The organism is Anaerolineales bacterium (assembly GCA_037382465.1).
Classification (GTDB): Bacteria; Chloroflexota; Anaerolineae; order Anaerolineales; family E44-bin32; genus WVZH01.
Window position 1 is genome coordinate 1 of record JARRPX010000017.1, and the last position, 57,671, is coordinate 57,671.

The 57,671-nt window shown below is 58.2% G+C and carries 47 protein-coding genes and 2 pseudogenes; 32 read left to right on the forward strand and 17 right to left on the reverse strand.

What is annotated here, in order from left to right:
* Positions 1-335: hypothetical protein (locus tag P8Z34_06295; protein MEJ2550274.1), on the reverse strand; the 335-nt coding region annotated here is incomplete at its 3' end.
* 465 nt (positions 336-800) lie between these two features.
* Here P8Z34_06295 and P8Z34_06300 point away from each other — a divergent pair.
* The 4 genes from P8Z34_06300 to P8Z34_06315 all read left to right on the forward strand — a co-directional run bounded on the left by P8Z34_06300 (position 801) and on the right by P8Z34_06315 (position 6,015).
* On the forward strand, positions 801-1,799 hold the full coding sequence (locus P8Z34_06300) for a hypothetical protein (protein ID MEJ2550275.1): 999 nt from the start codon (positions 801-803) through the stop codon (positions 1,797-1,799).
* A gap of 235 nt (positions 1,800-2,034) precedes the next feature.
* Complete coding sequence (locus tag P8Z34_06305; GenBank protein ID MEJ2550276.1) at positions 2,035-5,271, forward strand: FAD-dependent oxidoreductase; 3,237 nt, start codon at positions 2,035-2,037, stop codon at positions 5,269-5,271.
* A 70-nt stretch (positions 5,272-5,341) separates the two neighbouring features.
* Positions 5,342-5,569 carry a 4Fe-4S dicluster domain-containing protein gene (locus P8Z34_06310; protein ID MEJ2550277.1) on the forward strand — a complete coding sequence of 76 codons (228 nt, stop codon included), beginning with the start codon at positions 5,342-5,344 and terminating at the stop codon, positions 5,567-5,569.
* Positions 5,566-6,015 (forward strand): hydrogenase iron-sulfur subunit, encoded by a 450-nt coding sequence (locus P8Z34_06315; GenBank protein ID MEJ2550278.1) that lies wholly within the window; start codon positions 5,566-5,568, stop codon positions 6,013-6,015. The genes P8Z34_06310 and P8Z34_06315 overlap by 4 nt, the downstream gene beginning before the upstream one ends.
* A gap of 111 nt (positions 6,016-6,126) precedes the next feature.
* Here P8Z34_06315 and P8Z34_06320 read toward each other — a convergent pair whose 3' ends face one another.
* The gene (locus P8Z34_06320; protein ID MEJ2550279.1) at positions 6,127-7,149 is read right to left on the reverse strand and encodes a UDP-glucose--hexose-1-phosphate uridylyltransferase; all 1,023 of its coding nucleotides are present in this window, start codon (positions 7,147-7,149) and stop codon (positions 6,127-6,129) included.
* Between the two features lie 251 nt (positions 7,150-7,400).
* Between P8Z34_06320 and P8Z34_06325 the strand changes: the two genes are divergently transcribed.
* The 5 genes from P8Z34_06325 to galK all read left to right on the forward strand — a co-directional run bounded on the left by P8Z34_06325 (position 7,401) and on the right by galK (position 13,133).
* Positions 7,401-8,435: a LacI family DNA-binding transcriptional regulator gene (locus P8Z34_06325; protein MEJ2550280.1), complete on the forward strand. Its 1,035-nt coding sequence runs from the start codon at positions 7,401-7,403 to the stop codon at positions 8,433-8,435.
* 256 nt (positions 8,436-8,691) lie between these two features.
* Complete coding sequence (locus tag P8Z34_06330; GenBank protein MEJ2550281.1) at positions 8,692-9,780, forward strand: substrate-binding domain-containing protein; 1,089 nt, start codon at positions 8,692-8,694, stop codon at positions 9,778-9,780.
* Positions 9,781-10,086: 306 nt separating this feature from the next.
* The gene (locus tag P8Z34_06335; GenBank protein MEJ2550282.1) at positions 10,087-10,842 is read left to right on the forward strand and encodes an ATP-binding cassette domain-containing protein; all 756 of its coding nucleotides are present in this window, start codon (positions 10,087-10,089) and stop codon (positions 10,840-10,842) included.
* A 26-nt stretch (positions 10,843-10,868) separates the two neighbouring features.
* Positions 10,869-11,888 (forward strand): ABC transporter permease, encoded by a 1,020-nt coding sequence (locus tag P8Z34_06340; GenBank protein MEJ2550283.1) that lies wholly within the window; start codon positions 10,869-10,871, stop codon positions 11,886-11,888.
* Between the two features lie 72 nt (positions 11,889-11,960).
* Positions 11,961-13,133 (forward strand): galactokinase, encoded by a 1,173-nt coding sequence (galK, locus tag P8Z34_06345; protein ID MEJ2550284.1) that lies wholly within the window; start codon positions 11,961-11,963, stop codon positions 13,131-13,133.
* A 43-nt stretch (positions 13,134-13,176) separates the two neighbouring features.
* Here galK and P8Z34_06350 read toward each other — a convergent pair whose 3' ends face one another.
* Entirely contained in the window at positions 13,177-14,148 is a 972-nt protein-coding gene (locus tag P8Z34_06350; GenBank protein ID MEJ2550285.1) for a transglutaminase domain-containing protein, read from the reverse strand.
* Positions 14,149-14,198: 50 nt separating this feature from the next.
* On the reverse strand, positions 14,199-14,732 hold the full coding sequence (locus tag P8Z34_06355) for a hypothetical protein (protein MEJ2550286.1): 534 nt from the start codon (positions 14,730-14,732) through the stop codon (positions 14,199-14,201).
* A 388-nt stretch (positions 14,733-15,120) separates the two neighbouring features.
* Here P8Z34_06355 and P8Z34_06360 point away from each other — a divergent pair.
* From P8Z34_06360 to P8Z34_06420, 13 genes and pseudogenes are all read left to right on the forward strand, one after another.
* Positions 15,121-15,564 (forward strand): annotated as a pseudogene (locus P8Z34_06360) (FAD-dependent oxidoreductase).
* 6 nt (positions 15,565-15,570) lie between these two features.
* Positions 15,571-19,677 carry an FAD-dependent oxidoreductase gene (locus P8Z34_06365; GenBank protein MEJ2550287.1) on the forward strand — a complete coding sequence of 1,369 codons (4,107 nt, stop codon included), beginning with the start codon at positions 15,571-15,573 and terminating at the stop codon, positions 19,675-19,677.
* A gap of 109 nt (positions 19,678-19,786) precedes the next feature.
* Positions 19,787-20,263 (forward strand): hydrogenase iron-sulfur subunit, encoded by a 477-nt coding sequence (locus tag P8Z34_06370; GenBank protein ID MEJ2550288.1) that lies wholly within the window; start codon positions 19,787-19,789, stop codon positions 20,261-20,263.
* A complete protein-coding gene (locus tag P8Z34_06375) occupies positions 20,250-21,434 on the forward strand; it encodes an ATP-binding protein (GenBank protein MEJ2550289.1) in 1,185 nt (394 codons plus the stop codon). The genes P8Z34_06370 and P8Z34_06375 overlap by 14 nt, the downstream gene beginning before the upstream one ends.
* 2 nt (positions 21,435-21,436) lie before the next feature.
* Positions 21,437-22,201 (forward strand): response regulator, encoded by a 765-nt coding sequence (locus tag P8Z34_06380; protein ID MEJ2550290.1) that lies wholly within the window; start codon positions 21,437-21,439, stop codon positions 22,199-22,201.
* A pseudogene (locus P8Z34_06385) lies at positions 22,198-22,656 on the forward strand (FAD-dependent oxidoreductase). Before P8Z34_06380 ends, P8Z34_06385 begins: the two are co-directional and overlap by 4 nt.
* Positions 22,633-26,766 (forward strand): FAD-dependent oxidoreductase, encoded by a 4,134-nt coding sequence (locus P8Z34_06390; GenBank protein MEJ2550291.1) that lies wholly within the window; start codon positions 22,633-22,635, stop codon positions 26,764-26,766. Before P8Z34_06385 ends, P8Z34_06390 begins: the two are co-directional and overlap by 24 nt.
* A gap of 29 nt (positions 26,767-26,795) precedes the next feature.
* Positions 26,796-27,191 (forward strand): hydrogenase iron-sulfur subunit, encoded by a 396-nt coding sequence (locus tag P8Z34_06395; protein ID MEJ2550292.1) that lies wholly within the window; start codon positions 26,796-26,798, stop codon positions 27,189-27,191.
* 54 nt (positions 27,192-27,245) lie between these two features.
* Positions 27,246-27,932: a methylenetetrahydrofolate reductase C-terminal domain-containing protein gene (locus P8Z34_06400; GenBank protein MEJ2550293.1), complete on the forward strand. Its 687-nt coding sequence runs from the start codon at positions 27,246-27,248 to the stop codon at positions 27,930-27,932.
* Positions 27,933-27,950: 18 nt separating this feature from the next.
* The gene (locus tag P8Z34_06405; protein MEJ2550294.1) at positions 27,951-28,940 is read left to right on the forward strand and encodes a methylenetetrahydrofolate reductase; all 990 of its coding nucleotides are present in this window, start codon (positions 27,951-27,953) and stop codon (positions 28,938-28,940) included.
* Between the two features lie 10 nt (positions 28,941-28,950).
* On the forward strand, positions 28,951-30,345 hold the full coding sequence (locus P8Z34_06410; protein MEJ2550295.1) for a heterodisulfide reductase-related iron-sulfur binding cluster: 1,395 nt from the start codon (positions 28,951-28,953) through the stop codon (positions 30,343-30,345).
* Between the two features lie 47 nt (positions 30,346-30,392).
* Positions 30,393-31,007: a hypothetical protein gene (locus P8Z34_06415; protein MEJ2550296.1), complete on the forward strand. Its 615-nt coding sequence runs from the start codon at positions 30,393-30,395 to the stop codon at positions 31,005-31,007.
* A 19-nt stretch (positions 31,008-31,026) separates the two neighbouring features.
* On the forward strand, positions 31,027-31,806 hold the full coding sequence (locus tag P8Z34_06420; GenBank protein ID MEJ2550297.1) for a carbon monoxide dehydrogenase accessory protein CooC: 780 nt from the start codon (positions 31,027-31,029) through the stop codon (positions 31,804-31,806).
* A gap of 90 nt (positions 31,807-31,896) precedes the next feature.
* Here the strand turns inward: P8Z34_06420 and P8Z34_06425 are convergent, their stop codons facing one another.
* Positions 31,897-34,047 carry an aldehyde ferredoxin oxidoreductase C-terminal domain-containing protein gene (locus P8Z34_06425; GenBank protein ID MEJ2550298.1) on the reverse strand — a complete coding sequence of 717 codons (2,151 nt, stop codon included), beginning with the start codon at positions 34,045-34,047 and terminating at the stop codon, positions 31,897-31,899.
* Positions 34,048-34,606: 559 nt separating this feature from the next.
* Here P8Z34_06425 and P8Z34_06430 point away from each other — a divergent pair.
* The 4 genes from P8Z34_06430 to P8Z34_06445 all read left to right on the forward strand — a co-directional run bounded on the left by P8Z34_06430 (position 34,607) and on the right by P8Z34_06445 (position 38,223).
* On the forward strand, positions 34,607-35,470 hold the full coding sequence (locus P8Z34_06430) for a substrate-binding domain-containing protein (GenBank protein ID MEJ2550299.1): 864 nt from the start codon (positions 34,607-34,609) through the stop codon (positions 35,468-35,470).
* A gap of 121 nt (positions 35,471-35,591) precedes the next feature.
* On the forward strand, positions 35,592-36,575 hold the full coding sequence (gene pstC / locus P8Z34_06435) for a phosphate ABC transporter permease subunit PstC (GenBank protein ID MEJ2550300.1): 984 nt from the start codon (positions 35,592-35,594) through the stop codon (positions 36,573-36,575).
* Between the two features lie 11 nt (positions 36,576-36,586).
* Positions 36,587-37,435 (forward strand): phosphate ABC transporter permease PstA, encoded by an 849-nt coding sequence (pstA, locus tag P8Z34_06440; GenBank protein MEJ2550301.1) that lies wholly within the window; start codon positions 36,587-36,589, stop codon positions 37,433-37,435.
* A 17-nt stretch (positions 37,436-37,452) separates the two neighbouring features.
* Positions 37,453-38,223, forward strand: a complete 771-nt coding sequence (locus P8Z34_06445) for a phosphate ABC transporter ATP-binding protein (protein ID MEJ2550302.1) — start codon at positions 37,453-37,455, stop codon at positions 38,221-38,223.
* Between the two features lie 26 nt (positions 38,224-38,249).
* Here P8Z34_06445 and P8Z34_06450 read toward each other — a convergent pair whose 3' ends face one another.
* Positions 38,250-38,918, reverse strand: a complete 669-nt coding sequence (locus P8Z34_06450; GenBank protein ID MEJ2550303.1) for a YggS family pyridoxal phosphate-dependent enzyme — start codon at positions 38,916-38,918, stop codon at positions 38,250-38,252.
* Positions 38,919-39,210: 292 nt separating this feature from the next.
* Here P8Z34_06450 and P8Z34_06455 point away from each other — a divergent pair, with 292 nt between their 5' ends.
* Positions 39,211-41,001 carry a hypothetical protein gene (locus tag P8Z34_06455; GenBank protein ID MEJ2550304.1) on the forward strand — a complete coding sequence of 597 codons (1,791 nt, stop codon included), beginning with the start codon at positions 39,211-39,213 and terminating at the stop codon, positions 40,999-41,001.
* A gap of 34 nt (positions 41,002-41,035) precedes the next feature.
* Here the strand turns inward: P8Z34_06455 and hypE are convergent, their stop codons facing one another.
* From hypE to P8Z34_06490, 7 genes are all read right to left on the reverse strand, one after another.
* Positions 41,036-42,109, reverse strand: coding sequence for a hydrogenase expression/formation protein HypE (gene hypE / locus P8Z34_06460; protein ID MEJ2550305.1), 1,074 nt, complete (start codon positions 42,107-42,109; stop codon positions 41,036-41,038).
* Positions 42,106-43,212 carry a hydrogenase formation protein HypD gene (gene hypD, locus P8Z34_06465; protein ID MEJ2550306.1) on the reverse strand — a complete coding sequence of 369 codons (1,107 nt, stop codon included), beginning with the start codon at positions 43,210-43,212 and terminating at the stop codon, positions 42,106-42,108. The genes hypE and hypD overlap by 4 nt, the downstream gene beginning before the upstream one ends.
* Positions 43,209-43,469 carry a HypC/HybG/HupF family hydrogenase formation chaperone gene (locus tag P8Z34_06470; GenBank protein ID MEJ2550307.1) on the reverse strand — a complete coding sequence of 87 codons (261 nt, stop codon included), beginning with the start codon at positions 43,467-43,469 and terminating at the stop codon, positions 43,209-43,211. Before P8Z34_06470 ends, hypD begins: the two co-directional genes overlap by 4 nt.
* A gap of 31 nt (positions 43,470-43,500) precedes the next feature.
* Complete coding sequence (gene hypF, locus P8Z34_06475; GenBank protein MEJ2550308.1) at positions 43,501-45,834, reverse strand: carbamoyltransferase HypF; 2,334 nt, start codon at positions 45,832-45,834, stop codon at positions 43,501-43,503.
* A 191-nt stretch (positions 45,835-46,025) separates the two neighbouring features.
* The gene (gene hypB, locus P8Z34_06480) at positions 46,026-46,487 is read right to left on the reverse strand and encodes a hydrogenase nickel incorporation protein HypB (GenBank protein ID MEJ2550309.1); all 462 of its coding nucleotides are present in this window, start codon (positions 46,485-46,487) and stop codon (positions 46,026-46,028) included.
* The gene (gene hypA / locus P8Z34_06485) at positions 46,484-46,870 is read right to left on the reverse strand and encodes a hydrogenase maturation nickel metallochaperone HypA (protein ID MEJ2550310.1); all 387 of its coding nucleotides are present in this window, start codon (positions 46,868-46,870) and stop codon (positions 46,484-46,486) included. Before hypA ends, hypB begins: the two co-directional genes overlap by 4 nt.
* Positions 46,871-47,070: 200 nt before the next feature.
* Entirely contained in the window at positions 47,071-48,810 is a 1,740-nt protein-coding gene (locus P8Z34_06490; protein ID MEJ2550311.1) for a multiheme c-type cytochrome, read from the reverse strand.
* Positions 48,811-49,146: 336 nt separating this feature from the next.
* Here P8Z34_06490 and msrB point away from each other — a divergent pair, with 336 nt between their 5' ends.
* Entirely contained in the window at positions 49,147-49,557 is a 411-nt protein-coding gene (gene msrB, locus P8Z34_06495) for a peptide-methionine (R)-S-oxide reductase MsrB (GenBank protein MEJ2550312.1), read from the forward strand.
* Between the two features lie 25 nt (positions 49,558-49,582).
* On the opposite strand, the gene P8Z34_06500 is transcribed toward msrB, so the two are convergent.
* From P8Z34_06500 to P8Z34_06515, 4 genes are all read right to left on the reverse strand, one after another.
* Positions 49,583-50,875: an NAD(P)/FAD-dependent oxidoreductase gene (locus P8Z34_06500; GenBank protein ID MEJ2550313.1), complete on the reverse strand. Its 1,293-nt coding sequence runs from the start codon at positions 50,873-50,875 to the stop codon at positions 49,583-49,585.
* Entirely contained in the window at positions 50,872-51,885 is a 1,014-nt protein-coding gene (locus P8Z34_06505; GenBank protein MEJ2550314.1) for a lysylphosphatidylglycerol synthase transmembrane domain-containing protein, read from the reverse strand. The genes P8Z34_06500 and P8Z34_06505 overlap by 4 nt, the downstream gene beginning before the upstream one ends.
* 210 nt (positions 51,886-52,095) lie before the next feature.
* On the reverse strand, positions 52,096-52,341 hold the full coding sequence (locus P8Z34_06510) for a hypothetical protein (GenBank protein MEJ2550315.1): 246 nt from the start codon (positions 52,339-52,341) through the stop codon (positions 52,096-52,098).
* 221 nt (positions 52,342-52,562) lie between these two features.
* Complete coding sequence (locus tag P8Z34_06515) at positions 52,563-53,330, reverse strand: HAD family hydrolase (protein ID MEJ2550316.1); 768 nt, start codon at positions 53,328-53,330, stop codon at positions 52,563-52,565.
* 146 nt (positions 53,331-53,476) lie between these two features.
* Here P8Z34_06515 and P8Z34_06520 point away from each other — a divergent pair, with 146 nt between their 5' ends.
* From P8Z34_06520 to metK, 4 genes are all read left to right on the forward strand, one after another.
* Positions 53,477-55,459 (forward strand): DUF2723 domain-containing protein, encoded by a 1,983-nt coding sequence (locus P8Z34_06520; protein ID MEJ2550317.1) that lies wholly within the window; start codon positions 53,477-53,479, stop codon positions 55,457-55,459.
* Positions 55,438-55,872 carry a hypothetical protein gene (locus tag P8Z34_06525; protein ID MEJ2550318.1) on the forward strand — a complete coding sequence of 145 codons (435 nt, stop codon included), beginning with the start codon at positions 55,438-55,440 and terminating at the stop codon, positions 55,870-55,872. The genes P8Z34_06520 and P8Z34_06525 overlap by 22 nt, the downstream gene beginning before the upstream one ends.
* A gap of 59 nt (positions 55,873-55,931) precedes the next feature.
* Positions 55,932-56,273: a hypothetical protein gene (locus P8Z34_06530; GenBank protein ID MEJ2550319.1), complete on the forward strand. Its 342-nt coding sequence runs from the start codon at positions 55,932-55,934 to the stop codon at positions 56,271-56,273.
* 138 nt (positions 56,274-56,411) lie between these two features.
* Entirely contained in the window at positions 56,412-57,629 is a 1,218-nt protein-coding gene (gene metK, locus P8Z34_06535; GenBank protein ID MEJ2550320.1) for a methionine adenosyltransferase, read from the forward strand.
* Positions 57,630-57,671: the final 42 nt, after the last annotated feature.

A 57,671-nucleotide genomic window follows, 5' to 3' on the forward strand; every position in this document is an offset into this window, starting at 1 on the left:
CTGTTTGGACAGTTTGAAAGCCGGCGCGGGATGAGATAATACTGCATTAAACCAACGTGTCCCAAAATTTCATCGAGATCCGCAGGAGGAATCAGCAGCACCGCGTTCTCCGGGGTGTTCTCCCGGATCCACGCAAAATACTCCGCATAGCGATCACCAAAGGCAATCACCGCACTGCGGTCTTGGGCCGTCAGGTTATGCGTGTCGCGTATCAATCCGATCGAAGGCAGAACGAAAGATCGCGCGACCAGGTAGATCTGAATCAATATCGCCAGGCATAGAATAACGACTTCGAACCTGATCTGTGGGAGTTTTGTGTCACGATTGATCTTCATCTCAAGTTCCTGTCACGAGTGTCTTCAAAGCGTCCAGGACATCTCGCGCATCGATACGCATACGCCTACCGCTGCAAGGGTCTTCAACCGAACCCACTTGTCCCAGAGACGTGCTTTGGTTTCTTTCCACCGGGACGTATTTCGAGCATGTCGAAATAATGGCAACATTCACCTTGGCTTTGGATCAAGACATAATCATATCTCAGATTTACTGCGAAAAGGAGAAATCGTGCCATTCTTCCACCTCCGCCGAATTCCGATACCGGCGCGCTCGAATGAATTAAGGACCAACTTTTTCCCAATCTGTGAGTAACGATCCTCATGCTACAATGTTGGCGATTTTCAACGGCTTGTACGAATTCGAATTGAAAGTCAGAATAGTGTCGCCCACTGCCCTCGAATGATTCATCCTTGATGGCGAGAAAATGCGCCCGGTGTTCGAGCTTCGTATGAGGAGTAGATAGCATGCCCGCAGTGAAGGAATTGAATTTCAAATTCCGCTTCGTACGCAATAAAAACCCGATCGGGGTGTTCGCCAAGAACGCCATCGCTACTGACAAAGTCCTCATCCTCGACCAGGAGCCTATCGACTACGCCGATATTCGTGACAGCAACTGCCGGGATCAACGCCTGGCTTTCACACTTTCTCCGGGTGCATCCGTGGGAGAAAAAACCCGTGATTCACTCCACGAAGAAAATCTCCTCGTATTGGAAGTGTCGCGGGTCAAGGGTACGGAGTTGGAGAAGCACATCGCTCGAGTCTCGTCTGCGATCCAGACCGAACAGCACCGGCAAGAACTGATCGAGGCGGGTCAAGCGGATCGATTCCACAGCGTTGTTTGCTCGAACTGCCAGGCGACGATCGACCTCTCGGACTTCAATCGCACGAGCTACGTGTACTGTCGCTACTGTGAATCGCTCATCAAGTACAGCGGGGGAATCGTCACCCCGGGCGATTCGTACCGCATCTGCGATGAGTGCGGCATGTTCGATCGGGTGCGTGGATACACCCTCCTTCATTTTTACTTTCTGATCGTCGTCTACGGCTACTCCGCCCGCCGCATTCACGTCTGTGATAACTGTGCCGTACGTATGGCGAAAGGCGCATTGCTGCGGAATTTACTCTTTCTCTTCGGCGTCCCCTCGGCGATCTACATGTGGGTGAAGGCCGTCACCGGCCGGGACAAGTCGCTGCAGGCCTTGGCCAGGGCCAATGCACTCGCTCGCAAGGGCAAATTCAAAGAAGCGGATGAAATATACGTCCAATTTTCAGGAGCCTATCCCGAACACCCTGCCATCTTGCGCAACCGCAGCCTGGGGCATCTATATGGCAACAACATCAACGCAGCGATGACTCTCCTCAGCCGCTCGCTCAAATCCTGTAACAATTACCTGCCCTCGCTGCTGCTGGCTCGCCGATTAAAACAAGTGGCTTCGAGAGTCGGCGGACAGAAACACGCATAAGCTCTATCTTGCACACGAAATCCGGCCTTTGTCTTCCGTTCCTGATTTTTCTATTGGAAGGGAAGGCAGCCATGCACGTTCTGATGATTTGAAGAACCTCCCCATATACTTGTGACTTATTTCACTATCCACGTCCGACTCCAGGGTCTACCATATTGGACAGGATTAGGCCAAATTTCCCACATGCCTGGCGCCTGGCGCGCCATCCGGGCTGTTGCTAGTGAAGGTATAAAAGGTGCCAGGAGATCCTCGTCACTTCCCCAGGAACGGTAGAGAGAAGGCTGAAAACGTCCTCGTGATCGGAGGCGGTGTCGGTGGGATGCGTGCCGCCATCGATCTGGCCGAAGCCGGTATCCACACCTACTTGCTCGAAAACTCGCCCTCGCTGGGCGGACGCGTCGCCCAACTCGGTTTCATGTTCCCGACACACGACTGTGTATTATGCCGGGGCACCTCCGACCATGGATTCGGCTGTACCCGGCCTTCGATCACCCCGGCCTTATTGGATCAAAACAAACACCCCAACATCACCGTGCTCACTTCCACAGATCTGATCAGCTGCGAGGGACAGGCTGGCGACTTTACCGTAAGGCTTTGTGAGCGGGCCAAAATCGTCGATCCAAACCTCTGCATCAATTGCGGTCGATGCGCCGATGTATGCACGCAGGTCCGTCCCAGTGGATTCCAACTTGGATTGAGCACCCGCAAAACCATCGACAAATCAGCGCCGCGCTCCCTGCCGAATGCGTATTACATATTGGAGAAAAGCGAGCACTGCGACGACTGCCAAAAATGCCTGGCCGTCTGTCCGACACAGGCTATCGATCTCGACGCTCAACCGAGAAACCACGAAATTCGCGTCGGCGCGCTGATTCTGGCGATGGGATTCCAACCCTTCGATCCGTCCTCGATGCCGGAATTGGGCTACGGCCGGATCCCGAACGTGATCACATCGATGCAGTACGAGCGCCTGGCCTCCCGTTCGGGCCCGACGGAGGGCATCGTCAAGCGCATTTCGGACGGGAAAATCCCAAAACGCATCGCCTGGCTGCAATGCATCGGTTCACGCGATCAAGTCAATCCTTACTGCTCATCCATCTGCTGCATGTACGCCACGAAAGAAGCCATGCTGGCCAAACAACGCGACTCCAGCATCAACTGTCATATTTTCACGATGGACGAGCGGGCCTTCAACAAGGAATACAATCACTACTACCACCAGGCTCGAGATGATTTCGGCATCCGCTACACGCGCTGCCGCATCTCTTCTATCGATGAAGATCCGTTGACAGGGGAAGTTATCCTGCGTTATCCCTCCGGACGCATGCACGGGGAATCTGCACCCGGCCAGGGCAAAGTGCAAGAATCGCGTTTCGATCTGGTCGTACTCGCCGTTGGTATCCGCCCGCCAAAGGGATCCATCGACATTGTCAACAAGCTGGGAATCGCCACCAACGAGTACGGGTTCTGCGAAACGGATAAATTCTTCCCCCTGGCCACTTCCCGCCCGGGCGTATTCGTCTGCGGCGCTTTTGCCTCTCCAAAGGAGATTGCAGAAACCATTCTGGATGCCTCCGGCGCGGCGGCCGAAGCGATGCGCATCATGCACGACCAGCTCGGGGAAAGCACCTTCAGCAGAGCACAACCCTTTCTGACCTCTCATGATCCCGTCCAGGCGGTGGAAGCAGATCAGGATGACCTGAAAGTTGGAGTCCTGCTCTGCGGATGCGCAGGTGAAATATCGCAAGTCGTCGACTTGCAAGAGGTTGCCGATTTCGCCGGCGCGTTGCCGGCGGTGAGTCAAGTCGAGATCCATCCCCTCGCTTGCCATGCAGACGGGCAAACGCATCTACAACGTTTGGTGACCGAGGGTGGCGCCAACCGCATCGTAATTGCCGCCTGCAGCCACCGGATGCACGAGCCGCTTTTCCAGCGACTGGCATCAGAAGTCGGCCTCAATCCCTACTGGATCGAAATGATCAACCTGCGCGAACACTGCTCCTGGGTGCATGCCAGCGATCCGGTAGGCGCCACGCGCAAGGCATGCGAAATGCTTCGCATCGGCGTCGAGCGCGTCCTCCAAGCGGACACCGTTTATAAATTCCAGCGTCAACCCGAACGGGCCGCGCTGGTGATTGGCGGTGGTGTGGCCGGGATGACGTCCGCGCTGGGTATTGCGGATGCAGGCTTCGAAGTACACCTGGTGGAGAAAAGCGGCGAATTGGGAGGCAATCTGCACCACATTTACTTCGTCGCCGAGAACGCCAATCCCCAACGCCTTCTGCGAGACCAGGTTAACCGTATCCTCAGTCACAAGCGCATCACCCTCCACCTGCACAGTCAAATTGTCCATCACACGGGAAGTGTGGGCGATTTTCGCGCACGCATTCGCACAGACAACGGAGATGGCACTTTTCAAGAGACAGAAATTCGGCATGCGGCCGTAATCGTGGCAACCGGGGGGCAGGAAGCCAGGGCGGACCGCTACCTGCTTGGAAAAGATCCGAGCATCCTGCGCATGTCTGAATTGGAGGAAATCCTCGCTCACCAACCCGAGCGCGTAACGCAACTTAAATCCGTGATTCTCATCCAGTGTGTGCAGCCCGAGGGCGAGGAAGAATACTGCTCACGTATATGCTGCACCAATACGATCAAAAACGCCTCGCGTTTGAAAATGCTCAACCCGGACTGCCAGGTAATCATCCTCTACAAGAACATCATCACCTACGGATTCCGAGAAAAATTTTATCTGGACGTGCGTAGAAGAGGCGTGCTCTTCGTGCGCTACACCGATGCCGCTCCGCCTCGAGTTCGTCTCGAAGAGACCAACGCAGGCGCGAAAGTCGTCGTCGAGGTGGACGAACATATCTTTGGGGAAACACTGGTGTTCGAGCCCGACATGATTGCACTGAGCATGTCGATCCAACCATCGTCAGGAACGGGTGAGTTAGCGAAAGTACTGGGCGTTCCCAGATCAAACGAAGGTTTCTTCCTCGAGAGTCACTTGAAGATGCGGCCGATGGAGTTTTACGACGATGGCATCTTCCTGGCCGGCATGGCACATTATCCCAAATTCATCGAGGAGACAATCACGCACGCCATGGCCTGTGTCGGAAGGGCGCTGACGATCTTGAGCCGCCCCAGCATTCAATTGGGCGGCGTTGTGGCAGAGATCGACCCACAGCGCTGCACCGGCTGCCTCACCTGTGTTCGTACCTGCCCATTCGGCATCCCTGAAATGCGATACGATCAATGTGGAGTAGGACAACTCGGTGGAGCGGCCTGGATCGATCCGGCTCGCTGCCAGGGCTGTGGCACCTGCACGGCCGAATGTCCGGCTCGCGCCATTCAACTCACTCAATATCGCGACGAGCAAATCAACACCGGCCTGGGATCGTGGGCGCCCAACCTGCCCGCGGAGAACGGAACAAAATCCAAATCCCTGAGACTCGAGGGGCAGGGTAAAATGTGAGCATCGTGGATTCCTGTCCAGCGATCGACCTGCCCTTCCACCTTCAAGGTATAAACGTCGAGATTGAGAAATGCAGCGTATAGAAACCCAAACCAGACAGCAGTACTACATTGAACTGGATGCAGCCAACTGCGACGGATGCCGCAAATGCCTGCCTTCATGCAGTTACACGGCGTTGATTTGGGTGCATGCAGAGAACGAGTTGTTGGTCGATACCTGGGCTTGCACCGGGTGCGGAAGCTGTGTGACGGTCTGCCCGCAAAAAGCACTCTCACTCCGGCCCAGGGACGTCAGATGACTACCTCTGAAGATTTCTCCCCCGAAATCACTGTTTTCTCCTGCATCTACTGCGCCTACATGGCCGCCGATACAGCCGGTGCGCTGCGGCACGAATATCCCGCCAACATTAAGATCATCCGCCTGCCCTGCACAGGAAAGACCGACATACAATATCTTCTCAACGCTTTTGAAGAAGGCGCCGATGGTGTCTACATCGTTGCCTGCAGCATGGGGAACTGTCACCACGAACGGGGCAACGAGCGTGGATTCGCCAGAGTGCAGCGTGCAAAACAACTGCTGGAAGACATCGGTATCGAATCGGAACGATTGGAGATGTACTTCGTCTCAGGCGGGATGGGAGCTACCTTCGCCGAGATCGCCCTGGACATGACTTACCGTATCCACGAGCTCGGTCCCAATCCTCTGAAGAAACAGCCTTCCCTCTCCCAGCAAGTTCGGGCGTAGATACTCCCTGAGCATCGTTCCGCTTGGCCCTGGAACATGCGGCAAGCACAATTCACTTATACGAATTTCAAATGGGGTTTCCGCAAAGCATCGCTGGATGGATGATCCACATCACGTGGCGATTTCGAGCGTTCGCAGACGTTCCGCAGCGGTTTCGGCCGTCAAATCTCGCTGTGCTTCGGCCAGCATTTCGAAGCCCACCAAGAATTTCCTCACCGTCGCCGAGCGCAAAAGTGGCGGGTAATAATGAGCGTGTAATTGCCAATGATCGTTGGGTTGCTCATCGAACGGTGCGCCATGCCAGCCCATTGAATATGGAAAGGAGACATTGAAAAGCGAATCGTAGCGCAGTAACAACGATTTCATGACCTGCGCAAGCAGATTCCGTTCATCATGACTCAAATCCGGAAGCCTTAAAACATGACGTTTGGGCACAACCATCGTTTCGAAGGGCCAAATCGCCCAATACGGAACCAATGCTACCCAGGCCTCGTTTTCCACAACGACACGCTCACGCGTTTCAAGCTCTTCCTGCAGGCAATCCAGAAGCAGCACACGCCCGCTGCCTTCGCCGTACACTCTCTGATTGGCGTCTTCCTTTAGCGGCTCGTTGGGCAGCGCATCCAATGCCCAGATTTGACCGTGAGGATGTGGATTGGACGCGCCCATCATCTCTCCCTTATTCTCGAAGACTTGCACCCAACGGTACGTCTGGCCAAGATCAGCGGACTGCTCCGCCCAGCAGTCGATCACGCTCCGGATCGTTTGCACGTCCATTTCGGCCAGAGTCAAATCGTGTCGCGGGGAGAAACAAACGACCCGGCAGGTCCCGCGTACGCCGGCGGAACGCAGCAGTCCGCCATCTTCAACGGACGGATCAGCACCATCCGGCAACAAGGCCTGAAAGTCGTTGGTAAAGACGTACGTATGTTCGTACGCAGGATTGACCGCGCCACTCACTCTTTGATTTCCCGGACAAAGATAGCAATCCGGATCGTACGCAGGGCGATCTTCCCGTATTCGATCCTCGACCTTTCCCAGCCACGGCCGTTGGGCACGATGAGGGGAAACGAGCACCCATTCTCCAGTCAAAGCATTGTAACGTCTGTGCGGCAGCGTATAAATCGATTTCATGTCATCCGTACCTATCTGCGTCCGAATGGGATGCGACTCGATCACCCAACTGTTTACGGTAACGTTATCGGTATCATTTCAACGCTTTTGGACCATCTCGATTGTACAATTTCCCGTGTCTTTTCGTCAAAACCAGTAATTCCACTCCGTAATATGATTTAAATCACTTGATTCGCACGGCCCATCTGTTGCATGCTAATATCACGATTGCCTGTTACCGATAACGTTACCGATAACGATTACTGGGAAACATGGATCCAAAGCCACGAATCACAATCAAGGACGTTGCACGCGCCGCAGGAGTCTCGACTCAAACCGTGTCGCGCGTACTGAATGAACGGCCGGACGTCTCCTCCGAGACGCGCATGCGCGTCCAGCAAGTGATCGCCGAATTGGGGTACTCACCCAACGTGATTGCGCGCAACTTGAGCCGCGGACGCTCGAATACACTTGGCGTCATCGGCTACGGCCTGATTTATTTCGGCTCATCGGGCGTAATTGCGGGGATTGAGAGCAAAGCCAACGAACTCGGCTATTCTCTCACCCTCAGCCTGATCGATCAGGTCGAACCTTCTCGCGTCGACAGAATTCTGTATGACTTCCTATCGCGTCGCGTGGAAGGCATCATCTGGGCCGTTCCGGGCAACATCAATGCCATCGACTGGTTGACCGAAAGATTTTCCGACGTACACACACCGATTATCTCCATCAATATGGGTCACGATGGATTGGATCACGTGGTTGCTCTGGACAACCGACTCGGCGGGAAACTCGCCACGGAGCATCTGCTTCAGGGTGGGTATCAAGACATCGGGATCATTACCGGGCCGCGGCATTGGTGGGAAGCTAAGGAACGGTTGATGGGATGGCAGGAGACCGTTGAAGAGGCGGGATATTCCGACATCGACAGATTGATCGTCGAAGGCGATTGGAACGCTCCCAGCGGAGACGTCGGACTGCATTCGCTGCTCGACCAAAATCCGGAAGTAGACGCAGTCTTCGTTTCCAACGATCAAATGGCGCTCGGCTCGCTTCAAGCTGCGCGACGTCTGGGATTGAAGGTTCCTGAAGATCTGGGCATCGTCGGCTTCGACGACATCCCGGAGGCAGCTTACTTCTATCCCTCCCTGACCACCGTCCGTCAAAACACCCAAAAGCTGGGCGCCATGGCCGTAGATCAAATCCATGCCCTGATCCAGGTCGAACAACACGGGAAAGCCCTTGAACCCGAGATCGCATGGGTCAAGCCCCGATTGATCGTCCGGAAGAGTTCCGTACGAAAATGAGGCTGCAATCGTACTTCACGCCTTAACTATTCGCATACGGAGCCCGATGAAGACTGTGAGTGTGCGTGCAAAATAACTTTGCCAACCCGAAACCCTCGCCGGAGAAGCGGCGCTCGAGCGCCGCGACGTTTCGCAAGAGCGAAAAAACAACGATTTGCCCGTATCGAACAGCGTAGGAGGAGGTGAAAATAGATCGATCACGACAGATCCCGCTTTGCAACAATAGTGATACGTTGAATCTCAAGAGGAGGATAGGATGAAGAAGTTATACTGGCTCTTGGCTGCGCTGTTGGTCTTCAGCATGGTCCTGACGGCCTGCGCTCCAGCCGCAACCCCCACCGAAAAACCCGTAGTCGAACAACCAAGCGGAGAAACGGTGGTGGCACCCGCGGAACCAACCGACACCGAAGGCCCCGCTCCTGCGGCGGAAGATAAGTGGTGCTCGGGCACCGATATTGTCTTCTTCCCCGGCGGTTCACCCGGCGGCCCGTTTGCTACCGTCGTTTACAACGGCGCTCTCCAGGCCGCGGATGACCTGGGCCCGAACGTCGAATACGTTTGGTCCGATTGGAATCCGCAAAACATGATCACGCAATTCTCCCAGGCCGTCGCCACCAATCCGGACGGCATCGCGATCATGGGACACCCCGGCGATGAGGCATTTGCCCCGTTGGTCGACGACGCCGAAGCAAAGGGCATTGTCGTCACCAGCATGAACACCCAGTTGCCTGAACTTCAAAAGAAATATGCGTCCAAAGGCTTTGGCTACGTCGGCGCAATCCTCTATGACGCCGGTTATGCACTCGGCTCAGAGTCGGTCAGGCGCTTCGACCTGCAGCCCGGCGACAAGGCCTTCGTCTGGGGTCTTCTGGCGCAAGCCGGACGCGGCGAACGCACGCAAGGCGTGATCGATGCCCTTGAAGAATCCGGCCTTGAAGTAATCTACCAGGAAATCGACGACGCCACGAACGCGGACGCTGCTGCAGGCACGGCCACCTTCGTGGGCATCATGTCATCGAACCCTGACATCAAATTGGTCGTCACCGACCACGGCGCCCTTACAGCCACTCTGGAGACTTACCTGAAGAGTGCCGGCCTGGGCCCGGATGACGTCTACGCCGTCGGTTTCGATCTCTCTTCCGCCACGGTGGAAGCCGTACGCGGCGGTTGGACCGACCTGGTCATCGATCAGCAGCAGTGGTTACAGGGGTACCTGGCCGTGCTGCAAATCTGCCTGACCCACAATTACGCTTTCACGGGCCTGGAGATCAACACAGGCGCGGGATTCCTCGATAAGGACAACGTAGACATTTTGGCAAGTCTCGTGGAACAGCAAATTCGCTGACCCTACCGAACCGTTCCTGACGCTCGTGAGTGACTTACGCATGTAGCAAGCGTATGGACGGAAAAGAGGGCTAGATGGTTGCAACCCTACTTCAACAATTGCAGATACAGACCAAGCTACAAGGCAACCATCTAGCCCTCACCTGGAATAATCCTTTTTCATTATTTCATCATAGCCGTTGCACGCAGAAACCTTAAGAATAAAATGTACCTTACCCCTTTCCGCCGCAACAAATCAATGGATATGTGTGTTTGTGCAACGAGACGGCACTAGGCGACATAGAATACACACAAGGGAGCTAAATCTATGGATTATCGACTGGAGCTGAGGAAAGTATCCAAGTCCTTCGGAGAAGTCCGTGCTCTGCGGGATGTAGACTTTCAATTGGGGCGCAACGAAGTCGTTGGTCTGTTGGGGGATAACGGTGCTGGTAAATCCACGATGATCAAGATCATGAACGGCTGTTACCAACCAACGTCCGGCAAGTTGCTTTTCAACGGCAAAGTCGTCCATCATCTTACCGTGCCCATGGCACGCCAGTTGGGCGTTGAAACCGTCTACCAGGAACGTGCGCTTGCCGAACTGCAAACCCTCTGGCGCAACATCTTCCTGGGACGTGAATTGAAAAACCGCTGGGGATTGCTGGACGTAAATAAGATGAAAGCCGAAACGCACCGCTTGATGACTCAATCGATGGGCTTCACATCGCACGCCGTGAGCCCCGATTCGAAAGTCGGCAAGTTTTCCGGAGGCGAGCGTCAGGGGGTCGCCATCGTGCGCGCCCTCTATTTCGACGCTGAAATCATCATCCTGGACGAACCCACGATGGGCCTGTCGCTGAAAGAAACCGAAAAGCTGCTCAACTTCGTGCGCGGGATCAAGGAGGCCGGTAAATCCGCCGTCTTTATCGACCACAATATCTACCACGTCTATTCGGTATCCGATCGCGTGGTGGTCATCGACCGCGGCCGGGTGGCCGGTGAGTTCCAGACCAAAGATATCAGTCTGGAGACCTTGATGGAAAAAATGATCCTCGTTGCTGAAACAGGCAACCTGGACTAATCCCTCGAACAGACAAGGATGGATCAATGACCTCTCAAACGAAACAGATCAATTCCGAGACCGGCGCGCGCTACAAAGAGAGTTTCAATCTGAAGAGATTCTTGAGGACGTACGGCACGCAATTCGGCATCCTGACCGTTTTCGCCGCCATGTGGTCGTTCTTCATCATCATGGCTCCGGACACCTTTCTCTCCGCCCCAATCTATTACGCCTACATGTCGACGATCCCCTTCTTCGCCATGATCGCCATGCCGCTGACCATCCTCATCATCGCCGGTGAAATCGATCTTTCCTTCACCTCCATCATGGCCATGGGCATGATCATGTTCATCCTGACCTACAACGCCACCCAAAGCGTCTGGCTGGCTTTTATCGTTTCCCTGGTTACAGGGTTATTCATCGGTTGGTTGAACGGAATCATCGTGGTCAAATTCGGCATTCCATCCCTGGTCGCCACGATCGGCACCCAATTTTTCTGGCGGGGCGCAGTCCTGGTACTATCACAAGGCAAGAGCGGCACCCTGGTATATACCAAGGATACCCTCCTGTATCCGCTTCTGGTCGGCAAGATCGGCGGCGTGTTTCCCGTACAGATGCTGTGGTTGATATTCATCGCCGTCGGATCGTGGGTGCTGCTCAATCGCCATCAATTCGGGGCGCACATGTATTTGATCGGAGATAACCCCAACAGTGCAAAATTGATGGGCGTCAATACGGGACGGGCACGCATCAAGGGTTTCATGCTCGTCGGTTTGGTCTCCGCTTTCGCCGGGGTCGTCGCCAGCTTACACGTCACCTACTTCTGGCCGAGCCTGGGCGAAGGCTATCTGATGCGCACCCTGGCTTCCATCTTCCTGGGCGGAACTTCAGTATTCGGTGGTGTGGGCACGATCCTGGGCTCGTTTATCGGCGCCTTCATGATCGGCGCCATCGAGGCTGCCACCGTCGCCATCGGCTGGACAGGTTTCCTGACGCAGTTGATCTATGGACTCATCATCGTCCTCTCGGTCGTCATGCATACCTACCTGGGGAAACGGTTATCTTAGCCAGATTCTAGCCTGGTAGATCGCGCAACCAACCTGCTTGCTTGATGATCGCCGCCGACACAAGGGGACGCAATGCAGCGCCAACAACGCAAAGAACTCATTAAAGCCGAATTTACTCAACGATACGGATCGTCCCCAAGTGTATGGGTCCGGGCTCCGGGCCGTGTTGATCTCATCGGCAGCCACACGGACTACAACCTAGGTTTCGTCCTCATTCAAGCCATCGATCGTGACACCTGGATAAGCGCCGCACCGCGCGACGACGATGTCGTGCGCATCACTTCGCTCAACGCAGCAGGACGATCGGAGTTCGAGCTGCCGCACGTCGAGCACGACTCAGAGACCCCCTGGAGCAACTACGTGCGCGGCGTGGCGCATATCCTTCAGGGTGAAGGCTATCGCCTCTCGGGATTCGATGGCCTGGTCCACAGCACCATTCCCTTCGGCAGCGGGCTGAGTTCCTCAGCCGCGCTCGAAGTCGCCACGGCCGTGTTGTTCGAAGCTCTGGCCGACTGGAAAATCGAGCCTCTCGAACGCGCCCTGCTCTGCCAGCGAGCCGAAAACGAATTTGTAGGCGTGAACTGCGGAATCATGGACCAATACGCCTCCGCGATGGGAAAGCAGGACAGCCTGCTGCTGCTCGACTGCCGCGCCATCACCAGCCAGGCCAAGCCCATCGCACCCGGCATGCACATCGTGGTATGCGACACGCGTGCCGAGCGCACCCTGGCAGACTCGGCCTACCAGGAACGGCGCTCGCAATGTGAACGCGGCGTCCAAATCCTCTCCGGTTTTGATCCCGACGTTCACACCCTGCGCGACGTCACGCTGGAACTACTGAATGCGCATCGAACGGACATGGAACCCGTGGTCTACAACCGCTGCCGTTTCGTGATCGAGGAGAACCTACGCGTGCTGGCCATTGCAGATGCGGTGACGGTTGGTGAACACGAACGAGCCGGCGAGATGATGTTGGAATCATTCCGCGGCGCACGTGACCTGTACGAGATCGTCTCCGGCGAAATGATCGCCATGAAAGAGGCCATCATGTCTGCCCCGGGCGCGCTGGGCACGCGCGGCGCCGGCGCCGGTTTTGGCGGCTGCATGGTGGCCCTGGTGGCCCAGGGACACTTGCAGTCTTTCGAGGAGCACGTTTTCAAAGCCTACAAGGACAGTACGGGAATCGAAGCCCAAATCTTCCCCGTCAGCGCCGTCGATGGCGCTTCGCTGCTGACATTTTCCTGAATCGATCAATTTCAAGCAGAAAATACCGAGACGACAGACGCGCTCACGGCAGAAACAAGATATCCCACCCGGCGTCCTGCACGCGGATTTCCGTGCTGTTCCCGGGCCAATAGAGATGCGACCAGTAGCTGGCGCCGCGCAAGGTCGAGGGGTTGCGTCCAAGGGTAACGATGATGTGATCGGCTGTGTGATGCGCGAAATAACGCTCTCGCTGTGAGGCGCTTCGTCCCAGCGTGGGGTCCATCGCCACCCATCCGATACCCGGGAGGTAAGCCTCCAGCCAGGCATGTTCGACGGGTATGTCGCCGCGCTCTTCTTCCGGAAGATAGCGCAAACCGGTAATGTAACGGGCCGGGATTCCCGCAGCCCGGCTGAGGGCGATGGTCAGAGAGGCATACTCCGTACAATCGGCGCCCATGGCGCCGAACGTTGCCTGTGCGCCCCAATCGTCTTCGTTGTAGCTGTAAACCAATTCGTCGCCGGCATAATCGTAGAAAGCCCGCACCTCTTCGCATAACGTGTCCTTGCCGGCGGAAAGCTCCTGCGAGAGCGCGACGATTTGTGGATTGCGGGACTCGATGTGCAGTTCGGGCCGCACGAACTTATCGAGCACAGGGCCTTCACACTGCGACCATTCGTAGGCGACCTCAGACACTTCGACGAGTGTCTCGATCTCCACCTCGATCGTAATTCCTGGCGGGTGATCGGAGAGATCGAATTCGGCGTACAGATTTCCGTTTTCGTCGGAAAACAACACGTACGATTCGGGTGAAATCAACCGCTCACGCACCCGTTGGTAGGGTTCAAAATCGCGGATCAGCGCCACCCACAGATTTTGTTTCTCCGGCTTTCCCGCGCCCACGTTGGAAAGTGACAGATGCTGACGTACGAGGTACCGCTGTGTTTCCTCCGTTGTAACGCCGTAGGGAAGTACTGTGTCCGTTGATATTTCCGCCGGGGAAGAACAAGCAGCAAGAAAAAGTATGAACGACGCGACGTGCAACGCTTTTCGCATGGCTTCATTATAGAAGCAATACTTGTTTATGGTTAATACAATCCAAACGATTACGATCTAAACAATAATTTATACTTCAACGGACCAGACCAGACGTGATCGGTTCGATCCACCTCACCGGCATTCTCGAAATCTTCGATCGGACATATCAAAGTCTCTTCGTCCCCCATGCGAAAGACGATCTCATCCCTGAGCACCTTGTCTACGAAATCGAACGCCGTTTCCGTCGTTTCAAAGCGCAGCTCTGTGTGTTTCCCAACTTGTACGATCGCTTCCTGCCACATAAACATCATACGCAAGTCCCCGATGACAGAATTGGCTTGAGGGATCACGTACGGCTCATCGCTCGGGTGTTCGAAGCATCCCCAATGTTCTTCCGGCAAAATGGCTACAAACCGTGACAGGCCGATTTCGGGCACAAACGGGTCATCCGCAAGATGCTCATCACGCTGGAGATCTTGGTCTTGGAAGTCCTCACCGATGCTTATTTCAGAGTCAATATCGTCCGTCGGTTTTACGGAAAGCAGGATGCCGACGATCAAGGTTATTACCAATAGGATGATCAACAGCGTAGCAATTTCCATCTTTTCCTATACCCTTAGAAGAGACACACCAGCGAATGACACTCCCCACTTACAAAAAATTAACCCTGATGGAGATGATTCGTTCCAACAACCATTTATTGTCATAAGTCTCGTGCGCTGTGTGATTGAAAACACTTCATAAGAACACGCTTCGCTCGTCCGAACTGCGAATGTAATTATTCAAAATCGGACGAAGTTTGTCCACTCTGCAGGTGACATCCTGCACTGCCCCACATTCCGCCGTACTTCTATCATTATTCCATACCGAATCTCGTCGTAGAGCGCCCTGAAATCTGGCGCTCCCAGCCCACGGGAGGGGCCCTTGTCATCAAAGCAAAGGGCGCAGGCAGACCCCCTCGTTCGGGCTCAAAACGACCCGCCCGCTCCCATCGGAGCGGTCCTGGTCGTTGGCGGTGGCATCGCCGGCATGCAGGCCAGCCTCGATCTGGCCGACCAGGGTTACAAGGTCCACCTGGCAGAGACGAAGTCCGCCATTGGCGGACACATGGCACAACTCGACAAGACGTTTCCTACCAACGACTGTGCCATGTGCACCATCAGTCCGAAACTCGTCGACACCGGCCGCCACCTCAACATCGATCTGCACGTCGATACTGACGTGCTCAAGGTCGATGGCCAGCCCGGCGATTTCACGGTCACCCTGCGTCACAAGCCACGCTACATCGATCCCTTGAAGTGTGTCGGCTGCGGCGATTGCGCCGAAGTCTGCCCGGTCGTGCTGCCCGACCCCTTCAACGAAGGCCTCGCGCCTCGCCGCGCGGCCCACAAACTCTACCCCCAAGGCGTTCCCAACGCATATGCCATCGCCAAACTGGGTATTTCTCCCTGCCGTGACGCCTGCCCCGCCGGGCAGCGCGCCCAGGGTTACATCGCCCTGATTCGCGAAGGTCGTTACGATGACGCCCTGCGCGTGATCAAGGAGGACAATCCGTTTCCGGGGATTTGTGGCCGTATCTGCAACCATCGCTGCGAGGCTGCCTGCAACCGCGGCCTGGTCGACGAACCGATCAACATTCGCGCCCTGAAACGCTTCGTCACCGACAAAGTCTACGAGAAACCGCGCCAGGCGCGCGAAGCGGCCGAAATTACCCGCAAATCCAGAGTCGCCGTGATCGGCGCCGGTCCCTGCGGCCTGACCGCCGCACAGGACCTGGCCTTGTTGGGCTATCCGGTCACGGTTTTCGAAGCGCTGCCCGTCGCCGGCGGCATGCTGCGCGTCGGCGTTCCCGAGTACCGCCTGCCCACGGAGATCATCGAGCGCGAGATCGCCGATATTCTCGATCTCGGAATCGACCTGAAGCTCGACACCAGGGTCGAGGATCTGGATGACTTGTTCGACCAGGGCTTTGAGGCGGTTCTCATCGCGGTCGGCGCCCACGAGGGGATCCGTCTGCCGATCCCGGGCGCCGACCTCGAGGGCGTATTGATCAATACCCGCTTCCTGCGCGACGTACGCCTGGACAACCCGCCGGCAATCGGGGATCGTGTTCTCGTGCTCGGGGGCGGCAACGTGGCCTTCGACTGCGCACGTACCGCCGTACGCATGGGCGCCGAAGTGCACATGGCCTGTCTCGAGCCGCGCGATAATTTACCCGGCCATGCCTGGGAAGCCGATGCCGCCGAGGAGGAAGGCGTCGTCATTCACGCCGACCGCACGTTCCTACGCGTCGTCGACGACGGCAGCGGGCACGCGGCCGGAGTCGAATGCGAGCGGGTGGCCCACTTCGATTTCGACCACGAGGGCCGCTTGTCCGTCGAGACCGTACCCGATTCCAAACACGTGATCGAAGCGGATACCATCATATTCTCCGTCGGTCAGCGTGCCGGTCTGGCCTTCATCCCCGATGACGCCGGAGTGGGCGTCACCACCAAACGCACGATTGCCATCAACCCCAACACCATGGCCGCAACCCGGCCGGGCGTTTTCGCCGCCGGCGACAGCGTCTCCGGCACGGCGTTTGTGATCGAAGCCGTGGCCTCCGGCCATCAAGCGGCCGAAAGCATTCACCGTTATCTGCGCGGCGAGGAACTCGAGCCGGAACCCAAGCCTGAACTGCCGGTGGTGAAATTCACTCGCGCCGAACTTCAGGCGCGTATCAACTCCGGCGAGATCCAGCCCACGGGCCGGATCCCCATGCCCGAGCTTCCCGTCGAACAGCGGACGAGCTGCTTCGCCGAGGTTGAGGGGGGTTACAGCGACGAATCGGCACAAGCCGAAGCGGCTCGCTGCCTGGCTTGCGCACAGTGCTCCGAATGCCTCTCCTGCCAGTACGTCTGTGGGCGTGATGCCATCAACCACAACGATGTCGCGAAGATCGAGCAGCTTCGAGTGGGCGCCGTGATCCTGGCGCCCGGCTACGAAATCTACAACGCCGAGTTATCCGCCGAGTACGGATTGGGGCGCTACCCCAACGTGATCACCGCCCTGCAGCTCGAGCGCCTGCTCTCCGCCTCCGGTCCCACGCAAGGCCACGTCAATCGTCCCTCCGATGGAACACCCGCGAAAAAAGTCGCCTTCCTGCAGTGCGTCGGCTCGCGCGACAAGAGTCACGATTACTGCTCCTCCGTGTGCTGCATGTACGCCGCCAAAGAAGCGATCATGATCAAGGAGCACGATTCCGAGGCCGAGGTGCACGTGTTCATGATGGACATGCGCGCCTTCAGCAAGGGCTACGAAAGCTACTACCGCCGTGCCAAACAGCAGTACAACATCGAATACACACGCTGCCGGATTTCTGAATTCAAGGAAGACGCGGACAGTCAGGACATCATACTGCGATACGTGCAGCAGCCGTCGACGAACGGAAACGGTAAATCTGCCGCCGGTTCGCCGACTCCCGGGTCGCTGCTCACCGAAGAGCACTTCGATCTGGTCGTCCTTTCCGTCGGCATGGAGATTTCCGAAAGCGTAAAGGCTTTGGGCAGGGACCTCGGCATCCAGCTGGACGAGTACGGATTCTGCCACACGGCTTCGTTCAATCCACTCGAGACCACCCGGCCGGGAATCTACGCCGTCGGACCATTCCGCGAACCGAAGGACATCCCCGAATCGGTGGTCGACGCCAGCGGCGCTGCTGCAATGGCGGCCGGCCTGCTCGCCCCGGCACGCCACTCACTCACCACTTCCCCCGAATATCCTCCCGAGCGCGACGTGACGGGCGAAGAACCGCGCGTGGGCGTTTTCGTCTGCCACTGCGGTTCGAACATCGGCGGCTACCTCGACGTGCCCAGCGTGGCCGAGTACGCCAAAACGCTGCCCGGCGTGGTCCACGCCGAAGACAATCTGTATACCTGCTCGCAGGACACCGTGGCTCACATCACCGAGACGGTGAAGGAGGAGCATCTCAACCGCGTCGTGGTGGCTTCCTGCACACCACACACCCATGCGCCGCTCTTTCAAGACTGCATCCGCGCCGGCGGCCTCAATCCAGCATTGTTCGACATGGCCAACATCCGCAACCAGTGCTCCTGGGTGCATTCCCACGACAGGAAAGCCGCCACGCACAAAGCGCGCGACCTGGTGCGCATGGCCGTAGGCCGTGTCGCGACATTGGAACCGATCCACACCAGCAAAGTCGAGATCGAACACAGCGCCCTGGTGGTCGGCGGCGGAGTAGCCGGCATGACCGCCGCCCTCTCGCTGGCAGAGAACGGTTTCGACGTGCACCTGGTAGAGCGTGAAGGGCAACTGGGCGGGAATCTAAATAAAGTGCATTACCTGACCTCCGGCGACGAACCGCGTGAACTGCTGGAAAACCTGACCGCCGACGTCGAAGCTGAGCCGAGGATCGAATGTCACCTCAACCACGAAGTCGTCAGCACCAGCGGTTTCATGGGAAAATTCACCACCACACTACGCAGTGGCGCAGGTGAGAAGCAGATCGCACACGGCGTGACCATCATCGCCACCGGCGCGCAGGAGTACCGCGGGCCGGAGTACGGATACGAAAACAATCCCCGCGTGGTTACCGGTTTGGATATGGAAGCGCTGCTCGCCAATGCACACGGTTCGCAAATCGATCTCGAGGGCCGTGCCGCCGAAGCCTGGAAAGCGATCGGCGAACAGCTCCCCGATGAAGTGACCATGATCCTGTGCGTCGGACCTGCGGAGCGTTTCTGCGCCCGTATGTGCTGCACCACGGCGCTGAAACAAGCCATGACGCTCAAACGTCTCAAGCCCGAAGCCCGCATTACCGTGCTCTATAAAGACATCCGCACTTACGGTTTCAAGGAGTCGCTCTACACCGGGGCGCGTGAAGCCGGCGTGCGCTTCGTACGCTACGATGGCGAACACAAGCCCGTGGTTCGCAGCGATGGCCGGGATTTGGAAATCGACATCCACGATCACGTCCTGGGAGAGAAACTGACCTTGCACCCGGATCTGCTCATGTTGAGCATGCCAGCCGTACCGGCCGAAGGATCCCGCGAGCTGGCCTCGAAATTCAAGGTTTCGCTCGATCAGGACGGATTCTTCCTGGAAGCGCACATCAAACTGCGCCCTGTGGATTTCGCCTCCGATGGCTACTTCATGGCCGGCATGGCGCACTACCCCAAATTCGTCGACGAGAGCATCGTGCAGGCGCAGGCGGCTGCTTCGCGCGCGGCGCGCATCCTCTCACGCACTACACTGACCGCCGGCGGCGTCGTCGCCCAGGTCGACCCGACGAAATGCGTCGGCTGTCTGACGTGCGTGCGCGTTTGCCCCTACGGGGTGCCGCAGGTTATCCAGGACAGAACCGGCGTAGGCGAGATCAGCGGCGCAGCGTACATCGAACCTACCGTGTGTCACGGCTGTGGTTCGTGCGCTTCCGAGTGCCCCGCCAAAGCCATCAGCGTCGTCAGCCAGCGCGACGACCAGATCACGATCAAATTGGATGCCTTGTTGTCGGAGAAATTTGGAGACGAGGTCAAGGAGAAGGTGTAAATCATTTACGATTTCCATCGGCTCCGCTAAGGATGATGTTCTGTCGCTTGATTAAATAGCGATTTTAGAAAAAGATTAACGTAGCAGGAAACGGGATCAGGAAGGGAACATGGCCGAATTCGAACCACAAGTCGTCGCATTTTGCTGCAGTCACTGCGCCTACAACGCCGCCGACCTCGCCGGCAGCCTGCGAATCCAGTACCCCTCGTCGATCAAGATCATCGAGGTCCAATGCACGGGGCGCGTCGACATCGAACACATGCTGCACGCTTTCGAAGACGGTGCCGACGGCGTGATGGTGGCAGGTTGACTGCCCGGCGATTGTCATTACCTGGAAGGTAATACGAACGCAAGACGACGGGTGGAATTTGCCCGACAGTTGTTGGAAGAGATCGGCCTAGAAAGCCAACGGCTGCAGATGATCAACATTTCGGCGGCCATGGCCGGTGAATTTACCTTTGCTGCGGCCGAAATCACGGCCGAGATTCAACGATTGGGCCCCAATCCGCTGCGCGCTGACGGCGCAAATCGATCCGATGTCAAGGCGCCCGTCGTCGAGATAGCGAAAGAGAATGGCGAAGCTTGATTCCCTCAAGCGTTTCGATGTCTTCGCAGAGCTTCCCGAGGAAGCTCTAAAGGAAATCGCGCGCCTGGCCAAAAATGAAACGCATCCTGAAGGAACGGTTCTTTTCAAGGAAGGCGCCGCAGCGGATAAACTCTACCTGCTGCTCGAGGGCAAGATCTCGCTCGAGATGCTCGTGCAGCTCGGCAGCACGGGAACGCCGCGCCGTGCAACGTTCAGCGTCGCCGGCCCCGGAAACGCCGTCGGTTGGTCCAGTCTGGTCCCGCCGTACATCTACACCTCTTCCGGCGTTTGCATCGAAGACGTCAAATTACTGGCGCTTTCCGGCGATGACTTGCGCGCCTACATGAACGAGCACCCGGATATCGGCCACGCCATTTGTCAGCGCACGGCTTCTATCATTCGCGGGCGTATGACCAACGCCACGTCGATGCTCACCTATTTCCTCTCCATCGTCTCACACGAACTGAAACGTCCGCTCGCTGCGGTCGAAAATTACCTGCAGATCCTCTCCGGCGGCTACGCCGGCGAACTGAGCCCCAAGCAAACCCGGCTGATCGAGCGCAGCACGCTGCGCATCGCCGATCTGCGCAACTTGATCAGCGACATCCTCGACTTCGCCCGCATGCAGCCCGAGCAGATTCGCGCAGACTTCGAGGAGCTCGATCCGGCCGAACTCGGCGCCGAAGCGATCGAGGAAGTCCGCCTGGCGGCGTCGCAGAAGAACGTGCAGCTCAAGGTCATCGGGCCGACCGAATTTCGTTCCATCGTCGCCGCCCGGCGCCGGCTGCGGCAGGTCATCGCCAATCTGCTGGCCAACGCCGTCAAATTCTCACCCGAAGGCAGCACCGTGACCCTCAGCGCACACGACAAACCTGAGGCCCTGGTGATCCAGGTGATGGACGAGGGCATCGGCATCCCCGAGGACGAACAGGAACACATATTCGACGATTTCTTCCGCGCCAGCAACGTCGGCGATTTCCAAGGCGCCGGCCTGGGGCTCTCCATCGCACACAAGATCATCGAGGCACACGAAGGCAGTATCGAGGTCGAAAGCCCCTACCAAGAAGGAAAATCCGGCACCAAATTCACCATCACGATCCCTCGGACGCTTCCTGTTCCCGGAATGGGCAGGTCGGCCGAACCCGCAGTCACCCAGGAGAGAGGGGGGTAGACATGCGCGATAAACCGTATGTATTGATCGTGGACGACGACCCGGACATCGTGGAAGGGATTATTGCCGTTCTGGAGACGCGCGATTACCGCCTGGCCAGCGCCGGTGACGGCATCGCCTGCATGGAACGCATCAAAGAGGAGCCGCCCGATTTATTGATCCTGGACATGATGATGCCGCGCATGGATGGTTTCGCCGTCATCCGCGAACTGCGCGGCGATCCGAAGTACGCCGGCTTGCCCGTCATCATCCTCACCACGGTCATCGAAGACGCGGCCTACCGCCGCTACGAGCTGGAGACGGGCCTGGCGATGGACGTGCAGGCCTACATCGAGAAACCGGCACCGCCGGATGAGCTGCTGCGTTACGTCACCGCCGCGGTCGAGCTGCCCTACATCATCGTCGCCGACGACGATCCGGACATTGTTGCCGGGATAACCACGGTCCTCGAATCGAAGCCCTATCAGGTCAGTTCGGCGTCGGACGGCCAGACCTGCGTGGAGTTGGTCCGCAAGCGAAAACCCGATCTGCTCATCCTGGATCTGCTCATGCCGCGCATGGACGGTTTCGCCGTCATTCGCGAGCTGCGTAGCGAACCGCAGCTCGCCGACCTGCCGATCATCATTCTCACCACCGTCGTCGAAGACGCCAGCCGCCGGCGCTACGAACTCGAAACCGGCCAGGACATGGCCGTCACGCTGTACATGCAGAAACCCGTTCCGCCCAAGATGCTGCTCAAGCAAGTTGGAGAGGCACTGCAGGCATGAAGCCCGACAAGGTTACCGGTGCGGTGATGGTCGTCGGCGGCGGGGTCGCCGGCATGCAGGCCAGCCTCGATCTGGCCGAGCAGGGCTTCCGCGTCTACCTGGTGGAAAGTAAATCCGCCATCGGTGGACACATGGCCAAGCTGGACAAGACCTTCCCCACCAACGACTGCGCCATGTGCATCATCAGCCCCAGGCTGGTCGAGACCGGGCGTCATCTCAACATCGATTTGATGGTCGACAGCGAAGTCGAAAAGATCGCAGGGCAGGCTGGCGATTTCACGGTAACCGTGCGCCGCAAGCCGCGCTACATCGACATCGACAAATGCGTCGGCTGCGGCGATTGTGCCGAAGTCTGCCCCGTCGTGCTCACGGATGCGTTCAACGAAGGCCTGGCGCCGCGCAAAGCGGCCTACAAACTCTATCCGCAGGCGGTGCCCAACGCCTACGCCATCGACAAGCTGGGCATCGCGCCCTGCCGCAGCGCCTGCCCCGCCGATCAGCGCGCCGAGGGCTACATCGCCCTCATCGGAGAGGGACGCTATCGCGAAGCCTACCGCGTGATCAAAGAGGACAATCCCTTCCCCAGCGTGTGTGGACGCACCTGCCACCACCCCTGCGAGGGACACTGCGCCCGCGCGCTTGTGGACGAACCCGTGAGCATCATGGCGCTGAAACGTTTCGTGATGGATTACGCCCTGGCTTACGGTCGTGAGAAAGTCGAGCCCGTACCGCGCACGCGCCCCGAGTGGGTCGCCGTGGTCGGCGCCGGCCCGGCCGGACTTACTGCCGCCCACGATTTGGTGAAAATGGGCTACGGCGTGACCGTTTACGAGGCGCTGCCCGTCGCCGGCGGGATGATGCGCGTGGGCATCCCCGCCCACCGACTGCCCAAAGGCGCCTTGCAGGACGACATCGACGACATCCTCGCCCTGGGCGTGGTGCTGAAGACCGACTCGCCAATTTCCGATCCGACGAAATTGTTGAAAGAAGGCTACGACGCCGTATGTCTGGCGACGGGGATTTCCAGCCGCGATCACTCGCTGGGTGTGGAGGGCGAAGACGCCGAGGGCGTACTTTCCGCGGCGACTTTCTTACGCAAAGTCAATCTGGGAGAACCCGTCACCGTCGGCGAGCGCGTGGCCGTGATCGGCGGCGGCGTGACGGCGCTCGACGCAGCCGCCGTCGCCCGCCGGTTGGGCGCCGAAGAAGTCATCCTGGCCTACGACCGGCCGCGCGGCGAACTGCCCGCCTACCAGTGGGAAATGGACGCCGTCGAAGCCGAAGGCATCCGCCAGTTCGAGCACACCACGCTGAAGCGCATCCTTACCCAGGACGGCAAGGTCACCGGCGTCGAACTGGCCCGCACCGGCCGCGGCATGACCCAGGACGAGCAAGGCCGGCGGCGGCCCAAGATCGAAGCCGGCAGCGAATTCAGCCTCGAAGTCGACACCGTGATCGGCACCGTCGGCCAGCAGTCGGATTTGAATTATCTCCACCCGGTCTTCGACGATTTGAGCGCCGACAAAGAAACCCTGGCGTGCGAGAACGCACCCGGCCTGTTCGTCGTCGGCGGGCGCAAGACCGGCGCCAGCTTCATCGTCGAAGCCATCGCCCTGGGACACCGGGTGGCGAAATCGATTCACCATTATTTACAGGGCACGCTCGACGAATTGGAGAAACCCACGCCGCCGGTGGTCAAGGTCACCCGTGAGGACATCGAACGCCGCGTCAAGCGAGGGGAAATCGAACTGCTGCCGCGCAGCGAACCCAAACTGCTTCCCATGGAGGAGCGCGTCACCAGTTTTCGCGAGGTCGTGCTGGGACTGACCGAACGCCAGGCTCGCGCCGAAGCCAAGCGCTGCCTGCAGTGCGGGAACTGCTCCGAATGCCTGGCCTGCGTCTACGCTTGCGGTGTGGACGCCATCGACCACGAGATGGTCGAATCCTATGAAGAGATCAACGTCGGCGCCGTCATTCTGGCTCCCGGCTACCAGGCATATCAGGCCGAGCTCTCCGCAGAATACGGTTTGGGCCGCTACCCCAACGTGATCACGGCGCTGCAGCTCGAACGCCTGCTCTCCGCTTCCGGACCCACCACGGGACACGTGGTGCGCCCTTCGGACGGACGTCCGGCGAAGAAAATCGCCTTCCTGCAGTGCGTCGGTTCGCGCGACCAGAATCACGATTACTGCTCTGCCGTGTGCTGCATGTACGCCACAAAAGAAGCCATCCTGGTGCGCGACCACGATCCTGAGGCCGAGGTGGACGTCTTGATGATGGACGTGCGTGCCTTCAGCAAGGGTTACGATGCCTACTACCGGCGCGCCCGGGAACAGTACGGCATCCGCTACACCCGCTGCCGTGCGTCCGAAATCAAGGAAGTCCCCGAATCTCAGAACATCTCGATCCGCTACGCCAAGGAACAAGGCATCGGGACGGGAATTGAGAACGACTCCAAGCTGCCCGCGACGCACATGGCGGAAGCGGAGTACGACCTGGTCGTGTTGTCGGTGGGCATGGAGATCTCGCAATCCGTCAAGGATCTTGGCCAGCGCCTGGGAATCGAACTCGACGACTACGGTTTCTGCCGCACGGCGTTCTTCAATCCGGTGGAGACATCCCGGCCGGGGATTTACGCAGCAGGACCGTTCCGCGAACCGAAGGACATCCCCGAATCGGTGGTCGACGCCAGCGGCGCGGCGGGACGAACGGCGGCGCTGCTCACCACCGCCCGCGGACAGTTGACGCGCGAACCCAGCTATCCGCCTGAAAAGGCGATCGCGGACGAGCCAGCCCGCGTTGGAGTCTTCGTCTGCCACTGCGGCACGAACATCGCCGGGTACATGGACATCGAAGCCGTGACCGGCTACGCAGCGGAGCTGCCCCACGTAGTCCACGCCGACCATCTGCTGTACACCTGCTCGCAGGACAGCACGGCGCAGATTCAGGCTTGTATCGCAGAGCACGATCTAAACCGCGTCGTCGTGGCTTCCTGCACGCCGCGCACCCACGGCCCGCTCTTCCGCGACGTGATCCGCCAGGCGGGATTGAACGGGTACCTGTTTGCGATGGCCAACATCCGCAACCATTGTTCGTGGGTCCATTCCCATGCGCCCGAGATAGCCACAGAAAAGGCGCAGGATTTGATCCGCATGGCCGTCGCCCGCGTGGCGGCGCTCGAGCCGCTGCACACGCAGCCGGTTCCCGTTTGCCAGCAAGCGCTGGTCATCGGCGGCGGTGCGGCGGGCATGAACGCCGCACTCACCCTGGCCGAACAGGGTTTTCCCGTCCACCTCGTCGAAAAGGAAGCGGCCCTGGGCGGCAATCTGCGCAACGTATTTTTCAACCACGATCCCGGAGATTCGGCTGCCGCACACGATCCCCAAAAATACCTGCGGGCGTTGATCCAACAAGTCGAAGCACACCCTGCGATCACCACGTACCTTTCGAGACGGATGCAGCATACCTCAGGTTTCATGGGTGATTTCACCACGACGCTGAAGGGCGAAGATGGCAGCAAGGTGGTAATCAAGCACGGCGCCACGATCGTCGCCACGGGCGGCCGGGAGTATCGCGGCGAGGAATACGGCTACACGGAAAGCGCGCGCGTGGTCAGCGGATTGCAGTTTGAAGCCCTGCTGGCCAAATGCAGCCGCAAACGGGTCAAGCTCGACGATAAGACGAAAGCGACCTGGAAGCTGCTCGATGAAGCCCCGCCGGACGAGGTGCTGATGATCCAATGCGTCGGTCCGGCGGAGGAGACCTGCGCCCGCACCTGCTGCACCACAGCGTTGAAGCAAGCGCTGAAGTTGAAGGCCTTGAATCCTGAAGCGCGCCTCGTCATGCTGCACCGCGACATGCGCACGTACGGATTCAAGGAACGCCTCTACAAGCAGGCGCTCGACAGCGGCGTGATCTTCGTGCGCTACGACCCGGCTCACAAACCGCAAGTGCAGGTGGCAGCGGACGGTGCTTTGCAGGTGAACGTACGGGATCCCGTGCTCGGTGCGCCCTTGAACTTCGAGCCCGATCTGCTGGTGCTTTCCACGCCGCTCGTCCCTGCGGAGGACAGCAAGGCGCTGGCTACGAAATTGAAGGTGCCCGTCGATCTGGACGGTTGGTTCCTGGAGGCGCACGTCAAGCTGCGGCCGGTGGATTTCTCCAGCGAGGGCGTGTTCCTGGCCGGTGCGGCGCACTATCCCAAGCTGCTCGACGAGACCATCGTGCAGGCCCAGGCCGCCGCGGCCCGCGCGGCGACGGTATTGTCGCGTCAGACGTTGAATGCGGGCGGCTCCGTCGCCCGCGTCGATCCCGAAGCCTGCGTCGGCTGTCTGACCTGCGTGCGCATCTGCCCCTACGGCGTACCGCAGATGCAAATTGATTTCACCGGCGCCGGCGGCATCGTGGGCGCGGCGTACATCGAACCCGCCGTGTGCCAGGGCTGCGGCACGTGCGTCGCCGAATGCCCCGCCTACGCCATCGAACTGCTGCATTATCGCCACGAGCAGTTGGAAGACGAGGTGGGCGCCCTGTTCGAGGCGCAGATTCAAGCGCAGGAAGGGTGAAGGCATAGATGAGCGAGAACGGGAACGATATGCAGATCGTCGCCTTTTGCTGCCATCATTGCGCCTACGCCGCAGCAGATCTGGCCGGCGTCCTGCGCATCCAGTATCCGGCGCAGGCCAAGATCGTCGAGATCCCCTGCTCCGGGCGTTTGGACGCGCTCGAGGTGCTGCATACATTCGAACGCGGCGCCGACGGCGTGATGGTCGCCGGTTGACTGCCCGGCGACTGCCATTACCTGGAAGGTAATGCCAACGCCAAAATTTTGGAGTCGATCGGTTTGGAATCCGAGCGAGTGGAAATGTTCAATCTCTCATCGGCGATGGCCCAACAATTCGCCGAAACGGCGAAAACCATGGCGCAGCAGATTCAAAATTTGGGCCCGAATCCACTGCGGCTCGCCGCTGAGGAAAATAACAAAGTATAGGGAAACAGGATCCGGAAGCGTGCGTAAACGCTCCGGCATCAGGGAGAGTGAAGTATGATCATCGCGGAACAAAAACCATTGGAGGAGATCAAGGCCTTGATCGCCGACGCCAAAGACGTGCTGGTCGTCGGCTGCGGCACCTGTGTGACGGTGTGCTTTGCCGGCGGCGAGAAGGAAGCCGGCATCCTGGCCAGCAGCCTGCGCATGTCGACCAAACTCGACGGTGGGCCCAAGGCCGTGGAGCACGTCACCGTGCAGCGCCAGTGCGAATGGGAGTACATCGACCCCATTGGCGAACGCGTCGATCAGGTGGACGTGGTGGTTTCGATTGGATGCGGCATCGGCGTGCAGGCACTCGCCGAACGCTTCCCCAAAGCCGTCGTCGTCCCCGGATTGAACACTTCGTTTCTGGGGCTGCCCACCGAACAGGGCGTGTGGGAGGAACGCTGCGCCGCCTGCGGCGAATGCATCCTCGGTCTGACGGGCGGTATCTGCCCCATCGCCCGCTGCGCCAAACAACTGCTCAACGGACCCTGCGGAGGCTCGCAGAACGGCGTCTGCGAGATCAACCCGGATACGCCCTGCGCCTGGCAGTTGATCTACGACAAACTAAAGGATCAGGATCGCCTGCACCTGCTGACAGAAGTACAGGGTCCCAAGAACTGGTCCACCAGCCGCGACGGCGGTCCGCGCAGAATTACCCGCCAGGATCTGCGTCTCGCAGCCGAAGAGTCTGAGTAGGCGAGAAGGAGTGAAGCCATGACAAAAACATCGAGCAACGGTTACAAATCCGGCTCTCGCCTGGAACGCCTGCTGCGCGCCGGTGAATTCGTCGTCACCGGCGAGTTGGGCCCTCCGCAGGGCGCCGACGGCGGCGTCATCCGCGAGAAAGCCGCCCTGTTGAAGGGCGTGGTCGATGCCACCAACATCACCGACAACCAAACCGCCATCGTACGCATGTCATCGATCGGCGCCGGCACCATCGTGGTCCAGGAAGGCCTGGAACCGATCATCCAGATGACCTGCCGCGACCGCAATCGCCTGGCGATCCAATCCGACCTGCTGGGCGCCTACGCCCTGGGAATGCGCAACGTGCTCTGCCTGACCGGCGATCACCAATCCTTCGGCAATCACCCCACGGCCAAGAACGTCCACGATCTGGATTCCGTGCAGCTGATCCAGATGGTGGTGAAGATGCGCGACGAGGGCAAATTCGAATGCGGCGACGAGATGAAAACTATCGAGCCGCGCTTCTTCGTCGGAGCGGCGGCCAATCCCTTCGGCGACCCCTTCGAATACCGCCCCTACCGCCTGGCGAAGAAAGTCGCCGCCGGTGTGGATTTCATCCAGACGCAGTTGATCTACAACATCGAGCGCTTCGCCGAATACATGCAGAAAGTGCGCGAACTTGGCTTGCACGAGAAGGCGTACATCCTGGCCGGCCTGGGTCCGCTGAAATCCCCCGGCATGGCGCGCTACATGCGCGATCAGGTCCCGGGCCTGGACGTACCCGACATCTACGTCGACCGCATGACCGAAGCTGCGAAGGGCATCGACAAAGCGGACAAGAAAGCCCGCACCCAGGCCTGGCGCGAGGAGGGCATGAAGATCACCATCGAGCAGATCCAGCAGATGCGCGAGATCGAAGGCGTTGCCGGCGTGCACGTGATGGCCATCGAATGGGAAGAAGCGGTCAAGCCGATCGTCGAGGGCGCAGGCCTGCTGCCGCGTCCGGAACCGGCGAAGTAGGGAGATGCCTATGGAAACCAAACTCAGCACCGATCTGGCCGACCGTATCCGCGAAGCCACAGGCGAGAACGTGTTTCTCTGCTATCACTGCGTGAAATGCACCTCTGGCTGTCCCCTGATGGAACACTTCGACATGGGCCCCAATCAGGTCATGCGCGCCGCGCAGTTGGGTATGGAAGACCTGATCTTCGAGAGTAAATCGCCCTGGCTGTGCGCCTCCTGCCAGACCTGCACCACGCGCTGCCCGCAGGGCATCGATATCGCCCGCGTGATGGACTTCATCGTCGGCGAGGCGATGGCCAAAGGCATCAAACCCAAGGTGCCCGAAGTCGCCCTGTTCAACAAGGTATTTCTGCGCGACGTCGACCTGCTGGGCCGTTCTTACGAACTGGGCCTGATGGTAGAAATGAACATGCGCACCAAGCAGCCTTTCAAGGACGTCGACCTGGGGCTGGATATGATCAAACACGGTAAGATCGCCTTCCTGCCCTCGGTGATCCGTAAACGCAAACCCAAGACGAAAGAATCCCCGCCGGAACGGGAGGCCAACGAGGTCGGGTATTACCCCGGCTGCTCTTTACATTCCCTGGCCAGGGAATTCAACCTTTCCGCCCTGGCGACACTGGAAGCACTCGATCGAGTGCCCGTAGAACCGAAGAATTGGATTTGCTGCGGATCTTCGCCCGCCCACCGTGTGGACCACGAACTTTCGGTGCAGCTGCCGCTCGAAAGCCTGGCGCTGTACGAGATGGAAGGCGTAAACGAAGTCACCCTGCCCTGCGCCATGTGCTTCAACCGCTTCAAGGCCGCGGCGCGCGAAATGCGCCTCGATCCTGAATTGAAAAAAGAGGTCGATCGAGAACTGGGTTACGAGTATCAAGACAGTCTGGCGATCTCGTCACTTTTGGATTACGTCGTCGAGAATGTCGGTCTGGAGGCCGTCGCCGAGCGTGTCGAAAAGCCGCTGGAGGGGCTGAAGATCGCCTGCTACTACGGCTGCCTGCTCACGCGCCCTCCAGAAATCACCGGCTCGAAGGAACCCGAATACCCCATGGCCATGGACCGTTTGATGAAGGTCCTGGGTGCAGAACCCATCGACTGGGACCGCAAGGTGTCATGCTGCGGCGCTTCACTTTCCCTGACCGCCACTGAGATCGTGCTCGAGATGAGCGCCGAGATTCTGGAGAACGCCCGCGCCCGCGGCGCCGATCTGCTGGCCGTGGCCTGCCCGATGTGCCACGCCAACATCGACGGGCGGCAGGCGCAGATGGATATCACGCAACCCACGCCGGCGCTGTACTTCACGCAGCTCATGGCGCTGGCTTTCGGCATGCCTGAAGAAGCCGCGCTGAAGTTCAACATGGTAGACCCACGGCCGCTGTTGAAAGAGCGAGGTTTGCTATAGACTACCTGCGCACGACGCAACGCTCCATACGCAGAGCCCACACCAGGATGGTCCTGGCGGCCAGGGAGCGCAAGACGAACGTATCCTCCCGGCTGCGTGAATTGAAGCTGCCGCGGCGAAGCCGTGAGCGGCCGCCGATTGGCGAGAGCTTGTGGCAGTTGGTCGACCGCTGGCAGTTGAGCAACTTCATTCAGCGTATTTCATCACTCCAATCCGAAACCGGCGAACGCGGGCCGCTGCCGTTCATCATCCTGGCCGAGACCGGCCAGGACGTACGAACGTGTTCCAACTGCCGCAACTGCGAAAGTTGGATGGCCCCCGGCATGGATCTCACCTTCGGGGAAATCCTGCGCGCCGCTGCGCGTGACGATCCGCTGGCGCTGCAGAATCGTTCCCTGTGGAACTGCGACGACGCCTTCACCGACGGCATCTCCTGCCAGGAAGGTTTCGACATCACCGCCGTGATCCGCACGCTGCGGCGTGAAGCGAAGCTGCGCGGCTACCACAAGCATTTTTACCGCCTGCGCGCCCTGCGCTCGCGCATCCGCGATATCCCCAACTGGCGGCCAACGACGCCATCCTGGAGCGTCCCCAGCTTCGACCGGGAGCGGATAGAATCTTTACGAGAGAAGCTGGAGAATTTAGGCCGCTTCAAATCATAGATCGATCCGAGGAAACGCAATGAAAATCGCCATCACCGGAAAAGGCGGTGTGGGCAAGACCACACTCACTTCACTGCTGGCCTACGCTTACGCCGAAAAAGGCTTCCAGGTCCTGGCCATCGACGCCGACCCGGCGCCCTGCCTGGCCGACGCGCTGGCCTTCCCGCAGGAACTGCTGGAGGAATTGACCCCCATCGCCCGCATGGACGATCTGATCTACGAACGCACCGGCGCGCAGCCGGGCACAACCGGCGGCTTTTTCAAGATCAATCCTCGCGTGGACGACATCCCCGACCGTTTCTCGGCCGTGCATCGCGGCATACGCTTGCTCGAAATGGGCGCCGTCGAGCTGGGCGGTTCGGGCTGCATCTGCCCCGAGAGCGCTATTCTGCGTGCCTTGACCACTTACATTCTGCTGCAGCGCAACGAAGTCATACTGCTCGACATGTACGCCGGGGTCGAGCACCTCGGCCGCGCCACGGCCTCCGCCGTGGACGCCATGCTGATCGTGGTCGAGCCCACGAAGCGCAGCATGGGCACCGCGGCGCAGATCAAGTCGCTGGCCGAGGACATCCGGCTGAAGAATCTCTACATCGTGGGCAGCAAGGTCCAGGGGGAAGAAGACGAAAAGTTCATCGAGGACAACAGCCCCGGGCTGCCGGTGATCGGGTATTTACCCTACGATCCTCACGTGCGCCAGGCCGATCGCGAGGGCACGGCGCTCTACGATCTGTCACCCGAATTGGCCAAAGCCACGCAGGCCATCGTGCAGGCGCTGGAAGTAGGCCGTGAGGATTAGAAACACTCTCTGGGACGGAATGGCTAAGTCTCGAGGATCGGGAAAAAAGACGCCCGGACCGGGCGTCTTTTCGTCACGTCTCACGAGAGTCTATTTATGCTGCTCGATCAATTCGACCACGTCCGGGAAATCGATGCCCAGCTGTTTGACGATCTCCAGTGTCGGCACGCCGTCCTTGTCCCAGCCGCGGCGCTCGTAGACGGCGTCCATCAACTGCTCGTAGCGCGCCTCTCGCTGTGCGCGCAGTTTGGCCATCTTCTCCTCGGTCGATAGCCCCTCGATGCCGATCCCCAATTCCTTGAGCTGCCCGTCGTAGCGCTCGGCGCGCGATTCGTACTCCTCCACCGTCACCGGACCCATGGCGCGGTAGGGTGGATAATCGTGCCGGCGCGTGCCGAAGCCCAGCTTCAAATTGAAGATGCGCTGGAAGTTGTACACACGCTCGGATTGACGCACCAGATCCTCTCCGGTCACCGACGTGCCGGTGAGTCCCTCGTAGAGCCAGGTGTAGTTCTCGACGTGCTCGGGGACCTTGCCGGGCTCGTCCGTCTCGGCATTGTTCTCCGGCGTGATGTCATTCCAGGGCAGCTTGCACAACCCGTGCAGGCTGAACCAGGTGCGCCACATGGGGAAGTAGTGCAGCGCTTCGGCCTTGTCCTCGAAGGTCGGAAACAGTTTGTGAATCTGGTCCATGAAGATCAACCAGGCCTCGTCGTGCTGCGCGCCTTTCAGCGTCATGGCGTAGCCGCCCTGCTGCGCCAGCGATTCCTTGGTGACGTACTCCGAGAATTCCAGGCCTTTGTTCTCCATACCGATGTCCTGCAGATAATCGGGATCGGCGCCGAAGTTATCGGCGAAGTACTTTTTCATGTAGCGCACGCCCTGTCCGATGACGGCGCCGAAACCCTCGCCGTTGGCCATCTGGTGGATCAGCTCGAGTGCCGCTTCGGCGTCTCCCCATTCCAGGGCCAGGCCGCCGGTGTGTTCCTCGGTGAGGACGCCTGCGGCGTAACACTCCATGGCAAAAGCGATCGAATCGGCCAGGCTGATCGTGTCGATGCCGTAGGTATCGGCGTAGAAATTCATCTCGATGATCGCCAGCGGGTCGAATACCCCGATGTTAGAGCCCAAACCGGCCACGGTCTCGTACTCCGGCCCGTCCACGATCACCACCTCGCCGGCGTACGGTCCCGTACGCAGATGGAAATGGTCCACGGCGTGCGCGCAGGACAGCGTGCAGCCCACCCAGCAGCCGTCGAACACGTCCTGGGTGAACGTCGATTTCCACACCGTCGAATCGATCTTCGGCGACTCGGGATGCGAACCGAAGCGGAAATTGTGCACCGGCAGCAGGTCGAAGTGATCCATGATCTCGACCAGGTAAGGCGTGCCAATCTTGCGCATCTGGTTCTGCGCATCGTCGAAGGCGATGATCTCCTTGTTGATGCGCTCCCCAGCCTTATGGAGCAGCGCTATGTCCGCCGGGTTGTTGCTCGTGCTGTCCAAATCGCTGTAGCGGACGACGATTCCTTTCAGTTTCTTGTCGCGGAAGACGCGTCCCGTCCCGCCTCGCCCGGCCTGCTTCACCCGCATCTCTTTTCGCTGCGGATCGTACCAACTTACGTTGAGGCAGGCGTAGCGGATGTGACGCGCAGCCTGGCCCGTCGATATAACGGACAGATTCTTCTTATCCCGATCGTCCTGCGCATACATCCCCGCCAGCTGCTCCCCGAGGAGATGGGTGTTCAGCTCCTCCAGCGGGGCTTCCTCGATGGTCACCCTGCCCGCATCGCCGTCGATCACGACGATGACATCCTTCTCGGCCTTTCCGCAGATTTCCAAGGCATCGAAGCCGGAGAATTTCAGGTAAGGCCCAAAATGGCCGCCGACGTTGCTGTCGATCACCGAATGGGTCAGCGGGGAGATGGTGACCACCGTCGATTTCCCCGATCCGGGATAGGTCGTGATGCCGCCGATCGGGCCACCGGCGATGACCAGCGCGTTCTCGGGATCGTCCCAGCGCGTGTCCCCATCCACCGCGTTCCACAGCAGCCGGAGGGCGAAACCGCGCCCGCCGGTAAACACGTCCTTCATCTGCTGCGTCACGGGTTTTTCGGAAATAGCGTTGGTGGAAAGATCGATCGCCAGCGTGCGGTTGGCGTAGCCGTGCTCTACAGGTCGTTTCTCGTACTCATATACAGCCAACCTGCGGTGTGCGGCTTTGATTTTTTCCAATTCCATTACCGTCTCCATTACCACCTCCGGCAGTTTGCAGTGACGATCTTACATTCTATTGTACATTGTCTTGCCCACTCAATTCTTCGTGTTTTCGATGTGGCCTTTGTCATTTTACGAGTAATCTCACCACCTTTGGGTGCGAAACGATCCCAGCCATTAAGGCAGGCGGATCTGAATCCTCGATCGCCGCGAGGTTTGGCCCGTGCTTGTTACCCTTTTGTTACGGCCCTATCACCTTTCCTGTTATCCACTCACGTGAAAATAAGGTGGAATCCGGCCGACAAACAGGTCGGCTTTGCTTTCAATTCACCCGGGTGAACAACCGTTATTGCACGCGGCGAATACCTTATGTTATTGCTGCAGGCGGCTTGGGAACCCGAATGATCTGCGAAGGCAACGAACCCAACAAATCTGAGTGAGTGCCTTGGACGAGGCACACGAATAGGGAAACGTCACAATGATCGCTTCAGCATGCAGACGTTGGTTAGGTCTATGTTGCGTCTGTTGTTTATTCATCGCCAACTGCGCCACTACCGCGCCGCAAGAATTCGATGAAGATGCCGTGAAGGGCACCATCACCATCTCCGGCGCCTGGGCGCTGTACCCCCTTATGGTCCGTTGGAGTGATGAGTTCCAGAGTATTTATCCGGATGTGCGCATTGACGTCTCTGCGGGCGGCGCAGGGAAAGGCATGTCGGACGTCCTCGCCGGCGTCGTAGACATCGGCATGGTTTCCCGGGAAATCTATCCCGAAGAGATTGAGAAAGGAGCATTCTGGATCCCCGTAACGAAAGATGCCGTCTTTCTCACTGTAAACGCGGGGAATCCGGTTTGGCAGGAGTTGCGCCGGATGGGATTGACTCGGGAGCAACTCATTGGAATCTACATCACTGGAACGATTACCAACTGGGGACAACTGGTAGATCGGCCCGAGGTAACCGATGCCATCCATGTTTTCACGCGGTCCGACGCCGCCGGTGCGCCGGCAACCATTGCAGAGTATTTCGGCGGTCTACAGGAGGATCTGCTGGGTATCGGCGTGTATGGGGACCCAGGACTGCTCGAAGCCGTCATTCAGGATCCACTCGGTATCGGCTACAACAATTTGAATTATGCCTTCGACACCGACACCGGGCTGCCGGTTCTCGGCGCCCAGGTGATTCCGTTGGATCTCGACCAGAACCGTCAAATCAACGAACAAGAAACGCTCGACACGAAGGAACAAGCGATAGGCGCAGTTTCTACCGGAACTTATCCTTCCCCGCCGGCGCGCGAGTTGAATCTTGTGACTTTAAACCAACCCTCAGGACTGACGCGCTTCTTCCTCATGTGGGTCTTGCACGAAGGACAAGCATACGTCGGCGAAGCAGGATACGTACCGCTACTGCCGGCTAAACTTGAAGAAGCCATCGCGACCATCGAATGAAGGCGGGACAAGCGACCCCGGATTGAAAACGTAATGGGAAAGCCATTGTTCTCCTCCTCAGACCCCAACCAGTTTTCCCGCCATAACGATATCGCAACCGGCAACAAGTGAAGGTTGACCGATGCAGGAGATCCTGGAACAGACTCCCTCCCAACAAGATTTTCGAGCCCCGCGCTTCTCGATCGGCCTCGACCGGGTCGACGCTGACGACATTGCAAGAAGATTGACAGGGTTTCTCGCTTGGGCCGCCAGCTTTCTCGTGCCCATCATCGCCCTCGTACTGCTGCTCAGAGCATGGCCCATCCTATCCGCCAAGCCCCTAAAAGCAAATCTTCTTGGTACGAGCTGGCAGCCTTATCGAGGGATCTTCGGGTTTCTGCCCTTCATCGTGGGCACGATGTGGGTAACGATACTGGCCATGATCATCACAGTACCTCCTTCGCTGTTGACTGCGATTCACCTCGCAGAATATACCCCCTCACGTGCGCGCGCACTCATAAAACCCCTCATCGACTTATTGGCAGGAATACCGTCCGTGGTTTATGGGGTATGGGGCGTCCTCGTGCTGGTGCCGCTCGTCGAACACACCGTAATACCTTTCTGCAGCGTACATCTACGTTGGATTCCGTTCTTGAACAGCGAAAATCCCACGGGGTTTGGAGTCTTGTCGGGCGGACTGGTGCTAGCCGTTATGGTTTTTCCCATCATCATCTCCGTCTCCGAAGAAGTGATTCACGTAGTGCCCCAAGGTCTGCGGGAGGCATCTTTGGCATTGGGAGCCACCCATTGGCAGACGACCAAGCACATCGTCCTGCGCAAGGCACTCCCCGGGGTGGCGGCTGCTGTCGTCTTGGGCTTCTCACGGGCTTTCGGCGAAACCATGGCCGTCATGATGGTGGTAGGCAACATCGCGCAGCTTCCGCAATCGCTTTTTGACGCAGCCTATCCCCTCACAGCGCTGATCGCCAACAACTATGGAGAGATGCTTTCCGTGCCCATGTACGATTCTGCGCTCCTCGCCGCGGCCTTGATCTTGTTGGTCGTCGTCTTAATCTTTAACATCCTTTCGCGTTTGGTACTGTTGCGCTTGCATCGATATCAATAGAGGCAGACGGCATGAATCGACGAATGATCGAGGAGAAATTCTTCAAGGGCTTGATGTTCGCATCGTTGTTGATCGTACTCGGCAGCCTGGCGATGATCTTCCTGACGGTTCTCAAACACGGCTTGCCGGCACTGAATCTGGCGATGCTGACTCAGACGCCCAAAGGTGGATACTATCTCGGGAGGGAAGGCGGTATCCTCAACGCAATTGTCGGCTCCCTCTGTCTCGCGGGGGGAGCCACAATGATCGCCTTTCTCGTTGGTTTCCACGTCGCCATCTACCTGCATTTCTACGCCACGCGCAGACGAACAGCGGAAGTCGTGCGGCTCTCGATGGACGTACTCTGGGGGATACCCAGCATCGTCTACGGCGCCTTTGCTTTCATCTTGATGCTTTGGCTGGGAGTCCGGGCGTCGCTGTTAGGAGGCATATTGGCACTCGCTTGTCTCGAGCTGCCCATTCTGACCCGGGGTATGGACGAAGCCTTTACGATGGTACCGTCGGAATTGAAGGAGGCTTCCTATGGGCTCGGCGCCACAAAGATCGAGACGGCAGTGAAAGTAGTCATTCGCCAGACGGCCCCGGTGCTTCTGACGGCCACCCTCCTTGCTTTCGGCAGGGGTATCGGCGATGCGGCATCCGTACTTTTCACGGCGGGCTTTACCGATCGGCTGCCGGATTCGCTTTTCCGGCCGGCAGCGTCGCTGCCACTGGCGGTTTTCTTTCAACTGGCAACTCCTTTCCCCGCCGTGCAGCAGCGCGCCTACGCCTCCGCACTCGTACTTACGGCACTCATCCTTGTCATCAGCGTCTTTTCCCGCGCCCTGGCAAACAAGATGAAAAAACATATCATTCGCTAGGAAAGAGGCAAACGACAATGGCTCACTTACGGGTACGAAATCTAAACGTCTGGTACAACGATCAACATACACTACGAAACCTGTCCTGCGAGATACCGGATCGCGGTATCACCGCCATTCTCGGACCTTCCGGATGCGGGAAAACCACGCTGCTCAAAAGCCTCAACCGCCTGTTGGAAGAGACAGAGAATACCCGCATCACGGGAGAAGTATTTTTAGATGACAAGAATATATATCACCCAGAAACGTGCGTAACGGAACTGCGAACCAAAATCGGATTCCTTGCCCCCAAGCCGTTTCCACTTCCCATGTCGATCTACGATAACGTCGCCTATGGTCCACGCGTACACAGCCGCATTCCCGGAGAAAACGGTTCGAAAAAAGAACGACTCGACGAAATCGTCGAACGCAATCTGCGTGCCGCCGGCCTCTGGCAGGAAGTACACGACCGGCTTCGCTCGCCGGCATCCCATCTATCCACGGGTCAACAGCAGCGTCTGTGCTTGGCGCGGGCTCTCGCCGTTCAACCGGAAGTGCTTCTGTGTGACGAACCGACGTCGGCCCTCGATCCAATTGCAGCCCAGCGAATCGAAGCTCAACTGATGGCATTGAAAGAGGAGGTGACCATCATCGTCGTAACCCATCTTCTGCGTCAGGCGCGCCGCCTTGCAGACCATATTCTCGTACTATGGATGGGCGAATTGATCGAGCACGGGTCCAGTGCGCAGGTGTTCAGCCGACCGATGGACGAGAGAACCAATGCATACCTGGCAGGGGACATCGGATAACCTGCGCTTCCGCCGCCGCTTGTTCGCTAACGACGTCCAAACAACCTGGTTCCGATACGCACGATATTGGCGCCTTCGTCCAACGCCACTTCGTAACTGTTGCTCATTCCCATGGAGAGGTAGCGCATGGTGACATTGGGCAACGTCATATTCGACAGGCGGTAGAAAATCTCCCTGGCTTGCTGGAAGTACGGCCGGGCAAGCTCGGGATCGCCGAAGCGCGGCCCCATGGTCATCACGCCGAGTACACGCAGGTGCTCGAATTGAGACATTTCCTCAACGAGTTTATCGACGTTCTCCGGCATCACCCCCGTTTTGCTGCTTTCGCGCCCGATGTTGACTTCCACCAACACCTGCATGGTCCTGCCACAGTTCGTACAGTGCCGGTTGAGCGCCTTCGCCAATCGAACCGAATCGACGGTCTCGATCAAATCGAATGTGGCTGCCGCAATCTTCGCCTTGTTGCGCTGCAAATGGCCGATCATGTGCCACGTCGCGGTATCTCCCAACGCTTCGACCATCGGTTCCGCTTCTTGAACGTAGTTGTGGCCGATGTGTGTTACGCCGGCCCGAAGTACGGCTTTGACCTCGTCGATGCTTCTACCCTTCGCCGCGGCGACGAGAATCACGTGCGGGGGAATCGTCTCGAGTAGATTGCGTGCGTTTGCGGTTATCCCGGCTAAATCTGTTCCCATACCCCACTGCCAACATGCACATGAAATTGAACGGAGTCGGATGTCGTTCACCTTCCAATGAGCCTCTGCACAGCGCGAGACCGATTGAAATTTAACTCCCATCGGAGCCCGTCCACGAACCGATGGGGGCTACATCTATTATAGCCTTGACCTCATACACTATGCGACTCGTTGGTAAAACGCGCCACAAACCGGAGGCAAACTGTGATTTAATTGGTTTCGAGTCACGACGAGCGGGAAAATCGGCCACTGCCCTCGTTCTGCCAGAGTGACCTCGCACAAGGACGGCACGATGAAGGACGACCCAAAGAACGCCCCTCAAAAAGAAAAACGCCGGCTGCGGGATATCCTTCGCGGCGTTACAAACCGGATCGCCGGTCGAAATGTCTCTCCGGCCATCCTCCTGTTCGTCATCAACCTGGTATTGATTTACCCGCTCATGTTAATAAGTTTGAAGGATCTCGGTCCTTTCGACGAGATGATCTACATAGACCGAGGCAGACAACTCGTGGAAGGGAATCTACCCGAGTTCGCCGGAAATCCGTTTCTCGCCCTGCTGTACGCCGTCACCTATCTCCCCTTCCAGGCTTCCCCGTTTTGGATCGTTCACAGCGCCTGCGCAGCGCGTTTGATCCTGTTTTCATTGACCTGGCTCGCCGGCTATCTCGTCGCACGGCAATACGGCAAGTTTGCCTCTCCTCTCATAGCGGCAGGATTGCTCGTCGTCTCCCCGCTGCTGACGGATTTGTTCCTGAATCCAAGTGATGCATTGTTCGCCGGCTTGTCGGGCCTCACCTTCTGGCAGGTGTTGAAGTACTACAATACCCGAGAACGCCGGCATGTGTGGCAAGCATCTGCCCTGCTCGGACTGGCCGCGCTTTCGCGTAACGACGGTCTCGTGCTCTTCGCCCTGTTCCTGCTGCTCACACTGCTGATCGCCCTCAACAACGAACGCTCGATAAAATCATCCCTTCGGGCGATCGTGGCGGGCGTTTTACCTTTCTCGCTTCTCGTCGCAGGCTACGTGCTGTTTTACGGCAGCGTCACGGGAAACTTCAGCCTGGGAACGGCAAAAAGGACCTACATGGCGTTCGAGCAGGGACAACCGCTGCAAACACAGCCGGAAGCCGGAAACCTGACCATCGAGGCCCAGCTCCAGGCGCGCCAGATCTTTGGTTCTCCTGAAGAGAACGGCTACTCCATCTTCCGGGCCATTCGACGCAATCCCTCGGCCTACTTCGATCGTCTGAAAGGGATCGTCACCTCGCTGCCGTCCACCCTGCTGCACGCCTATGACATCCGCCTCGGGGCACTCCTGTTTCTGTTTGCCCTGGTCGGCGTCGTCGAGCTGCTCAGGAAGAAGGCATACTTACTCACGGCCATCACGCTCCTTTGGCCTGCCCATCTGGCCGTGTACTTCCTCACGTTTTTCCGGGGCGGCTATTTGCTGCTGCCGTTCTTTATTACGATCGCGCTGGCTGCCATTGGCCTGCGCCGCACGGTCGCAAGCTTTGACAGCCGCCGTTACAAGATGCTGATTTCGTTTGCGCTCGTGGTGTTGTGCGTATACGGCCTGGCAGACAATAAACTCGCCATCTTCCTCGCCGCATCCGTCTTTCTGTTCGGAATATGGGCGGTATGGATCGTCCTATCCAGCCGGAGCGAAATCGTGAACCGGCAGCTTTTCGGGCTACTGGTCTTGATGTGCCTGGGATTGATCTTGAGAGGCGCCTATCCCTCCCCGGGATTCCGCTCGCTGGGCTCATCTTCGGACGAACAAGCGGTTCTATTCATGATCGACAATCTCGAACCCGGATCGCGCGTCGTATCCTTCGCACCGGGACACGTATTGGCCGCGCGCATGACCTACGTTCGTTTTCCCGAGGAGTTACGCAGCTACGATACGGGCGAAGAACTCTACCAGTGGCTCATCGAGAACGACATCGACGCCATCCATTCCATTAATCTACTGCGGAATCAGGAAGCGCACATTTGGGGGTTGGTCGAGGAACAGATCGGGGTACACCTCGAGCGCGCCTTCAGGCAAGACCCCGGGGACATTCAGATCATCCTGGTGCATTAACCCTGGCAAAAAAAGAAAACGAGGCGGGGCCGCCTCAGCAGATGCGGGGCAGCATCTCTCCGGCCAGCACGTCGATCACACGCGTGCCACCGATGGCCGTTTTCATCAACACCCGCCCGGCTGGAGCGTCTGCCACGACGCCGATCCTGCAGGCATCCTCACCATATTTCGTCTTACGCATCGCCGCCAGGACGACTTGCGCATCTTCAGCGGGAACGCAGGCGAGCAATTTGCCTTCGTTGGCAATATAGAGTGGATCGAATCCCAGCATCTCACACGCCGCTGTAACCGCAGGGCGTACCGGAATGGTCGTTTCCTCCAGGATGATCGCCACACCACTCTGCCGTGCGATTTCGTTGAGCGTCGTCGCCACACCGCCTCGAGTCGGATCACGCAACACGTGAATGGACGGACTTACAGTAAACATCGCTTCGACCATGCCGTTGAGCGGGGCGACGTCCGATTCGACCTCCGCCTGAAAAGCCAGTTCGCCTCGCGCGGCGAGTACGGCGATGCCATGATCTCCGATCGTTCCCGAAAGCAGGACCGCATCGCCGGGTCGGGCGTTTGCCCCACTCACATTCCGGTGGGCGGGAATCCACCCGACTCCGCTGGTCGTGATGAAGAGACCGTCCGCCTTGCCGCGTTCGGCAACCTTTGTGTCGCCGCCGACGACGATCAATTCGCACTCCGCTGCGGCCTCCTTCATCGATTGGGTGACGCGTTCGAGTAGGAAGCGCGGCAGCCCTTCCTCGATGATAAAACTGGCCGTCATCCAGAGCGGCTGCGCACCGACCATGGCCAAATCGTTCGCCGTTCCACAAATCGCCAACCTGCCGATGTCCCCGCCGGGGAAAAAGAGCGGAGAGACGATGTGCGCGTCCGTCGATACGGCGAACCGTCCTCCTGCCGGCGATTCCACCACAGCGGAATCGTCGCCGCGCAGCAGAGCCGGGTTTTCGAAGGACGGATAGAACGTCTGCTCGATCAGACGCTGGGTCATTCGTCCCCCGCTTCCGTGTCCCATGACGATCGTCTCTTCGTGCGAAAGCGGCAGTGGGCAAACCAGCCCGTGAATCACGACTTCGTCTTTGCGATCATCCGTCATCTTGCTTCAGCCTCGATCTCTATGCGACCGTATCGATAGTAGGCCGCGCAGGCGCCTTCGGAAGAGACCATCGTCGCGCCCAACGGCGACTCGGGCGTACATTGATTGCCAAAAGCCGTGCAGTCGAACGGTTTTTTCAAGCCCTGCAGAATCTCGCCCGCGATGCACAACGGCGACTCCCTGGGCTGGATCGCCTGCACGTCGAAGCGCGTTTCGGCGTCGAAAGCGGAGAATTCAGGCCGCAGGCGCCATCCGCTTTGCGGGATCATGCCGATTCCGCGCCACTTGCGATCGCAGGATTCGAAGACGCGTTGGATCAACTCCTGAGCCGGCCGATTGCCTTCCAACGTCACGGCTCGCTTGTAAGCATTCTCAGCCACGGCTTGATCGTTCTCCAGCAAACGCACGACGTGCAGTATTCCCCGGGCGATATCCACCGGTTCGAATCCGGTCACCACGATCGGAACGCCGTACTGCTCGGCGATGGGGCCGTATTCCCAATATCCCATCACCGCGCACACGTGGCCCGCCGCCAGGAAACCCTGCACGCGATTGCGCGGCGAACCCAGAATGGCGTGCATGGCCGGAGGCACCCGCACGTGCGAAACCAGCATGCTGAAATTCTCGAGCCCCAGCGCCTTGGCCTGAACGACCGCCATCGCATTGGGCGGCGCTGTGGTCTCGAAACCGATGGCGAAAAAGACCACTTCCCGATCCGGATTCTCCTGGGCGATCCTCACGGCGTCCAGGGGGGAATACACCACGCGCACGTCGCCCCCGGAAGCCCGCACGGAGAACAAATCCCGTCCAGATCCCGGAACGCGCAGCATATCGCCGTAGGATGTCAGGATGACGTTGGGCATGGAAGCGATGGCCAGAGCTTTGTCGATGAGTTCCAAAGAAGTGACACAAACCGGACAGCCCGGTCCGTGAACCAATTCGATCTCTTCGGGCAGCAATTGATCGAGACCGTGGCGTACGATGGCGTGCGTCTGGCCGCCGCAGATTTCCATGATCACCCATGGCTGCGTGATCGTCTCGCGAATCTGCGTCAAAATGCCCCGTACCAGGTCGGCGCCGCGATACTCCGTGACGTACTTCATGTGGCTTGCGCCTCCGGTCCCACCTCGTCTTCAACGTCGACAATTTCGCGCAGCATCTCGAGCGTTTCCTGCGCCTCCTCTTCGCTCAACATGCTGATGGCGAAGCCGACGTGAACGACGACGTAATCTCCAACCTCCGCTTCCGGCACGTATTCCAAACAGGCTTCACGGACGACTCCCCCGAAGTCCACCTTGCCCATTTTCAGACCTTCCATTTCGAATATCTCGGTGATTATACCTGGCACACCCAGACACATACCCAAATCCTCCTTCGCAGACTCGCTGCGATCACCTACTCTCCACGGCGAACGACGCAAACTCCGTCGAATCTGTGGGCTTCTGCTGCAAGCGATGAGCTGCAATCGCCGCCTGGCCCAGGGCGATGCCGCCATCGTTCGTCGGGACTCGCCGGTGGAGATAGACCTGCAGACCGCTTTGATCCAGCAGTCGCATTGTATGAGACAGCAGCACCTGATTCTGCCACACCCCACCGCTCAACACGACGTCACCGATGCCCTCCTTCTTCTGCAGCAGACGGCACACATTATCGACCATCCGGGCCACAGCGAGATGGAAACGAGCGGCGATGCGTCCCTTGGACACGCCTGCGCGGGCATCGGCGACAATGGCCTGAATCACGGGAAGCGGATCGATTTCCGTCTCGCGCAGTTCGAACGTGTATGCGCTCTCTTCGTCCGGGATCACTGTGGCTTCTAGTTCGATCGCCGCCTGGGCTTCGTAATTGATTCGCTGACGCACATCGGCGAGCGAAGAAACCGCATCAAAAAGGCGGCCCATACTGGATGTCAGCGGCGTATTCAATTCAATGTTCAACATCCGGCGCAGCGCCTGGCGTTCTTCGCCGGAAGAGGCACGCACGGGCGCGAGCTCATCTTCCCATTCCAATCCTGCCCGCCGCAGCCAGGCCAAGGCCAGGCGCCACGGTTCACGCACGGCTGCGTCTCCTCCCGGCATGGGAACGTACGTCAGGTGGTAAGGACGCCGGAAATTTGCATAGTCGGCCAACAGGAACTCACCGCCCCAGATGGCGCCGTCCTCACCGTATCCCGTGCCGTCGAAGGCCACGCCGATCACCGGACGATCTTCAGGCAGCCCATGCTCGGTCATACAAGCGGCGATGTGCGCATGATGATGCTGCACGCCAACGGCGGGCAATTGCTCCTGCTCCGCGCGTACAAAGGCGTAGCGCGTGGCCAGATAATCGGGATGCAGATCGTACGCCAGAACGGCAGGCCGGACCCGGAACAAGCGCTCGAAGTGGCGCACACCTTGCTCGAAAGCCTGCAGCGTCTCGAAATTCTCCATGTCCCCAATGTGATGGCTGAGAAAAGCGTAGCGCTCGCGAGTAAGGCAGAAGGTGTTCTTCAGTTCGCCGCCTGTGGCCAGAATCGACGGCGAATCCCATCCCAGGCGGATGTGATACGGCGCATAACCGCGTGCACGCCGCAGCGGATAGACGTCCTTTTCGGAAATACGCACCACGGAGTCGTCGCAGCGGGTTTGAATTCCGCGATTGTGCATCAAGAAGACATCCGCAAGCGGTGCAAGACTCTCGCGAGATTCTTCGTTCTGTGTAACGATCGGCTCTTCACTCATATTGCCGCTGGTCATCACCAACGCCGCAGGAAAATCCTGCGCCGGTTCGAGCAGCAGCACGTGCAAGGGCGTGTAGGGCAGCATCACGCCGAGGGTATGCTGCTTGGGCGCGACCGACTCGGCGATATTGGATTCCGGCCGACGTTCGAGTATCACGATCGGGCGTTCGCGAGCCGACAACAACGCCCGCTCATCCTCGTCCACAATACAATAAGCTTCTACCGCCGTAAGATCAGGCATCATCAAGGCAAACGGTTTCTCGACGCGCAGTTTTCGCTCCCGCAAGGTTTCGACGGCTTCAGGATTCGTCGCATCACAAGCCAGATGAAAACCGCCGAGTCCCTTGATGGCGACGATTTTTCCTTCCACCAAGCTCTTGCGGGCGTACGCCAGTGCGTCCTCCCGCTCTGCCACGATCGCGCCCTGGACTTCGCACCAGATATGTGGTCCACAAACCGGGCAGGCGATGGGTTGGGCGTGGAAACGGCGGTCTTCGGGATCGTGGTATTCGGCGGCGCAATCCGCACACATCTCGAAAGCCGCCATCGTCGTGTTGGGTCGATCGTACGGGATGCCGGTGATGATCGTGAAACGCGGCCCGCAGTTCGTGCAGTTGATGAACGGATATCGATAGCGGCGGTCCTGGGGATCGTTCAGTTCGCGGAGACAATCCGCGCACACGCTCACGTCCGGGGAAATGGGTTGAAAAGCGCCCTCGATTTCTTCCGAATGCACGATCTCGAAAATAGAAAACCCGTTTGCCCCCGTGACTTCGGACTGAATGCCGTCGATGCGCGCCAGAGCCGGCGCGTCATTCTCCAACGCAGCCAGGAACGCCGAGATCGCCTCCTGCGTGCCATCGACCAGGATGTCCACGCCGGCGGACGTGTTGCGAACCCAGCCCGTCAACTGCAAGCGCTGCGCCAGTCCATGCACGAAGGGACGGAAACCGACCCCCTGCACGACTCCGTCGACGTGAATGCGTGCGCCTCGAATCTCACTCATCGGAGACAGCCTCTCGCCGAGAACGACTCCCGAGTGGTTTCCTCAGGAAGCCTTTGATTCATGCTCCGAATCCTCCTGGGGCGCGGCCGCATCCGTTGATGCGGCTCCCCGACGGTGTGATTCCGTCATTTCCGTTACCCAATCCATCCATTCGGCCAAACCTTCTTCCGTGCGGCAGGACAGTGGAAAGGTCACCAAATCCGGGAAGGTTTATCGTCACCTTCCGGGACGGAAGCGATCAAAACGCTCTTATGCACACCGAGTTGAAAGCTCGCCGGACAAATCAGATTGCCGACGTTCTCTACGATCAACAGATCGATCTGCTTCAAATCTATCTCGTTCAATGCACCCTGCAGCATCACCGCATCGAGATGGCATTCCCCGCCGGTGTTGATCTGCACGGCCAATGCACCCGCGGCGCTGGCTCGATCTGCGTCGATCGACGTTGCGATGTCCCCGTCGATCACGCCCAATCGCATCTGTTCGGTGAGGCCGCGGATGGTGTGTTCGATGAGCGACGTCTTGCCGGCTCCGGGTGACGCCATCAAGTTCAGGGAAAAAACGCCATGCGCGTCGAGCCGGGCGCGATTTTCCTGCGCCAACCGATCGTTGGCGCTCAAGATTTTCTCTGCAACAGGGATTCGTTCACTCATGCTTCTGCTCCCGCAGGGTCGATCTCTTCGGAGACCACGCTACTGTCGACGTCGATCGCTTCGACGAAAAATTCATCGCCCGCCACGACGCGCACCACTTCGCTTCCGCAAGCCGGACAACCCATGTTGTCTTCCGAAGGTGGGTAGCGCTGATGGCATTCCAGGCACTCGATCTCGGCAGGTATGCGGCGAAATTGCAGGCGAGCACCTTCGGCGATCGTCCCTTCGGCCACCAGTCCCCAATAGAATTGTACCGACTCATCGACGACCGTAGAGAGTTGACCGATGACCAGGTAGATATTGCGAATGCGCCGTGCATCTGCAGCTTGGGCGTGGCGCAGCGCAATTTCAAGGATGCTTTCTGTGATCGGCAGTTCGTGCATGACATTCACCCGCTATCATGGAGGATACCGCCCCGACCCTCGCTGTCAATAGTGGTTTATGTAACCCTATAAGGATGTATTCAGTCCAATTAGTTTGAATTTCCACAACGAATACGGCAAACGGTTACGAAAAGAGAAAAGGGCCGTCCATTCTGGATAGCCCCTTTCGGAAACGAAGAACAGACACTGAACCGACAAATTCATTGGGTTTCAGACGTTACACTGGCGACCACGATCGGCATGTTGGGAACGGTGTTGTAATAACCGATAAAACGATCCACGAGTGGATCGGAGTGCCCGGCGAGATTGTTGGCCCAGCGGTAGCCGATCGATTGATAGACAAGCTCAGCCGTTACTTTGAACGGACCCGGATGGTCGCCCAGGTTGATGATGTATTGAATTTCATCCCCACCGCCTTCGAAATCGTCGTCTTCCTTCGCTTCGCCGCGCACCGCGATATCTTGATAGGGCGCTTGCTTTTCGAACCCGGAAGGCAGCAGGCGATTGTCCTTGCGGTAGCTGGCCGCATTGAGCAGCACGGTGGTGACGTGCTTCTCGGTGTCCTGCATGATGGCCTCGTAGATCTGCACCTGTTCGGGTTGTACGATGGCATCGTAATGCTGTTCGAACGTCGTCGCGTCTGCGTCGTTGTCGTTGCCCACGATGGAGCCGTCCGGATTGACGGCGCCCGATTCGAAAACCACGTCGCCGTTGGCGTCGTGCACGACGAAGTGAATCCAGGCACGCCGGGCCGGAAAACCGGTGGGGAATTTATGACCCGCCAGATTTTCGATCTGCAGATCGGCGGTGAGGTAAACGCCGGACAAGCGTAAGTCCTCGAAGTCGATCGTGGCCGTATCGTTTTGCAGTTGATCGAGGGTGCGGTCGATGGTCGCCTGGAACTGCTCGCTCGAGGCGGTCAGCGCCAATTCATCGGGGAACGTGTTGAACATCTCAAGCATGTACACATTTCCCCCCACAAATACGTGTGTCGAGAAAGGACTGCGCAGCACTTCACTGGTGCTGGCGATTTTCACGCCGCCTTGCGCCTCGGGCATGTGACAATCCTGACAGGCGTTGGTGCGGCGATAATCGCTGTAAAACCATTCGTAGTACGGAACTTGCTCGGGAAACTCACCGGCGAGCTGCCCGCTGGCATCCACGTACGTCGTATACAGCGTGTGGCACGTGGCGCAGAAAGTGGAATTCGAAAGATGCAATCCTTGCTCCGGCCGGTAGCCGACCGAATTTTGCATCAGATCCGCCTGAAAATCGTCGATGCTGAATATCCCGAAGATCAAACGATCGGGTGTTCGCAGTTCCGAGTCGATGAGAAAATCTCCGCTGTTGGTCGTGGCCGATCCAAGTCCATCCGCTCGAATTTGATGGCACAGCGAACACGAAACCCCATCCATGGCCAGGTTGTGGAGGGGATGCTCTTCGGAGAGAAAGCCTCGCCCTCCGACAGCGGTAACCTGCTCGCCTTCCGTCATTGCTGTGAATCGCGCCATGGGCATGTGGCATTTGGCGCACAGGTCCTGGGTCGAATCTTCGATCTCGGGATTTTCGAGAATCTCCCCTGCCAGCGAAGCCTGCCAGTACGGATCGCGCGCTGCGTTGGCCATCATCGTCGAACGCCAGAAGCCAATCAGCGACACGTCCTCGCCGGTTTCATCCATCATTTTATCGTGGCAGACAGCGCAGGCGCCGGAGGCAGCGAAATAATCTCCGCGATCCTGGAGAAGGGGAAGTCCGGCATGCGCTCCTTCTTCCAGTTTCTCGGGAGTGGGCGTGACATACACCGTCGCCGTCGGAGGTGGAGTCCTGGTCGGCCGTTGAGGCTGTTCCGGTGTACTTGCCGTCTGGTCCGTTTCCGTTCCCGCGCCACACGCAGTCAACGCGAAAAGCAGCAACAGCGCATAGAATTTCGATCGTTTCACGTACACCTCCGCCAACCTCGCATTAAAGCGCTTTCCGTCCTTGCGCCAGCAGGCGCCGTATCTGAATCCATCCGTTGCGGCGACGCTGAATTATAACATCGCGAAGAACCGCCAGAGAAATCACCTCGAACGCGAAGCGCACGGCCGCAGCAGGCTGGGTGCGATCAGAAAGCGCCTGCGGGCTTCCCCCGCCGCAGCCGAACCATCATCATCTGCCCTTAATATTGGGGCGGTAAATTCATATCAGATCGAACGCAGATCCTGCCAATCCGTCAATATCGGGTTTCTTTGGATGAGCCAAGCCCAATCGTCTCTCAATACTGTGAGGTATTCGACATGGAGAAAATCGAGAAAACCGACGCAGAATGGCGTCAGCAACTTTCGGCAGAGCAATACCGCATCATGCGCAAAAAGGGCACCGAAGCGCCCTTCAGCGGCAGATATAACAATTTCAAGGGGGAGGGGATATTTCGCTGCGCAAGCTGCGGCGCCCCGCTCTTCGATTCGGACACCAAATTCAACTCAGGAACCGGCTGGCCGAGTTTCTATGAGCCGTTCGACGAGGAAAACGTCCGCACCGAACGAGACGTAAGCCACGGCATGCTGCGGGAAGAAGTCCTTTGCAGCCGCTGCGGTGGGCACCTGGGACACGTCTTCGACGACGGGCCCCGGCCAACAGGTTTACGCTACTGTATCAATTCTGCCGCGCTGCAGTTCGAGGATCGAAAAGAAGACGATTCGGAATGAGGTCGGATGTGGAGATTACGCTGGCCTAATCCCCGGCGGCGAGCATCTCCGCCGCCGTCCGGCGCGCAATTTCGACGGCAAAGTTCGTACCCCGATCCCACGGATAGACTTGGCTCATGCTGGCAAACCATAATCCGGGGATCGGCGTCCGGACGTCGGGAATCGCTTCGGAGTGATTCAGTTCGGGAATGGGCTGCGCGTAACGCGTGCGAAACATCCAGGAATCTCGAACCCATTCCGCCTTGAATTTGGGATTGAAGCGCGTCAGCGACGGCAAGAATCTATCCAGCAACTCCGCCTTACTCAACGAGAAATATTCATGGTCCGGAGCCAGATAATCGCCACAGTAAACGATGTGATCCCCACTGAAGAAAGCCGGGGAAATGAAATTCGTGTGTTCCACGAGGGAAAGAAAAGGAAACCCGGCCTCCTTGGGGAGGTTGTGCCAGTAGATTCCTTTTTCTGAAAGCCGATGTGTGAGCGCCAGAATCAACACCACCGCGCCCATCGACTTCATCGCCAACAGCCGTCCGAGATAGTCTTCCGATAAACTCGGCGCCAATTTGGCCATCACAGCCGGCGAACTCGTCACCAGGCACTGGTCCACCCCGATCGAGTCGTTTTCCAGAGTCAGCGAAATCCCGCCACCTGGCTCGGCGGCGATATGCTGCACAGGCGTGCGCATTCGAATCGTCACGCCCTCCTGGCGCACACGGTCTGCGAAGGCGTCGATGAAGGCCTGGAAGCCACCTTCAAACGTCCCCAGGCGCGGTGTGCGTGCCTTGAAGCGCGCCCACATCCAGGCCATATTGACGTCGGCGTAATGATCGCCAAACTTGCTGAACAGCAACGGCTTCCACAATCGTTCGTAGGACGTATCGCCCATCCAACGCCGCAGCCAGGAATCCGCCGTCACCGATTCCAGCGGTTTCCAGCGGGCGATGTACTTCAAATAGGCGATCACCATGCCCATCCACAAGCGATTCAAGGGCGGCAGACCCGGAAAACGCAGTACGGACAGCGGGGAATCCAGCGCATAGAAATCACCTTCGTAATAGACGGCCGTGATCGGCCGGAGGAACATCAGACGGTGACTCCAGGCCAACTCGTCGATTAATCCCAGGATGTGCCGGTCGCTGGCGAACCAATGGTGGTAGTACTTCTCGACCGACCAATCCCACCGGGGAATTTTAAAGCCGCCTGCGAGCCCGCCCAGGGAGTCGCTCGCTTCGAACAAGGTTACATCTGCGCCTGCGCGTGCCATGTCATGCGCCGCCGATAGGCCGCCAACTCCCCCACCGACGATCGCCACGTTCATGCTTCTTCCTCCCGTTCGATTTCGCTTTTCACCCGTTCCCAGGTGAGCCCTTCCCGCGTCATATAGTATGCACCCAAAAGTGTGATGGGCAACCACAGCGCGGCGTGCAAGACGAGTGTATAGCTTGTCGCCAGGGATTTTTTCACGCCGTAAGCTTCGAGGACGGCAATTCCCGGCCGGTCGAACGTTCCCACATATCCGGGCGCAGAGGGAATCGTCGTCGCCAGATTGACGATGCCATTCATCAGCATCAAGGCAAAAAAGCTCACCTGGAAAGGAAACGCATGCATTACGAACCAATACTTCCCGGTCTCGAGCAGCCAGATCACGATCGAGGTGATCAAAACCATGAAGACATCCAGCGGCGAACGTAGTGCAGCAAAACCTTCCAAGAAGCGCTCACTCAAATCGTTCACCTGTGAACGGAAACGCTCGGGCAAAAGCCGCGCAGTAAACCACTCGATCAGCTGCATGGCGCGCTTTGGAAAGACCGCCATGAGGATAAAAACCAGCACCGCACTGAAGAACACCACGGTGCCGATGATGGCCAAAGTCTGGATGCTTCCGGCAAAACCGGAATCCGCCGTGAGCGTAGCGAGTTCGGGGAGATTGATGAACACGAAAGCCAACATCACCACGCCATCCAGGCCGCGTTCCACGAGGATCGTGGCCAGTGAAGCGGAGATGGCGACATCTTCACGATGCCGTAATATGTATGCCCGCAGGAGCTCTCCCGCCCGCGCAGGATAGATGTTGTTGCCCATGTATCCGATGGCGACGACGGGGAACATGGCCTTCGTGGAAATGGATTTGATGGGGCGCAGCAGGTAATGCCAACGCCAGGCGCGTGCAACGACGGCCAGGAAATAGATGGCGACACCCGGTATCAGCCACCAATAATGCGCGCTGCGGATGATTTCCCAGGCCTCGGCCAGCTGAAAACCTCGCAGCGCGTCCCAGAGCAGGACGGCGCTGATGGCCATGCCCAGCCAGAACTGCCAACGTTTCAATGCCGCTCCTATAAAAGCGGCGGGGATACGAGTGCCCCGCCGCCGCTGGATTCTACCATCGAATCAGGAATTGCCAATTGGGTGAAAGTGCAGGTTCGGCATCGTCAACGCATTCGCAAAGCAGTCCTCTCTGAGATAAGTAAGGGCGATTTCAAGTGGATTGAAATCGCCCATCTACAAGCTTTTATGGAGACTCCGGCAAGTTGCCGTTCACGTCACTTCGATCGGTACGGGCAGCATGCCCTCGAGAATGCGCTCGAGAGCCATCGTGTGGCTGCACACACCCCGGGTCAGGAAGAAATTGCAGTCGCAGGTCCAAAATCCGTCATTAAATTCAACAGTATGGGGATTGTTTTCCCCGTCAAACGTTGCGCGGAAATCTTGAATGCATATCCGATCCCGTTCTTCCGCGTAGCGCTTCGCTTTTTCGATCTTGCCAATCATTCCATAATCCATCGCTCCTCCTTTTTTTCCTGACGGTAAGAAATCAAAAAGGCACGCGCGTCTCAGCAGCGTGCCCCATCGAGGCAAGTATTCACCTGTCGGTCCAATCCGCTCATGGCGAACGTTCCTCCTCTATACGTAGTATAGATAGCACGGGCGTCGAAGTCAATCAACGCTTTCCATACGCACCCTCGACGCTCGTGACGTCTTCCCAGGATGATTCACCGAAGAGGTCACCGCCGATCATCGAGTAAGTTAAGCAGTTCACGCATCTGCGAGATGATCACACAATCGGCATCAGGGAAAATGCCCTTCGGGTCGTAAAGAATCGGCGTCATTCCAGCCTGGCGCGCGCAAACGACGTCGGCGGAGTCGTTGTCGCCCACGTAGACGATCTGCTCAGGTCGAGCAGCGGCGATCGAAGCTGCGTGCAGCAGCAGGCGCGGATCGGGCTTCCAATAATCCACCTCACCTGCTGCAAGTGAAAATTCAAAGTAGTTCCCCAAGCCCAGTTCGTCGAGTATCGGCCCCAGGGCTTCGGCGCGGTTGGAGACCACCGCCAGCGTTCGCCCGCTCGTTTTCAGTTCCCGGAGCGTGGATCGGACGTCATCGAGAACGAAATCCACGGGGTTGTATTCCGCCAACATCGACTCTGTGATGATCGGTGCCAAACGTGCAGCTTCCGCATCCGAAGCGCCCAGGACTTTCAAATGGCGGCGAGCGTGATTCTGCCAAAATGCACCGTTGTTGTTCCAATTGCCGAACGTCGCCAAATCTTGCAGCAATTCGGAAGACGAGGCCCAATAAACGTGAGTCCAGCGTTCCGCCTCGCGCCGCCGCTCCGGTGTGGAATGGATCCCAAACTTCTCCACTTGATCGTAGAAATACCCGGTTGCGTCTGGTTCGTTGAGCCGCAGGGTGCCATCCAGATCGAAGAACAGCAATTCTATCGATCCTCTTATTTCCTCCAACTGCTTTACGGGTGCACTCCGTGGATCCACGCAAACCTCCAGTGAACGTGAAACGATTCGAGGATTCTATCACACGGATTACTGGCCCCCTCCAGGTCCAGATACCTCTCCAGATTTTACGTAACTCTTGCATAGCCATAACACGCGGATTACCTGCGCGCAGGAGAATTCGAGTGATGACTGAGATACTGAATCGCCTCAAACGCACAGATCTTTTCTTGAGCCTGGCCCTGGCAATTTTGGCCTTTCTCGCCTACCTTGCGACACTGACTCCCGGCCTTTCCTATCAGAGCCCGGACGGCAACGAACTTGCCACCATCCCCTACGTCCTCGGCCTGGCACATCCGCCCGGTTATCCACTCTATACCTGGCTGGGAAAAATCTTCACCTGGCTGCCTTTCGGTGACGTCGCTTATCGCATGAATCTGATGAGCGCCATTTGTGCCGCATGCGCCGTGGCTGGCCTGTATCTGATCGTTTGCATGCTTCTACAACCTGGCGTGGCGTCTCCGGCCACACGCCGTGCGGGCGCAGCCTTCGCTGCTTTGATTCTGGCCTTCTCCCCGACCTTCTGGTCACAAGCGGTGATTGCCGAGGTCTACGCAGCGAACGCCGCCATGATCGTCATCAGTTTGCTCCTGCTGCTCCGCTGGGAGAGGATGCGCCGTGATCGTGATTTCTTCCTCTTCGCTTTGGTCTACGGACTTTCGCTGGGCACGCACATTTCCAATCTGGGCTTTGCGCCTGGAATTGCGCTGTACGTACTGCTGACCGAGCGCTCCGCATTGAAACGACCTTCCTGGTGGGTCGCTGCTGCGGCTGGATTCTCGCTGGGTGCAGCACAGTACTTGTGGCTTCCGCTGCGCGCCGCGGCGCTCAGCGAGCAGGGGCTGCTGCGCAATGCACCGTTATCGCTCAAAGAATTCTATGACTACACCCTCGGCGCCTTTCCGCAATTGAAGTTCGCATTCGAACCGTCTGAACTGCCCGATCGCGTCGTCGTGTACATCTACCTGTTGTGGAACCAATTCGGCTTGTTCGGCGTACTGCTCGGTGTAACCGGACTTTTTACGCTGCTCTACCGGAGAACCCGTCACTACTACCTGTTGATGGGTATGTACCTGGTCCACACCTGGTTTTTCATCCAGTATCGCGCTTTCGACCTGGAAGTGTTCTTCATCCCGGTTCACATCCTCTGGGCGATTTTCATCGCCTTCGGAATGGTCGAAGTGATGCGCATCATCGAAAACTGGCTGCGCCGCTTCAGTGCGAGGCAGGTTGCCAAAGCCGCGGGTTGGGCGTTGGCCTGCGTCGTCGTCGCCACGGGTTTCTATCCGTTGACGGAAAACTTTTCCTCCAGCGATCGATCGGACGATGTCAATACGAACGATTTTTATGCCAACGTGTGGGAGTACCTGCCTGAAAACAGCACCTTGTTATCTCAGGGCGGCGTCATGGGGTACGATGCCTTTTACTGGAGGCTGGTGTACGACACACGCCCCGACGTCGTCCTGCCGGCCCTGCCGACACACACGCCGTCACTGGCCGACGTACAAACCGGAGAACTTTTCAGCACCACTCCCCTGAACGGGATCAATCAAAGCCGAAATCCCGGCGCGTTACCGAAAGACGTCCTCCCCACCGACCTCTGGCAAACACCGCTGCTCGTTGGAAACGTGGTTGTGACACGCACACGCAACCGATTAGTGCTCTACCGGCTCAGCCGTGAGGCGCCAAATCTCGTGGTGGAAGCCGCACAACCGAATCTCGAAATCCATGCCGAATTTGGAAACCTGACCCTTCTCGGCGCCGACATCCCCGCGGAACCGTTGGAAAGCGGCGCACGCCTGCACCTGGCTCTCTACTGGACCCTTCAAAGTCTGGAACCGGTCACCCTGACAACCTATCTGGATCAGCAGCCCCTCGAGACCCACGACCTCGGCTTTGGTAATCTACCGCGCTACACAGCGGAAATCAGGCCCCTCACCGACGGCGTGATCGTCGAAGATTATTGGCTGGTCGTCCCCTCGACCGTTCAACCCGGTTCGCATACATTGAACATCCAGATTCAGGGATCCACAGTCTCGCTCGAGATCGGAAGTGTCGAAGTAATGAATGAAGAGGAGACAATGGAACGATGGTTAAGAATCGCAAACTGATCTTCGCCGGCGGCGTGGTGCTGGTTTTGGTTTTGATCGTCGGCGCTTTCTCACTCGGTGTGTACATCGGCCGCTACGGCGTCAGTGCCCAGGGTCTTCACTACCAGGCTGCTGGCGGCGCGCCGCAGATCGATCGAAGCCGGCTCACCCGGCCTGCGGGCATCCCCGCAGGTGAAGCGGACATCGTCGGATTGGTTCGCGGAGGCACCCGGGACGGGATCCAGCTCGCCACGCAGCAAGGACCCAAGTGGATCGAGGTCGATGCGGACACCTCCATCATGGAAATTTCCGGCAGCGAACTCGGCTTGAAGGATTTGCGCCCCAGGGATCTCGTCGCCGTTTTCGGTGAGTTCTCGGTGGACGACGGCAGTACGCTCCTGGCAACGTACATCGTACGGCTTCCCCAGCGCTGACCTACGAAACCCCTCCGGGACAAGGTATAATTCACCAACTCGCATCCCTGAGGAATACCTTGAGCGATCCTGAACCACGCAGACGATCGGGCAGCAACAGCAGCAGTTTTTTCGATGGCCTCTCGATGAGAATCCGGTTGATTCTGCGTCTGATGCGTGACCCGCGTATCAATCCCATCCTCAAACTCCTTCCCATCGGTGCCTTGCTCTACCTCGTAATTCCGGAACCCATCGTCGGTCCCATCGACGATGCTTTTTTACTCTGGCTGGGAACGACGCTGTTCGTCGAACTCTGCCCCCAGCAAATCGTCCAGGAACATTGGGCGGAACTCACCTCCGTCATCGATGCGGAATGGCATGAGGTTAAAGATACCGAATTGGATAATCCGGATGCCGATTAATAATCGGTCAGGATCGCAAACGCAGGTCGTAGTGCATTATCCGCAAGTCTACGGCCGAAGTAACGCTTCTTCCATGTGTAAATTGTACTGATGTAAGCAGAGTTTCAATCCTAAAAAATCGCCCAAAAGGAGATCTTCATGACAACAACCTTCATGACCTCCCCAAAGCACTTCATCACCTCCGAGTCCGTGACGGAGGGTCACCCGGATAAAATCTGTGACCAAATCTCCGACGCGGTTCTGGATGCGATTATTGCCCAGGATCCTTCCGCCAGGGTGGCCTGTGAATGCGCCGTGACGACGGGTCTCATCTTCGTCACCGGCGAAATTACGACGAACACCTACGTCGAGATCGCCGAAATCGCCCGGCAAACCGTGCTCGATATCGGCTACGACCGCGCCAAGTATGGTTTTGACGGAGAGACATGCGGCGTGATCGTCTCGATCAAAGAACAAAGCCCGGACATCGCCCTCGGCGTCGACAAGTCACTCGAATCCAAGAAGGGCGAAATGAAAGCCCAGGACGATCTCGAGACTCTCGGCGCCGGAGATCAGGGCATGATGATCGGATTCGCCTGTACGGAGACGCCGGAATACATGCCCCTACCGATCTCCCTGGCGCATAAGCTATGCAAACGCCTATCCGTGGTTCGCAAGGAAGGCATCCTGCCGTACTTGCGGCCGGACGGCAAAAGCCAGGTGACCGTGGAATATTGCAAAGGCGTACCGGCGCGCCTGGACACAGTGCTCATCTCATCCCAGCATCACGCGGACATCACCAGCGAACAAATCTTCGACGACATCGTCGCCAACGTAGTGAATCCCATCGTCCCTGCCGAACTGCTCGATGATAAGACCCGTCTGCTCGTCAACCCCACCGGGCGGTTCGTGACGGGTGGGCCAAAGGGTGACTCCGGGCTTACCGGCCGGAAAATCATCGTCGACACCTACGGTGGAGTCGCCCGGCACGGTGGCGGCGCATTCTCCGGTAAAGACCCCACGAAGGTCGACCGCTCGGCGACGTACATGGTGCGCTACGTTGCCAAGAATTTAGTCGCCGCGGGCGTGGCCGAACGTATGGAAGTGCAGGTCAGCTACGCCATCGGCGTTGCCCATCCCACCAGCATCTCCGTGGAAACTTTCGGCACCGGCAAGATTCCGGACGAGAAAATCATCCAGCTCATTCGCGACAACTTCGACATGCGCCCCGGCGCGATCATCCGCCACCTGGACCTTCGACGCCCGATTTACCTGGCGACGGCCGCCTACGGGCACTTCGGTCGGGATGACATCGATGCGCCATGGGAACGCCTGGACATGGTCGACAAGCTCAAAAAACAAGCCGACCTGGAATAACGGCGACCTCCACGATAGATTGAGTAAATCGCTCGATTCAGC

Coding starts and splice junctions, on each gene's coding strand:
- hypE (MEJ2550305.1), bottom strand. CDS start 42,109: ATGACGGATGATCGCAAAGACGAAGTCGTGATTCACGGGCTGGTTTGC.
- P8Z34_06470 (MEJ2550307.1), bottom strand. CDS start 43,469: ATGTGTCTGGGTGTGCCAGGTATAATCACCGAGATATTCGAAATGGAA.
- P8Z34_06320 (MEJ2550279.1), bottom strand. CDS start 7,149: ATGAAATCGATTTATACGCTGCCGCACAGACGTTACAATGCTTTGACT.
- P8Z34_06400 (MEJ2550293.1), top strand. CDS start 27,246: ATGATCATCGCGGAACAAAAACCATTGGAGGAGATCAAGGCCTTGATC.
- P8Z34_06455 (MEJ2550304.1), top strand. CDS start 39,211: ATGAAGGACGACCCAAAGAACGCCCCTCAAAAAGAAAAACGCCGGCTG.
- P8Z34_06500 (MEJ2550313.1), bottom strand. CDS start 50,875: ATGAACGTGGCGATCGTCGGTGGGGGAGTTGGCGGCCTATCGGCGGCG.
- pstA (MEJ2550301.1), top strand. CDS start 36,587: ATGAATCGACGAATGATCGAGGAGAAATTCTTCAAGGGCTTGATGTTC.
- P8Z34_06340 (MEJ2550283.1), top strand. CDS start 10,869: ATGACCTCTCAAACGAAACAGATCAATTCCGAGACCGGCGCGCGCTAC.
- P8Z34_06415 (MEJ2550296.1), top strand. CDS start 30,393: ATGGTCCTGGCGGCCAGGGAGCGCAAGACGAACGTATCCTCCCGGCTG.
- P8Z34_06450 (MEJ2550303.1), bottom strand. CDS start 38,918: ATGGGAACAGATTTAGCCGGGATAACCGCAAACGCACGCAATCTACTC.
- P8Z34_06520 (MEJ2550317.1), top strand. CDS start 53,477: ATGACTGAGATACTGAATCGCCTCAAACGCACAGATCTTTTCTTGAGC.
- hypA (MEJ2550310.1), bottom strand. CDS start 46,870: ATGCACGAACTGCCGATCACAGAAAGCATCCTTGAAATTGCGCTGCGC.
- P8Z34_06315 (MEJ2550278.1), top strand. CDS start 5,566: ATGACTACCTCTGAAGATTTCTCCCCCGAAATCACTGTTTTCTCCTGC.
- hypF (MEJ2550308.1), bottom strand. CDS start 45,834: ATGAGTGAGATTCGAGGCGCACGCATTCACGTCGACGGAGTCGTGCAG.
- pstC (MEJ2550300.1), top strand. CDS start 35,592: ATGCAGGAGATCCTGGAACAGACTCCCTCCCAACAAGATTTTCGAGCC.
- P8Z34_06510 (MEJ2550315.1), bottom strand. CDS start 52,341: ATGGATTATGGAATGATTGGCAAGATCGAAAAAGCGAAGCGCTACGCG.
- P8Z34_06350 (MEJ2550285.1), bottom strand. CDS start 14,148: ATGCGAAAAGCGTTGCACGTCGCGTCGTTCATACTTTTTCTTGCTGCT.
- hypD (MEJ2550306.1), bottom strand. CDS start 43,212: ATGAAGTACGTCACGGAGTATCGCGGCGCCGACCTGGTACGGGGCATT.
- metK (MEJ2550320.1), top strand. CDS start 56,412: ATGACAACAACCTTCATGACCTCCCCAAAGCACTTCATCACCTCCGAG.
- P8Z34_06335 (MEJ2550282.1), top strand. CDS start 10,087: ATGGATTATCGACTGGAGCTGAGGAAAGTATCCAAGTCCTTCGGAGAA.
- P8Z34_06425 (MEJ2550298.1), bottom strand. CDS start 34,047: ATGGAATTGGAAAAAATCAAAGCCGCACACCGCAGGTTGGCTGTATAT.
- P8Z34_06445 (MEJ2550302.1), top strand. CDS start 37,453: ATGGCTCACTTACGGGTACGAAATCTAAACGTCTGGTACAACGATCAA.
- P8Z34_06330 (MEJ2550281.1), top strand. CDS start 8,692: ATGAAGAAGTTATACTGGCTCTTGGCTGCGCTGTTGGTCTTCAGCATG.
- P8Z34_06420 (MEJ2550297.1), top strand. CDS start 31,027: ATGAAAATCGCCATCACCGGAAAAGGCGGTGTGGGCAAGACCACACTC.
- P8Z34_06375 (MEJ2550289.1), top strand. CDS start 20,250: ATGGCGAAGCTTGATTCCCTCAAGCGTTTCGATGTCTTCGCAGAGCTT.
- P8Z34_06405 (MEJ2550294.1), top strand. CDS start 27,951: ATGACAAAAACATCGAGCAACGGTTACAAATCCGGCTCTCGCCTGGAA.
- msrB (MEJ2550312.1), top strand. CDS start 49,147: ATGGAGAAAATCGAGAAAACCGACGCAGAATGGCGTCAGCAACTTTCG.
- P8Z34_06525 (MEJ2550318.1), top strand. CDS start 55,438: ATGGTTAAGAATCGCAAACTGATCTTCGCCGGCGGCGTGGTGCTGGTT.
- P8Z34_06300 (MEJ2550275.1), top strand. CDS start 801: ATGCCCGCAGTGAAGGAATTGAATTTCAAATTCCGCTTCGTACGCAAT.
- P8Z34_06380 (MEJ2550290.1), top strand. CDS start 21,437: ATGCGCGATAAACCGTATGTATTGATCGTGGACGACGACCCGGACATC.
- P8Z34_06355 (MEJ2550286.1), bottom strand. CDS start 14,732: ATGGAAATTGCTACGCTGTTGATCATCCTATTGGTAATAACCTTGATC.
- galK (MEJ2550284.1), top strand. CDS start 11,961: ATGCAGCGCCAACAACGCAAAGAACTCATTAAAGCCGAATTTACTCAA.
- P8Z34_06410 (MEJ2550295.1), top strand. CDS start 28,951: ATGGAAACCAAACTCAGCACCGATCTGGCCGACCGTATCCGCGAAGCC.
- hypB (MEJ2550309.1), bottom strand. CDS start 46,487: ATGAGTGAACGAATCCCTGTTGCAGAGAAAATCTTGAGCGCCAACGAT.
- P8Z34_06325 (MEJ2550280.1), top strand. CDS start 7,401: ATGGATCCAAAGCCACGAATCACAATCAAGGACGTTGCACGCGCCGCA.
- P8Z34_06310 (MEJ2550277.1), top strand. CDS start 5,342: ATGCAGCGTATAGAAACCCAAACCAGACAGCAGTACTACATTGAACTG.